Origin of the sequence: Maribacter sp. HS, from assembly GCF_048059195.1 — a bacterium.
GTDB classification, from domain to species: Bacteria; Bacteroidota; Bacteroidia; order Flavobacteriales; family Flavobacteriaceae; genus Maribacter; species Maribacter dokdonensis.
On record NZ_JAYLVV010000006.1, the window covers coordinates 1 to 57,671 of the forward strand.

At 35.9% G+C, this 57,671-nt stretch carries 45 protein-coding genes and 2 tRNA genes (1 of these 47 running past the window's edge); 31 read left to right on the top strand and 16 right to left on the bottom strand.

The annotated features are described in order from the left end of the window. Positions 1–421: 421 nt before the first annotated feature. The 3 genes from VBZ51_RS14930 to VBZ51_RS14940 form a co-directional block, all read right to left on the bottom strand. A complete protein-coding gene (locus VBZ51_RS14930) occupies positions 422–1,888 on the bottom strand; it encodes a glutamate synthase subunit beta (protein ID WP_416577455.1) in 1,467 nt (488 codons plus the stop codon). A gap of 9 nt (positions 1,889–1,897) precedes the next feature. Continuing rightward, positions 1,898–6,406: a glutamate synthase large subunit gene (gene gltB, locus VBZ51_RS14935; protein WP_340158373.1), complete on the bottom strand. Its 4,509-nt coding sequence runs from the start codon at positions 6,404–6,406 to the stop codon at positions 1,898–1,900. Positions 6,407–6,726: 320 nt separating this feature from the next. Next, the gene (locus VBZ51_RS14940) at positions 6,727–7,866 is read right to left on the bottom strand and encodes an acyl-CoA dehydrogenase (RefSeq protein WP_058105258.1); all 1,140 of its coding nucleotides are present in this window, start codon (positions 7,864–7,866) and stop codon (positions 6,727–6,729) included. A gap of 338 nt (positions 7,867–8,204) precedes the next feature. Between VBZ51_RS14940 and nhaD the strand changes: the two genes are divergently transcribed. From nhaD to VBZ51_RS15010, 14 genes are all read left to right on the top strand, one after another. Further along, positions 8,205–9,575, top strand: coding sequence for a sodium:proton antiporter NhaD (gene nhaD / locus VBZ51_RS14945; protein WP_416577456.1), 1,371 nt, complete (start codon positions 8,205–8,207; stop codon positions 9,573–9,575). Between the two features lie 52 nt (positions 9,576–9,627). After that, on the top strand, positions 9,628–10,317 hold the full coding sequence (locus VBZ51_RS14950) for a MotA/TolQ/ExbB proton channel family protein (RefSeq protein ID WP_058105260.1): 690 nt from the start codon (positions 9,628–9,630) through the stop codon (positions 10,315–10,317). Between the two features lie 9 nt (positions 10,318–10,326). Beyond that, a complete protein-coding gene (locus VBZ51_RS14955) occupies positions 10,327–10,713 on the top strand; it encodes an ExbD/TolR family protein (RefSeq protein ID WP_027068115.1) in 387 nt (128 codons plus the stop codon). Beyond that, positions 10,714–11,652, top strand: coding sequence for an energy transducer TonB (locus tag VBZ51_RS14960; protein WP_416577457.1), 939 nt, complete (start codon positions 10,714–10,716; stop codon positions 11,650–11,652). Next, on the top strand, positions 11,649–12,863 hold the full coding sequence (locus VBZ51_RS14965; protein WP_416577458.1) for a bifunctional folylpolyglutamate synthase/dihydrofolate synthase: 1,215 nt from the start codon (positions 11,649–11,651) through the stop codon (positions 12,861–12,863). Before VBZ51_RS14960 ends, VBZ51_RS14965 begins: the two co-directional genes overlap by 4 nt. A gap of 62 nt (positions 12,864–12,925) precedes the next feature. Continuing rightward, positions 12,926–13,000 (top strand) — tRNA-Val (locus tag VBZ51_RS14970). An 870-nt stretch (positions 13,001–13,870) separates the two neighbouring features. Further along, on the top strand, positions 13,871–16,975 hold the full coding sequence (locus VBZ51_RS14975) for a SusC/RagA family TonB-linked outer membrane protein (protein ID WP_416577459.1): 3,105 nt from the start codon (positions 13,871–13,873) through the stop codon (positions 16,973–16,975). Positions 16,976–16,994: 19 nt separating this feature from the next. Further along, complete coding sequence (locus tag VBZ51_RS14980) at positions 16,995–18,443, top strand: RagB/SusD family nutrient uptake outer membrane protein (RefSeq protein ID WP_071340228.1); 1,449 nt, start codon at positions 16,995–16,997, stop codon at positions 18,441–18,443. A 55-nt stretch (positions 18,444–18,498) separates the two neighbouring features. Continuing rightward, a complete protein-coding gene (locus VBZ51_RS14985) occupies positions 18,499–20,367 on the top strand; it encodes a PKD domain-containing protein (RefSeq protein WP_416577460.1) in 1,869 nt (622 codons plus the stop codon). A gap of 50 nt (positions 20,368–20,417) precedes the next feature. Further along, on the top strand, positions 20,418–21,293 hold the full coding sequence (locus tag VBZ51_RS14990) for a polysaccharide lyase family 7 protein (protein WP_416577461.1): 876 nt from the start codon (positions 20,418–20,420) through the stop codon (positions 21,291–21,293). Between the two features lie 9 nt (positions 21,294–21,302). Next, positions 21,303–22,274 (top strand): polysaccharide lyase family 7 protein, encoded by a 972-nt coding sequence (locus VBZ51_RS14995; protein WP_416577462.1) that lies wholly within the window; start codon positions 21,303–21,305, stop codon positions 22,272–22,274. Between the two features lie 185 nt (positions 22,275–22,459). Beyond that, positions 22,460–23,161: a FadR/GntR family transcriptional regulator gene (locus VBZ51_RS15000; RefSeq protein ID WP_416577463.1), complete on the top strand. Its 702-nt coding sequence runs from the start codon at positions 22,460–22,462 to the stop codon at positions 23,159–23,161. Positions 23,162–23,250: 89 nt separating this feature from the next. Then, entirely contained in the window at positions 23,251–24,513 is a 1,263-nt protein-coding gene (locus tag VBZ51_RS15005) for an Nramp family divalent metal transporter (protein WP_416577464.1), read from the top strand. A gap of 91 nt (positions 24,514–24,604) precedes the next feature. Beyond that, positions 24,605–24,679: transfer RNA gene (locus tag VBZ51_RS15010), tRNA-Val, on the top strand. Here the strand turns inward: VBZ51_RS15010 and VBZ51_RS15015 are convergent. Both VBZ51_RS15015 and gldJ read right to left on the bottom strand, forming a co-directional pair. Next, positions 24,680–25,957, bottom strand: a complete 1,278-nt coding sequence (locus VBZ51_RS15015) for a UDP-N-acetylmuramoyl-tripeptide--D-alanyl-D-alanine ligase (protein ID WP_416577465.1) — start codon at positions 25,955–25,957, stop codon at positions 24,680–24,682. Between the two features lie 61 nt (positions 25,958–26,018). Then, positions 26,019–27,689: a gliding motility lipoprotein GldJ gene (gene gldJ, locus VBZ51_RS15020; protein ID WP_058105270.1), complete on the bottom strand. Its 1,671-nt coding sequence runs from the start codon at positions 27,687–27,689 to the stop codon at positions 26,019–26,021. Between the two features lie 442 nt (positions 27,690–28,131). Between gldJ and porV the strand changes: the two genes are divergently transcribed. The 9 genes from porV (at position 28,132) to VBZ51_RS15065 (ending at position 37,645) form a co-directional block, all read left to right on the top strand. Beyond that, entirely contained in the window at positions 28,132–29,280 is a 1,149-nt protein-coding gene (gene porV / locus VBZ51_RS15025) for a type IX secretion system outer membrane channel protein PorV (RefSeq protein WP_416577466.1), read from the top strand. 107 nt (positions 29,281–29,387) lie between these two features. Further along, a complete protein-coding gene (cdd, locus tag VBZ51_RS15030) occupies positions 29,388–29,873 on the top strand; it encodes a cytidine deaminase (protein ID WP_074674664.1) in 486 nt (161 codons plus the stop codon). A 177-nt stretch (positions 29,874–30,050) separates the two neighbouring features. Then, positions 30,051–31,049, top strand: coding sequence for a pyruvate dehydrogenase (acetyl-transferring) E1 component subunit alpha (pdhA, locus tag VBZ51_RS15035; RefSeq protein WP_071340220.1), 999 nt, complete (start codon positions 30,051–30,053; stop codon positions 31,047–31,049). A gap of 4 nt (positions 31,050–31,053) precedes the next feature. Beyond that, positions 31,054–32,691 (top strand): 2-oxo acid dehydrogenase subunit E2, encoded by a 1,638-nt coding sequence (locus VBZ51_RS15040; RefSeq protein ID WP_416577467.1) that lies wholly within the window; start codon positions 31,054–31,056, stop codon positions 32,689–32,691. A gap of 85 nt (positions 32,692–32,776) precedes the next feature. Beyond that, the gene (locus tag VBZ51_RS15045; protein ID WP_416577468.1) at positions 32,777–33,808 is read left to right on the top strand and encodes a M28 family metallopeptidase; all 1,032 of its coding nucleotides are present in this window, start codon (positions 32,777–32,779) and stop codon (positions 33,806–33,808) included. Continuing rightward, complete coding sequence (locus tag VBZ51_RS15050; protein WP_416577469.1) at positions 33,808–34,488, top strand: SDR family NAD(P)-dependent oxidoreductase; 681 nt, start codon at positions 33,808–33,810, stop codon at positions 34,486–34,488. Before VBZ51_RS15045 ends, VBZ51_RS15050 begins: the two co-directional genes overlap by 1 nt. A 1-nt stretch (position 34,489) precedes the next feature. Next, entirely contained in the window at positions 34,490–35,092 is a 603-nt protein-coding gene (locus tag VBZ51_RS15055; protein WP_416577470.1) for a SprT-like domain-containing protein, read from the top strand. A gap of 1 nt (position 35,093) precedes the next feature. Then, positions 35,094–36,173 (top strand): mannose-1-phosphate guanylyltransferase, encoded by a 1,080-nt coding sequence (locus VBZ51_RS15060; RefSeq protein ID WP_210707589.1) that lies wholly within the window; start codon positions 35,094–35,096, stop codon positions 36,171–36,173. A gap of 2 nt (positions 36,174–36,175) precedes the next feature. Then, on the top strand, positions 36,176–37,645 hold the full coding sequence (locus VBZ51_RS15065) for a DUF389 domain-containing protein (RefSeq protein ID WP_416577471.1): 1,470 nt from the start codon (positions 36,176–36,178) through the stop codon (positions 37,643–37,645). On the opposite strand, the gene VBZ51_RS15070 is transcribed toward VBZ51_RS15065, so the two are convergent. Next, positions 37,642–38,409: an ABC transporter ATP-binding protein gene (locus VBZ51_RS15070; protein ID WP_058105279.1), complete on the bottom strand. Its 768-nt coding sequence runs from the start codon at positions 38,407–38,409 to the stop codon at positions 37,642–37,644. The two genes, VBZ51_RS15065 and VBZ51_RS15070, sit on opposite strands and share 4 nt — an antisense overlap. Continuing rightward, entirely contained in the window at positions 38,409–39,146 is a 738-nt protein-coding gene (locus tag VBZ51_RS15075) for an MlaE family ABC transporter permease (protein WP_416577472.1), read from the bottom strand. The genes VBZ51_RS15070 and VBZ51_RS15075 overlap by 1 nt, the downstream gene beginning before the upstream one ends. A 117-nt stretch (positions 39,147–39,263) precedes the next feature. Here VBZ51_RS15075 and pafA point away from each other — a divergent pair, with 117 nt between their 5' ends. Both pafA and murI read left to right on the top strand, forming a co-directional pair. After that, positions 39,264–40,931, top strand: a complete 1,668-nt coding sequence (pafA, locus tag VBZ51_RS15080) for an alkaline phosphatase PafA (RefSeq protein WP_416577473.1) — start codon at positions 39,264–39,266, stop codon at positions 40,929–40,931. A gap of 1 nt (position 40,932) precedes the next feature. Then, positions 40,933–41,721 (top strand): glutamate racemase, encoded by a 789-nt coding sequence (gene murI / locus VBZ51_RS15085; protein WP_416577474.1) that lies wholly within the window; start codon positions 40,933–40,935, stop codon positions 41,719–41,721. On the opposite strand, the gene VBZ51_RS15090 is transcribed toward murI, so the two are convergent. Both VBZ51_RS15090 and VBZ51_RS15095 read right to left on the bottom strand, forming a co-directional pair. Next, positions 41,708–42,208 carry a dihydrofolate reductase gene (locus tag VBZ51_RS15090; protein WP_071340211.1) on the bottom strand — a complete coding sequence of 167 codons (501 nt, stop codon included), beginning with the start codon at positions 42,206–42,208 and terminating at the stop codon, positions 41,708–41,710. The two genes, murI and VBZ51_RS15090, sit on opposite strands and share 14 nt — an antisense overlap. A gap of 11 nt (positions 42,209–42,219) precedes the next feature. Beyond that, complete coding sequence (locus tag VBZ51_RS15095; protein WP_071340210.1) at positions 42,220–42,621, bottom strand: 2TM domain-containing protein; 402 nt, start codon at positions 42,619–42,621, stop codon at positions 42,220–42,222. Positions 42,622–42,675: 54 nt separating this feature from the next. On the opposite strand from VBZ51_RS15095, the gene VBZ51_RS15100 reads away from it, so the two are divergent. Both VBZ51_RS15100 and VBZ51_RS15105 read left to right on the top strand, forming a co-directional pair. Then, the gene (locus VBZ51_RS15100) at positions 42,676–43,761 is read left to right on the top strand and encodes an aminotransferase class V-fold PLP-dependent enzyme (RefSeq protein WP_416577475.1); all 1,086 of its coding nucleotides are present in this window, start codon (positions 42,676–42,678) and stop codon (positions 43,759–43,761) included. 147 nt (positions 43,762–43,908) lie between these two features. After that, complete coding sequence (locus VBZ51_RS15105) at positions 43,909–44,205, top strand: isoamylase early set domain-containing protein (RefSeq protein WP_058105286.1); 297 nt, start codon at positions 43,909–43,911, stop codon at positions 44,203–44,205. Between the two features lie 74 nt (positions 44,206–44,279). Here VBZ51_RS15105 and egtD read toward each other — a convergent pair whose 3' ends face one another. From egtD to VBZ51_RS15140, 7 genes are all read right to left on the bottom strand, one after another. Beyond that, a complete protein-coding gene (gene egtD, locus VBZ51_RS15110) occupies positions 44,280–45,248 on the bottom strand; it encodes an L-histidine N(alpha)-methyltransferase (protein ID WP_416577476.1) in 969 nt (322 codons plus the stop codon). Positions 45,249–45,264: 16 nt separating this feature from the next. Continuing rightward, positions 45,265–46,425 carry an ergothioneine biosynthesis protein EgtB gene (gene egtB / locus VBZ51_RS15115; protein ID WP_416577477.1) on the bottom strand — a complete coding sequence of 387 codons (1,161 nt, stop codon included), beginning with the start codon at positions 46,423–46,425 and terminating at the stop codon, positions 45,265–45,267. A gap of 71 nt (positions 46,426–46,496) precedes the next feature. Next, positions 46,497–47,321, bottom strand: a complete 825-nt coding sequence (locus tag VBZ51_RS15120) for a thymidylate synthase (RefSeq protein ID WP_074669894.1) — start codon at positions 47,319–47,321, stop codon at positions 46,497–46,499. Positions 47,322–47,455: 134 nt separating this feature from the next. After that, the gene (locus VBZ51_RS15125; protein WP_236973451.1) at positions 47,456–48,778 is read right to left on the bottom strand and encodes a NupC/NupG family nucleoside CNT transporter; all 1,323 of its coding nucleotides are present in this window, start codon (positions 48,776–48,778) and stop codon (positions 47,456–47,458) included. 155 nt (positions 48,779–48,933) lie between these two features. Then, entirely contained in the window at positions 48,934–49,563 is a 630-nt protein-coding gene (locus VBZ51_RS15130; RefSeq protein WP_058105291.1) for a bifunctional nuclease family protein, read from the bottom strand. An 84-nt stretch (positions 49,564–49,647) separates the two neighbouring features. Next, entirely contained in the window at positions 49,648–50,616 is a 969-nt protein-coding gene (locus VBZ51_RS15135; RefSeq protein ID WP_305522893.1) for an electron transfer flavoprotein subunit alpha/FixB family protein, read from the bottom strand. 40 nt (positions 50,617–50,656) lie between these two features. Next, positions 50,657–51,397, bottom strand: coding sequence for an electron transfer flavoprotein subunit beta/FixA family protein (locus VBZ51_RS15140; RefSeq protein WP_058105293.1), 741 nt, complete (start codon positions 51,395–51,397; stop codon positions 50,657–50,659). A 172-nt stretch (positions 51,398–51,569) separates the two neighbouring features. Here VBZ51_RS15140 and VBZ51_RS15145 point away from each other — a divergent pair, with 172 nt between their 5' ends. The 4 genes from VBZ51_RS15145 to VBZ51_RS15160 all read left to right on the top strand — a co-directional run. After that, positions 51,570–52,547, top strand: a complete 978-nt coding sequence (locus tag VBZ51_RS15145) for a pyruvate dehydrogenase complex E1 component subunit beta (RefSeq protein WP_058105294.1) — start codon at positions 51,570–51,572, stop codon at positions 52,545–52,547. A gap of 107 nt (positions 52,548–52,654) precedes the next feature. Then, positions 52,655–55,156: a DUF5686 family protein gene (locus VBZ51_RS15150; RefSeq protein WP_416577478.1), complete on the top strand. Its 2,502-nt coding sequence runs from the start codon at positions 52,655–52,657 to the stop codon at positions 55,154–55,156. A 73-nt stretch (positions 55,157–55,229) separates the two neighbouring features. After that, complete coding sequence (locus VBZ51_RS15155; RefSeq protein WP_058105296.1) at positions 55,230–55,757, top strand: inorganic diphosphatase; 528 nt, start codon at positions 55,230–55,232, stop codon at positions 55,755–55,757. Between the two features lie 112 nt (positions 55,758–55,869). After that, positions 55,870–57,671, top strand: the 5' portion of a protein-coding gene (locus VBZ51_RS15160; RefSeq protein WP_416577479.1) for a sodium-translocating pyrophosphatase. It continues 625 nt past the right edge of the window; 1,802 of the gene's 2,427 nt are visible here — the first part of the coding sequence; its start codon is at positions 55,870–55,872; the stop codon falls past the right edge of the window.

Sequence of the window (57,671 nt, forward strand, 5' to 3'; positions counted from 1 at the left end):
ATTCCGAACAGGGAAGTTAAGACCGTTTGCGCCGATGGTACTGCTATACCAAGTGGGAGAGTAGGTAGCCGCCTTTTTCGAAAGCCCCTTACAGTAATGTAAGGGGCTTTTTTTATACCCTAAAGTCAAAGTGACCGGGGTGATATAAGTATTACTCTATCTTCATACGGACTATTATACTTGCAATTATAAGTAAGTAGTTATACGTGTTCTCTTTGAATGCCTAAGGGCTAGTTCTGTTGTTTCATTTAAGTTTAAAAGATGTAATGAGCCTAATAATGAGTACAGAAAAACATCTATTAGTGATATTATGAGTAATATTTCATGAATTTGGATATTGATAAGTGAAGTATAGCCAAATGGATAAAAAAAATCCGCAACCTTAACAGTTGCGGATTTGTAGTTTATAGGTAGTTAATAATTATACCCTAGGTAAATCACCTTCACCTTTTAATGGTAAAGCAGTTTCTCCCATTAAATATTTATCTACATGATGTGCAGCTTGTCTTCCTTCTGAAATGGCCCAGACAATAAGAGATTGTCCTCTTCTTTGGTCACCAGCTGCAAAAACACCAGGAACATTTGTTTTATAATCATTTTCAGAGGCTTTTATATTGGTTCTTGCATCCATTTCTAAACCTAATTGGTTCGCAACGGTATTTTCAGAACCGGTAAAGCCTAAAGCTAATAATGCCAAATCACATTTCCATTCCTTCTCAGTACCTTCAACTTCTTTTAACTGTGGTCGTTGTCCTGGAGTTTTAATCCATTCTACTTCAGAAGTTATTAAGCCTGTAAGGTTGCCATTTTGATCACCAATAAATTTTTTGGTGGATATACTAAAGAAACGCTCAGCTCCTTCTTTGTGAGAAGAACTAGTTCTTAAACGCATAGGCCAAAACGGCCAAGGCTGACCTTCTGGTCTTTCTGTAGTGGCCATTGGCATGATCTCGAAATTTGATACTGAAATTGCTCCATGTCTAAAAGATGTTCCAATACAATCTGATCCAGTATCACCACCACCAATAACAATTACATTTTTATTGGTTGCTTTTATTTCTTCTCCAAGTTCTTTGATACCATCTACTCTTCTGTTGTTCTGTCCAAGAAAATCCATGGCTTGAACAACCCCTTTTAAGTCAGACCCTTCAATTGGTAAATTTCTTCTGATAGTAGCTCCACCGGTTAAAACAATAGCATCAAAATTTTGTTTTAATTCATCAGCTTTTATATCTACTCCAATATGTACACCGCAATTGAAGTTTATACCTTCAGCTTTCAGAATTTCTAAGCGACGATCTATGACGTTCTTTTCCATCTTAAAATCAGGAATTCCGTAACGCAAAAGTCCTCCTGGTTTTTCATCTCGTTCAAAAACAGTTACATTATGGCCTGCTCTATTCAATTGCTGTGCGGTGGCTAGACCTGCAGGTCCCGATCCAACAATAGCTACTTTTTTGCCGGTTCTGGTAAGTGGCGGTTTAGCAGATATCCAACCTTTCTCAAAGGCAGTTTCTACAATATTTTTTTCAATATTTTCAATACTTACCGGATCTTCATTAATACCCAAAACACATGCCTCTTCGCATGGTGCCGGGCACAATCTACCGGTAAATTCTGGAAAATTATTTGTTGAATGTAATATTGAACTTGCTTTTTCCCATTTACCACGGTATACCGCATCATTAAAATCTGGAATTAAATTACCCAATGGGCAACCACTATGGCAAAAAGGTATGCCACAATCCATACAACGTGCACCTTGATTTTTTAATTCATTTTCTGGTAACGGTACTGTAAATTCCTTGTAATTTTTTAAACGTTCCTCAACCGGTTCGTATGCTTCAATTTTTCTGTCGAATTCCAAAAATCCTGTTGTCTTTCCCATGTTCCGATCTTAAATAGTTTGTAAATTTTCTTTTTCTAATCTAATTAGAGCTTGTCTGTATTCTTCAGGTAATACCTTAACGAATTTTGGTAAGTATGATTCCCAATTTTCAAGAATACGCTGAGCTAAAGGACTTGAGGTCGAATTATAATGGCTTTCGATTAAATCTTTAAGCTGCTTAATGTCTGGTGCTTCTGTAACTTCTAACAGGTTTAAACCTTCTAGACTACAACGTTGTTTAAAAGTTTTATTGTTATCTAAGACATATGCAATACCACCACTCATTCCTGCTCCAAAGTTTCTTCCAACTTCACCAAGAATGACAGCAACACCACCTGTCATATATTCACAACCATGATCTCCTATACCTTCAACAACTGCTTTTGCACCTGAATTACGAACACAGAAACGCTCACCTGCTTTTCCATTAATATATGCTCTACCGGCGGTAGCACCATAAAGTGTTACATTACCGGTAATTACGTTATCTTCTGGTACAATTGTAGACTTTTCAGGTACTTTTATGACTAGTTTAGCACCAGAAAGTCCTTTACCTAGGTAATCATTAGTATTACCATTAACGACCATTGTTAGACCTCTTGTGGCAAATGCACCGAAACTTTGACCTGCTGATCCAGTAAAGTTCAATCGTAATGTATTAATAGGAAGCCCTTCTGCGCCATAAGTTTTAGATATTTCGTTACTTATTATGGCACCTACCGCACGATCCGTATTGCAAATAGGATAGTCTAACGTTAATTTTTCCTTTCTAAATAATGATGGATTCGCTTTTGCAATAATATCAAACTCTATAGATTTATCTATATCGTGTTTTTGCTTTTCAGTATTATAGAACTTAGTTCCTTTTGGAACATCAACTTGGTGAAGTATCGGTGTTAAATCGATACCAGCTGCTTTATAATGGTCAATTGCTTTTTTACGATCTAGTTTCTGTACCTGGCCTACCATTTCGTTAATAGTCTTGAAGCCTAATTGCGCCATTATTTCACGCAATTCTTGTGCAACAAAATACATGTAGTTAACCACATGTTCTGGCTTACCTTTAAACTTCTTTCTAAGTTCAGGGTTTTGGGTTGCAATACCAACTGGACAAGTGTTTAAATGACAAACTCTCATCATTATACATCCTGAGGCTACTAAAGGTGCAGTGGCAAAACCGAATTCTTCAGCACCTAAAAGACAAGCTACGGCAACATCTCTACCAGTTTTTAATTGTCCGTCACATTCAAGAACAATTCTATTTCTTAAATCGTTTAATACAAGGGTTTGTTGGGCTTCGGCTATACCAAGTTCCCATGGTAAACCTGCATGCTTTAATGAAGTTAAAGGAGATGCTCCGGTACCTCCGTCAAAACCGGAAACCAAAACTACATCTGCTTTAGCTTTTGAAACACCTGCTGCAACAGTACCTACACCTACTTCTGAAACAAGCTTTACATTTATTCTTGCTTTTCTATTTGCTGATTTTAAATCATATATAAGTTGTGATAAATCTTCAATAGAGTAGATGTCATGATGTGGCGGTGGTGAAATTAGACCAACATAAGGTGTTGAGTTTCTTGTTTTGGCAATTTCAGGATTTACTTTAGGTCCAGGTAATTGACCACCTTCACCTGGCTTGGCCCCTTGCGCCATTTTAATTTGAATTTCTTTGGCATTGGTCAAGTAATTTGAGGTAACTCCAAATCTACCGGAAGCCACTTGCTTAATAGCACTGTTTCTCCAATCACCTGTTGCATTTTTGTAAAATCTATTTTGATCTTCACCACCTTCTCCAGAATTACTTTTTCCACCAATACGGTTCATTGCAATCGCAAGGTTTTCGTGTGCCTCTTTGCTGATAGATCCGTAAGACATTGCCCCGGTTTTGAACCTTTTGACAATTTCTGTCCAAGGCTCAACTTCTTCTATTGGAATAGGGTCATAGTTAGAGAATTCAAAAAGACCTCTAATGGTCATTAAGTTTTTTGATTGCTCATTAACCATTTTAGAATACTCCTTATACGTATCAGGCTCATTATTACGTACTGATTTTTGAAGCTTGGCAATGGATAGTGGATTGAACATATGCTTTTCTCCATCTCTTCTCCATCTATATTCACCACCAATTTCCAAATCTAAATTGGCATCAATTTGTTTTTTGCTAAAGCTCTTGTGATGACGAAGGGCAATTTCTTTTTCAATTTGATAAAGCCCTATACCTTGAATACGTGTAGGTGTATTTGGGAAATACTTTTCAACTACCTTGGTGTTTATTCCTATACATTCAAATAATTGAGAACCACGGTAAGAGTTAAGGGTAGATATACCAATCTTGTTCATCACCTTTAAAATTCCCTTGCCAATAGCTTTATTGTAATTTTTAATTGCTTCATCAAATGAGAATTCCGTGATGTCATGCTCTTCTATCTGCTCGGCAATAATTTCATTAACCAAGTAGGGATTTATGGCACTTGCGCCAAAACCGAATAATAATGCAAAATGATGTACTTCACGAGGCTCTGCAGATTCAATGATAACACTAAGCTTAGAGCGTTTACCTAATTTTTGTAATCCACTATTTACAAAAGAACAAGCCAATAGGGCGGGTATGGGCGCCATTTCATCATTGACATTTCTATCTGATAGGATAATAATATTAGCACCATCATCTACTGCCGCAGAAGCTTGGTCCAATACTGATTGTAAAGCATCTTCTAGTCCGTTGTGCCCTTTTTGTATAGAATATAAAATAGGTATTGAAACCACTTTATAATCTGGACTGACGTCGTAATTTTTAATTTTATCTAAATCTTCTTTAGATATAACTGGATTCTGAATTTTTAGTTTTCTACAGTGATATTCTGAAAATTCAAATATGTTGTGATCGCTACCTAATGTTAAACTAATATCCGTAATCAACTCTTCACGTATACCATCTAACGGAGGGTTGGTAACTTGAGCGAAAAGCTGCTTGAAATAATTGTAAATTAATTGAGGACGTTGAGATAAAACGGCTATAGGAGTATCTGATCCCATTGAACCTATAGGTTCTTTACCAGACTTTGCCATTGGTAAGATAATGGTGTTGATATCTTCTATGGTATAGCCAAATACAGATTTTCTTTTTTCAAGCGTTTCTTCTCCAATAAATAAAGGACAATCATTATATGGTATATCTTTTAAATGTACCAAATTATCATCCAGCCATTTTTTATAAGGGTATTTTTGTGCGATGTTTTCTTTAATTTCTTCATCATTCACAATTCTTCCCTCTTCCATGTTTACCAAGAACATTTTACCCGGTTGTAACCTTCCATGAAAATCTACATTTTCAGGAGTGATATCTACAACACCGGTTTCAGAAGACATTACTACGTAATCATCTTTAGTTACCGTATATCTAGAAGGTCTTAGACCATTTCTATCCAAAACGGCACCAATGTAGTTACCGTCTGTAAATGGTATTGATGCTGGACCGTCCCAAGGTTCCATCATACAAGAATGATATTCGTAAAATGCCCTTTTAGCTTCTGACATCTCAGGGTTTTTCTCCCAAGCCTCAGGTACTAGAATCATCATGACTTCTGGTAAAGATCTACCGGTCATCAATAATAGCTCAACCACCATATCCATAGTAGCGGAGTCAGATTTTCCTGGTAGAATTATTGGAAGTATGTTTTTGATTTCATCTCCGAACATATCACTTTGTAATAGTTCTTCTCTTGAAAACATACGGGTAACGTTACCTCTTAAGGTGTTTATTTCACCATTGTGGCACATATATCTAAACGGTTGTGCCAAATCCCAAGTAGGGAAAGTGTTTGTGGAAAAACGCTGGTGTACCAAGGCTAATCTAGTTACTACTCTTGAATCCATTAGGTCTGAGTAGTATAGGCTTATATCTAAAGGCATTAAAAGTCCTTTGAATATAATTATCTTAGTGGATAGACTGGGAACATAAAAGAATTTATTCTCAGATAATTTTGAATTGATTATCGTATGCTCAGTAATCTTTCTGGCAATGAAAAGCTTTAAGTTGAAATCAAAATAATCTTGCTCGTTACTTTCTTTTGCAACAAAAATCTGTTTTACAAAAGGTTCTGTTTCAGCAGCTATTCTACCAGGTATTGATCTATTAACGGGAACATCTCTCCATCCTAATAATTTTAAGCCTTGTTTTTTTATGTTTTCTTCAAAAACTGAAATACAAAAATTACGTTGGTTTTCTTTTCTAGGGAAGAAAATATTACCAACTGCATATTCACCTGCTTCTGGAAGATCAAAACTACATACAGCCTGAAAAAAATCATGAGGAATATCAACTAATATTCCTGCTCCATCTCCTGTTTTACCGTCGGCACTAACAGCACCTCTATGCTCTAAACGTTCAAGTATTTCCAACGCTTTATGTATAATGTCGTTGGATTTTTTTCCTTTAAGGCTGCATATAAAACCAGCCCCACAGTTATCATGTTCAAATTCCGGTAAATATAATCCTTGCTTCTTCAGTGTCATAATTTGTGGTATTTCTTCAAAAATATCAATTTAATTGAATTATATTCAACGATTGGAATAAATTCAAATATTAAATTCAACGAAACAAATAAAAGCTTAAAAAATCTATAATTACATATTTTTAAAACCTTCAATTTATCATATTGATAAATTTAAGTTAATAATATGAAAATACAGAGGTGAAGAAGGGGTTAAGTGAGGGTTTGTGCAACTTTCTAACAATTACATCTAACTTTATTGAGAGGGTAACAAAGTGAATGTCTTATTTGTGAAACATCACCCCTCTTTAAAAAGGGGGTGATGTTTAAAAATGTTGTTTTTTATTTTAGAATACTTCTGGAAATTACAATTTTTTGTATTTCAGAAGTTCCTTCGTAAATCTGCGTAATCTTAGCATCTCTCATTAAACGCTCTACATGGTAATCTTTAACAAAACCGTTACCACCGTGAATTTGCACAGCTTCAACTGTAGTTTCCATGGCAACTTTAGAAGCGTATAGCTTTGCCATGGCACCAGACAAATCATAATCCTTTCCATTATCTTTATCTAAAGCGGATTGATAAACCAATAATCTTGCTGCCTGAATTTCGGTATGCATATCTGCTAGTTTAAACGCTATGGCTTGGTGATTGCTTATCTCGGTACCAAATGCTTTACGTTCTTTAGAGTATTTTAAGGCTAGTTCATATGCCCCAGCTGCAATACCAAGCGCTTGGGCGGCAATTCCTATGCGGCCACCTGCAAGGGTTTTCATTGCGAATTTGAAGCCAAAACCATCTTCTCCAATTCTATTTTCTTTGGGCACCTTTACATCGTTAAATATTAAGGAATGTGTATCGCTACCTCTAATGCCTAATTTGTTTTCTTTGGGTCCTATTTCAAAACCAGGGGTGCCTTTTTCTATGATCAAGGCATTTATGCCTCTGTGTTTTTTGTCCTTATCGGTTTGTGCAATAACTAAATAAGTACTGGCAGTATTACCATTTGTAATCCAGTTTTTGGTGCCATTAACAATATAATGGTCTCCCATGTCAATTGCGGTTGTTTTTTGTGAGGTGGCATCGCTACCGGCCTCAGGCTCGGAAAGACAAAAAGCGCCTATTTGTTCTCCTGTGGATAATTTGGTAAGATATTTTTCTTTTTGTTCTTCGGTGCCAAATTTTTCAAGTCCCCAACAAACCAACGAGTTGTTTACTGACATTACTACTGAGGTAGAAGCGTCTATTTTGGAAATTTCTTCCATTGCCAATACGTATGATAAGGTGTCCAGTCCGCTACCACCATATTTAGGGTCTACCATCATACCTAGAAACCCAAGTTCACCTAATTTTTTAATTTCCTCTTTCGGAAATCTTTGAGCATCGTCTCTTTCAATTACCTCTGCTAAAAGTTCAGTTTGTGCGAAATCACGTGCCGCTTGCTGTATAAGTTTTTGTTCTTCATTTAATGAAAAATCCATCTAATATGTATAAAAGTTATCTTCTCAAAGATAAAGATATAGAAGTTAAATATTAAACTTTAGAGATGTGTAATGTTTGATTTTTGAAAACCAAATTGCTAGGTTAGGATTGAAAGATGATATTTAACATTTTGTTAAGCGTTAAAATAGTAATGCCGTACATGCGTATTATTTGATAATAGTTTGATTTAAGTATTTGGATGTCAGATATCTTCGGTATTATTGTGAAATCATTAGGAATTCACAGACTATTTTGAATATATTTGGATGATTTATTTTTTTGTATTTAGAACCTATATTTGACACCTTATCAATAGATATTAAAAAAACCAACGAACATGGAAACCATAATTATTATTGTTTTTTTGGCAGGATATCTTGCCATCACATTAGAGCACAATCTTAAAATAGATAAACTTATTCCTGCATTGGCCATGATGGCTATTCTGTGGGCTTTGATAGCACTTGGAATTGATGGCTATGAAAACTGGTTCGATTCTGTTAAGCAAGGTTTGGTTTCTGGTTTCTCTGATTTAGGGCATTTGGATAAAATGCATATCATGGAAGAATCTCTTTTGCATCACCTTGGAAAGACTGCAGAGATTCTGTTCTTCTTGTTAGGGGCAATGACCATTGTTGAAATCATTGATTATTTTGATGGTTTTGCTACTATTAAAGGATTTATAAAAACTAAAAAGAAAAGTAAGCTATTGTGGTTGTTCTCAATATTGGCATTTATTTTATCTGCTATTATAGATAACCTTACCGCAACTATTGTTTTGATCACAATTTTGCAAAAAGTAATAAAGGATCGCGAAACAAAATTATGGTTTGCGGGTATGATCGTGATTACTGCTAATGCCGGTGGTGCCTGGTCTCCTATTGGAGATGTTACAACGACCATGTTGTGGATCGCAAACAAGGTAAGTGCAGGTCAATTGGTAATACATGTATTATTGCCTTCATTGGTGTGTATGCTAGTTCCTGTTCTAATAGCTGGAAGATTTAAGATTTTTAAAGGTTTAATAGATGGTGATCTAGATGGTGAGATTTCAAAATCTAAATATGGAGGTACAATGTTGTACTTAGGTTTAGGTGCCATTTTGTTCGTTCCAATATTTAAGACAGTAACACACCTTCCTCCTTACGTTGGTATGATGTTGTCTTTGGCGGTTGTGGCAACTTTTGCTGAGATTTACAGTAACAAAAAATTCAACATTTCTAGTGTTGAAGGAGAAGATGACGATAATGCAGGGCACCATAGTCCTGTTCACCATTCACTATCCAAAATAGAATTGCCTAGTATATTATTCTTCCTGGGTATACTATTGGCAGTAGCGGCAATGGAATCTTTAGGGATTTTATTTAATGCTGCAGGTGCATTAAACGAGGCAATTCCTAATACTGATATCGTAGTTATGTTATTTGGTGTAGGTTCTGCGGTAATTGACAATGTTCCCTTAGTTGCTGCAAGTATGGGTATGTTCAGTGAACCGTTAGATAGTCCGTTATGGCATTTTATAGCTTATTCGGCCGGTACAGGTGGAAGTATGTTGATTATTGGTTCTGCGGCAGGTGTTGTAGCTATGGGTATGGAAAAGATTGATTTTTTCTGGTATCTGAAAAAAATTGCCTGGTTGGCTTTAATCGGTTTTGTTAGTGGTGCGATCGTATTTATATTATTGAGAGATTTTGTTCTACACGGATAATTTAATTCGCAATTCATCGTTATAAAGGCAAATTCAATATATAAAGAATACTATGTTATTATTTCAGGATTTGGCTCAAGATGCGAGCGAAGAATTATTATCTGAAGAGAAAACTCTATCGGTTATCGATTTAATATTTAACGGAGGAACGGGAAGTGTAATAATAATTACCGTTTTGTTCATAATGTTAGGGGTGGCTCTGTATATCTATTTTGAACGTTTACTTGCAGTAAATGCGGCTTCAAAAATAGATAAGAATTTCATGAATCAAATTCGTGATTACGTTACTTCAGGTAAATTAGATGCAGCTAAAATTTTATGTGCACAGACAGATTCGCCTGTGGCAAGGTTAACTGAAAAAGGTGTTTCCCGTATTGGCAAGCCATTAGATGATATCAATACTGCTATAGAAAATGCCGGTACCTTAGAGGTGTATAAATTAGAAAAGAACGTAAGTATATTGGCTACTGTTGCTGGTGCGGCTCCCATGATCGGATTTTTGGGTACCGTTATTGGTATGATTCTTGCTTTTCATGAGATGGCAAGTAGTGGTGGTCAAGCGGAGATGGGTTCATTGGCGTCTGGTATTTATACAGCGATGACAACAACCGTAGCTGGATTAATTGTCGGTATTATAGCCTATGTTGGTTATAACCATTTGGTGAATAGAACCGATAAAGTGGTGCATAAAATGGAAGCTAATGCTGTAGAATTTTTAGACTTATTAAACGAACCTCTTTAATTTTTTATTATGAAATTAAAAGGAAGAAATAAGGTCAGTCCAGACTTTAGCATGTCTTCAATGACAGATATTGTATTCTTGTTATTGGTGTTTTTTATGCTAACGGCGAATTCTCCTAATGCCTTAGACTTATTATTGCCTAAAGCAAAAGGGAAGTCCACCAATACGCAAAATGTTTCTGTAAGCATAGACAAGAATCTTCAATATTTTGTTAATGACGAAAGAATTAATGGAGAATATATTGAGATAGAATTGAAGAAGGCGCTTGCAGGGCAGGATAGCCCTACAATTATACTTAGAGCCGAGGAAAGCGTAGCAATTAAAGAGGCGGTAAACGTAATGGATATTGCCAATAGAAATAATTACAAGGTAATTTTGGCGGTTCGCCCAAATTAAATGGCATTTTTAGATACTAAACATAAAAAGAAATCACTGACACTTACAACGTTGTTGCTAAGTGCATTATTATTGGTTTTATTTTATATAGGTCTAACATATATGGACCCACCTGAGGAAAACGGAATATCTGTCAACTTTGGTACTACTCAGTTTGGTAGCGGAAGAATTCAGCCTAAGGAAAAAATTCAATCTGAACCTGTGGACACTCCTCCTGTAGAGCCTACAAAGCAAGAGGTTGCAGAGGCAATTGAGAATTCTGTTGAAGAAGTGGAAGAAGTTTCGGCGGAGAAAGAGTCGCCTGCAGAAAAGTTGTTAACACAGGAAAATGAGGAAGCTGTTAAAATAAATCAAGCCAAAGAAGCCAAAAGAAAGGCGGATGAAGCCGCGGCTGACGCTAAACGAAAAGCAGAAGCGGCAGAGAATAAGAAAAAAGCGGAGGCTGCCAGAATTGCTCAGCAGAAGAAAGAAGCTGATGAGCGCGTACGGAAAGAGCAGGAGGCAAAGAAAAAAGCATTGGACGAGATGATGGGTGGTCTTAATAAGTCTGATGGAACGGCTACTGGAAGTGAGGGAGATGATGATAGGGCTGGTGATAAAGGTCAACCGGACGGAGATCCCTACGCAACTAGCTATTATGGAGGTCCGGGCAGTGGAAGCGGAACAGGTGGATATGGACTAAATGGTAGGTCTTTAGTGAATAAAGGAAAAGTTGCACAAGAATGTAACCAATCTGGTAGAGTTGTGGTGAGAATTACTGTAGATCGCAATGGCAAAGTTATCAGTGCTGAGCCAGGAGTAAAGGGTACGACCAATAATGATCCATGTTTGCTGGAACCAGCTAGAAAAACCGCTTTTATGCACAAGTGGAACTTAGATAGTAATGCACCTAGTAAACAAACTGGTTTTGTTGTAGTTAATTTCAAGCTGGGAGAGTGACCTATAAAGAGACTTTGGATTGGATGTTTGCTCAACTTCCAATGTATCAGAATAAGGGTAAAGTAGCCTTTAATTCAAAACTAGATGGTATAACCTTGTTTGCGTCCCATTTAGGAAATCCTCATACTAATTTTAAAAGTATTCATGTAGCAGGTACTAACGGTAAAGGTTCCAGTAGTCACTTATTGGCTTCGGTTTTGCAGGAGGCAGGCTATAAGGTAGGGTTGTATACTTCACCTCATTTAAAAGATTTTAGAGAACGTATTCGAATCAACGGTAAAAAAATCAATAAAGATTGGGTAGTTGATTTCATTGAGAACAATTCTTCTTTTTTTGAACAGCGTAAACTTTCATTCTTTGAAATGACCGTTGGTATGGCATTCTCATATTTTGATAAGGAAAGTGTGGATATTGCCATTATTGAAGTTGGCTTAGGAGGGCGTTTGGATTCTACTAATATAATTCATCCAGAAGTAAGTTTAATTACAAATATAGGTCTGGATCATACCGATATTCTTGGTGATACTATACCTGAAATAGCTAGAGAAAAAGCAGGAATTATAAAACCCAATACTCCTGTTGTAATTAGTGAGTTTAATGAGGAAACCGTTCCAATTTTCAAGGAAGTAGCGAATAAAATGAATTCTAAGATTTTATTTGCAGATAGTGGTAATTACAATAGGGATTACGAAATAGGTCTTCTAGGGTCTTATCAGAAACGAAATATTAAAGGTGTTTTGGGAACATTGAACCTGTTAAAAGGTTTTGAGATTCGTGAAGAGGATAAAGTTCATGGTTTCAAGAATGTGGTCAAAAATACGGGCTTAATGGGACGCTGGCAGAAAATTGGTGATCAACCTACTATTATTTGTGATACTGCTCATAATAAAGATGGACTATCTTATGTATTGAAACAATTAAAAAATCAAGAGTTTGATACCCTTCATATTGTTATTGGTGTAGTAAAGGATAAGAATATTGCTGATATTTTACCTTTATTTCCTAAAAATGCGGTCTATTATTTCTGCAAACCAAAAATTTTTAGGGGGTTGGATGAAAATATTTTGGCGAGGCAATTTTATGACCTGAATTTTAAAGGTGATGCATATAAGTCTGTAAATAAGGCATTTAAAACAGCGCAAAAACAGGCCAAAAAATCTGATTTAATTTATGTGGGCGGTAGTAACTTTGTTGTAGCAGAAGTTCTTTAATTTTTTATTGATTTTTCTTTTGAGAATTGTAAAAGTATTATATATTTGCACACCCTTAACAAGGGCTCTTAGCTCAGTTGGTTCAGAGCACCTGCCTTACAAGCAGGGGGTCACTGGTTCGAATCCAGTAGGGCCCACATAGTAAAAGGCTTTCATGAAAATGAAAGCCTTTTTTCGTTTTTAATATTTAAGTCTTCAATCCATTAGTTATACAGAAAAAATGAAGTACACTAATGAGGTGGGCTTAGCGATTTTCTAAATAGTTTCCACCCTCTATCGTTTTTACATAATCATCATTTTAATTCTTTTAATCAGAACGTACTATTAAGAAGGTATTTTACATTCATACTTGTCAATTTGTTATTTTGGAGCTTTATAAATATGAATATTTGAACAGATAAATGTTAAATTTTTTAAATATTGAAATTCATTCCCTTTTTTATCTTAATAACAATGTTATATAAATTAAAAAATGTTCAACAAGTACTTTAATTGCCCATAAAGACTACTGTTTTAGGGCTAATGTCATTTTGATAAAGATTCTTAATTATTTTATTGATTACGTAATTTATTAATGAAAATTAGTAATTAGTGGCAAAAAAAAGGTCGATAAATTTTCAAAGTAATTTTTTTTAACAAGATAATAACATATATTTGGTAAACCAGTTTGACGAACCAATTTGGTAAACCAATTAAATGAAAACTAATAATCATCTTATTAATTAAAAAAAAAGTGAAATGAGACTATAGAAAAAAGCATAAAAAAAGGACGGGTGCTCGCCCATCCTTTTTATGAAAAAAATTACTCCAAATCGATAGGGAAGTAACAAACATGTAAGTATTGCTATTTACACATTTTATGTAAAAATAAGAATTATCCTTGATTCTTATGTGAAATGTGTGTTATAGTAAATTAATGATTATGATGCGGTGGCTAATATCGCATTTTAAGTAGATCAAAAAGAGGGCTTGGCCCAATTCAATAGAACTAACTTAATATAACACAAATGAATTTTAAATTAAAAGTTTTTATGGTTGCAATGTTGCTGGTCAACATTCAATTGTTTGCACAGGACTCCTATAGTTTATCTGGTACTGTGACAGATGCTAACAATGTACCGATTCCAGGTGCTAATATTGTTGTGGCAAATACAACTAGAGGTACCCAAAGTGATTTTGACGGTAATTTTACCATACAGGTTACAAGTGGTGATTTATTGCAATTCTCTTATATAGGGTATGCTACGCAAACAGTAGCAATTGTCTCTCAAAAAACAGTAAATGTAACCCTTCAGGAAGATGCTAGTCAGTTAGATGAAGTTGTCGTTGTTGGTTACGGTACGCAAAAGAAATCAACATTAACAGGTTCAATTTCTAAAGTAACTAATGAGACCTTAGACCAAATTGCGGTTTCAAGGGTGGATGATGCCTTGATCGGACAAGTTTCCGGTGTTAATATTCAGGCCACTAATGCTGAGGCCGGTGGTGCACCTACCATTACTATTAGGGGTGTGGGGTCTGTAACTGCGGATTCTGGACCGGCATTAGTTGTTGATGGTATTGTAGTAAGTTCGGAGTTTCTTGCTAACATAGATATGAATGATGTTGAGTCTTTTGAGGTGCTTAAAGATGCTGCTTCAGCTGCAATTTATGGTAGTGAAGGTTCTAACGGTGTAATTTTGATTACTACAAAAAGCGGTAAGGCTGGTAAAACAAAGTTTAGCTATCAAACCTATACGGGTTTCAAAGATGCACATGGTAGTGATGACTACAAAAAGAGTGTTGCTGAATGGGCTAAGATAGAACAAGCTGCTACCGGAACACTATCTGGTGAAACTTTATACGCACAATTGTTAGTGGCTACAACTGGTGTAGATAGAGATTGGCAAGATGTGTTTTTCGACGGTGGAACTGTTACTAGTCATTCTTTTTCTGCACGTGGTGGTACTGAAGATACTAAGTTTAGTGCATCATTAAGAGCATTGCATGATGAAGGTGTTGTAATTACTGATGATTATAAATTATATACAGGAAATATAAAGTTAGATACAAAATTAGGTGAAAAGGTAAAGTTTGGGTTAAGAGCTACACCTTCATATACTTCGCAAAGAAGGTTGCCAACTTCAATTCATAATCCAACAAGACAATCTCCATGGTTGCCTATATATCATACTGATGAAACATTGCAATTTATTAACAGGGATGTTTACCCAGATGTAGGAGTCGGCGATTATTTTTATGAAAATCACTTGGTAAATTTAGATTTGGACAATGATGGTAATACAGAACGTCCACGTACTTCTGGTGATTCTAACCCATTTGCACAATATGTGGAAAGAGAGCATTATGAATTTAATACTAAATTATTTGGGTCTACATATGTTAGTTACGAATTATTAGACGGTTTAACCGCTAAAACTTCTTTAGGTGTTACTTTAGAGAATAGAAAACGTACAAGATATGATGGTACATTGCACCATGCTTCTGGTAATAGTAGAGCGGCATATTATTTGGCTAATAGATCTAGAACAAGGTTAATTAATGATAACACTTTAAATTATTCTACAAACTTTGGCGGTGATCATGATTTAAACTTGTTGGCGGGTATGACCATTCAACAAAGAAAATCAGAAGAAAGTATAATGACCGGAGGTGGATTTTCTAATGATTTGTTGAAAAATTTCCAAGGCGCTACTTTAATTGATAACCCTACTGAAATTAATACAGAGCTTAAAAAAGTAGGTTATTTTGCTAGAGTTAATTATGCGTATAAAGATAAGTATTTGGTTAATGCGTCTTTTAGACGAGATGGTAGTTCTGTATTTGGTGTAGATTCTAAATACGGTAATTTCCCAGCCGTGTCTTTGGGATGGAACGTTGCTAAAGAAAACTTCTTATTGAACAGTGATATAGTCAATAACTTAAAGTTTAGAGCTAGTTATGGTTTAACAGGAGCTGAAAATTTCAATGTTGGTGATGATAATGTAAACCTTTATCCTTATTTAGCATTACTTCAAAATTCTAATGCGATTACAGATGGTAGTATAACTCCTGGTGTATCGCCAAGAAACATTGCCAATGCCTTATTGCAATGGGAAGCTTCAGAAGAAATGACTTTTGGTGTTGATTTCGGATTCCTAAATAATAGAATATCTGGTTCTGTAGATTACTACAAGAGAACAAGTGATGAACTATTATTGGAAAACCCTGTTTCTTACATTACTGGTTTTACAAGTGGTATAGTAAACTTAGGAGAGGTTGAAAATAAAGGTGTTGAAGTTGAAATAAGAACCAAGAATATTGTTGGAGAGAAATTTAGATGGAACTCTACATTGATTGCTTCTACTAACCAAAACGAATTGTTGAGTTTTGGAGATTCTAACAATGCTTTAATAGAAGATGATTATGGTAGAAACTCTCAATGGATAAACAGAATTGGCGAGCCAATATCATCTTTTTGGGGGTATGTTGTTGATACGGATTTATACGATGATACACAGTTTAGAACTACCTATGTAGATAATCCTTGGAATAGAATTAACGGTCAGGCAGATGATACGATCGTTAAGGATTTAAATGGTGACGGTATCATTACAGAAGAAGATAAAACCATTTTAGGTGATCCATACCCAGATTTAGTGTACAGTTTTACTAATGAGTTTCAGATGGGGAATTTTGACTTCTCATTCATGGTACAAGGTAGCTTAGGTGCTCAAGTGAATAATATTGGTGATCAATATTTCTATAACTGGTTTGGTAATAGAACACGTAGTGGAGGAGAGGCACAAGCAGTTGCTGACGGTTTAGTACCACATACATCTTTTATTCAAGAAAAGGTATTGACCAGTGAAGTTATAGCAAATGCAGATTATTTTTCTTTAAGAAATATAAATCTTGGATACAATTTCCCTGATGATGTAACATCTAAAATTGGTATTGGAGGTCTAAGAGTTTATGCAACTGCTCAGAATTTAGTGTATATCACTGCAGATGACTATCATGGTTTTAACCCTGAGCATGTAGATGGTTCTAACCCAAGGGCTTATGGTTCTCAAAGAGCTGGTACGCCAATATTTAGAACATTGACATTGGGTCTTAACATTGATTTTTAATTTTTAAAAGATACTTATTATGAAACATATAAAATATATAGTCTTTATGATCACAGGGGTGATATTCCATTCCTGTAGTGATGATTTTTTGAACCCTTTGCCAGAAACGGCAGTTGCGGTTGAGTCATTCTTTCAATCAGATGCAGATGTTTTAGCCGGTGTAATAGGCATTTATGATGCATTACAAGGTGTAAATGAAAATACGACCACAAATATTGGAGATGCCAATAGAGGGGTTCAGTTTGAGCACTTATTAACAGAGCATAGAACTGATAACACTCGTAACGCCACATTAGAAGGGTCTAAATCAGATTTTCACAGATATGTGGTAAATGCCAATAACGTAGAATCTGAAGATTACTATCAATCTATGTATGAAGTGATATTTAGAGCAAATAACATATTAGGCTTTATAGAAGTTGCAGATGTAGAAAATCAAGCCAAGTATGCTGCCGAGGCAAAATTTTTAAGAGCTTATGCATATTTTAACTTGGTTAGGTTGTATAGCGACGTTCCTTTGGTAACAGAAGTTGTTGGTCCAACTGATAATGAAGCTTTGTTTACCCGTATTCCTGAAGCACAGATCTATGCTCAAATAGTTGAGGATTTACAGGAGGCTGTGAACGTTTTGGATAATTCAGCTAAGGCAAGAGCTTCTAAAGCGGCGGCGCAAGGCATTTTGGCTAAAGTATATATGACTCAGCCAAACAAAAATTATTCTGGTGCTAGTCAACTTTGTGAAGCAATAATAAATAGTGGTAATTTTTCTTTGGAAAGTAATTATTCAGATGTTTTTTATGACGAGTTGAACGATGAAATTATTTTTGCGGTACAATATGTAGCTGGTAACAGTGCAGAGAGTCAAAGTTTTTCTTCAGAATTCACTTCAACTTTCCGTCAAGGAAGAGAAGATGGGCAGAATATTGTGAATGATAATTTAGTAGCCGATTTCGTTGCCTATGGAGGTAACAGAACAGAGGTTTCTTATGTAACATTCAATACAACTTCAGAAGTTGCAAAATTTCTACCTGAAGGTACAGATCTTAGTGTAACACCGCCAGATTATGGTTTAAGTGCAAGAGATGCAGGTAACGATTATATAGCATTGAGATATGCTGATGTATTATTAATGCATGTAGAAGCGGCAATAGGTGATGGTACTAGTACAACTGATATTGGCGCTTTGGAATCTTTTCAAAAAATCAGGGATAGGGCTTTTCCTGATACAGCTCCAAACACTGTTTCAAGTGTTTCAAAAACAGAACTTTTAAGAGAAAGACGTGTTGAATTGGCATTTGAAAACCAACGTTGGTTCGATTTACTTAGGTTCGGTGTAGCTGATCAAGTATTGAGTGCACATGCTGAGGAAATGGGATACGTTTTTTCTTCTAGAGCCTTATTGCTGCCAATTCCTGCAAGGGAAATAAATATTAGTGGTGGTTTATTAACACAAAATCCAGGATATTAATATAAAAACTATGAGACAGAAAGTAAATATATTTAGTAAGACAAAACTATTGCTTATGGCTATAGTTTCGGCTGGCATGGTTGCTAGTTGTGTAAATGATGAACTTTTTAGGGATGATTTACCAGATACTAATTCAAAGGTAGACACGGTATTTCCAGCGGCTAATTTTTCTTATGCAGCTTCCTCAGATGATTTTAGGGTCATCAATTTTACCAACCTAGCTACAGAAGCTACTGTTTTTGAATGGGATTTTGGTAATGGAAACACTTCAACGGAGCAGGATCCAACATTTACTTTTGACGGTGAAGGTACATATCCTGTAACGTTAACCGCAATAGACGGTAATGGTGTTACTGGTTCTACCACTATAGAGGTAATGGTTGTAGAAGGACCATTTCAACCTATTATTCTTGAAGCTGGCTTTGAAGATGATACCTTGCCAGAAGGTGGGGGAGACGGTCGAGATTCTTGGAGAAATAGTGATTTGGGTGGTGTAATACAAATTACAGGTAGTCCGGTTACTTTTGGAGATCAAGGAGCAAAATTACCGGTACCGGCAGGTGATCGTGTAGGTTATCAGGAAATTACTGTAGAGTCAGATACTAATTATGATTTAAGTTTTTGGTATACTATGTTAAGTGGATCTTCTGATCCTTCATTAACTGTTGCTGTATTGGGTGTTACGGAGAATGGACCTTTTGCAAATAAAGAAGAGGCAAATGATGCAATTATAGCATCTGTAACCGTAACGGACGATTCTGAACCAGATGTTTATGTACAGCAAAAACTTTCGTTCAACTCAGGTATAAATAATACTGTTGCAATTTACTTTACAAACGGAGAGGTTGAGGCTAGACTTGATGATTTTACAATAGAAGTTGGAATACCAGGAGCTGTACCGCCATCGGCAGGATTTGATATAGCACAGAGCGAAACAAATTTCTTGGAGTATACTTTTACGAACTCTTCTGTTAATGCTTCTACTTACGAGTGGGATTTTGGAGATGGTAATACTTCAACAGATGAGTCTCCAACACATGTATATGAAACTGCTGCAGATTATATTGTGACATTAAATGCTACCAATGATTCTGGTTTATCAACGGAGTTGACTAAAAACATTACCATTTTGGCACCGGTATCAGCAGCCTTTTCTTTCGAAGTAGATGCAGATGATTATAGAACATATTCGTTTACCGATGAATCTGTGGATGCGGTAATGCTTTTATGGGAGTTTGGAGATGGTTACCAATTTACGGGTATGAATCCTACTCACACTTATGAAGAAGATGGTATATATGTAGTTACTTTAACAGCATATAGTCAAACAGGAAATACTTCCGAAGCAACGGAACAGATTACGATAGCAGATGGTTTTATTGTTGAGGTTGTAAACGGTGATTTCTCTGATGGTTCTTCTAGTTGGAAGCCATCTAGTTTTGATGGCAGTAATTCAAATGCCTTTAATACAAGTTCAGACGGAGATTCATTTGACTATACGGGAGCGGATACAGGTTCTAAAACACCTGGTGCAAAGTATACAAGTAGTACTACAATGGTAGGTCCACTTGAAAGTTTGTCAAGAACATCTTCTTCTAGAGCTGCATATCAAGAAATTACCGTAGAACCTAATAAAGAATATACGATAGAGTTTAGCGCAGCTATTACAAATAGTGGTGACGCAGTTTATGTAGAGATATTAGATGGTTGGTTCGATGGCGATGGCGCTGCTGCCTTTGCTAGTTCAACAGGAGCGGGTCCTTTAGGAAGAGCTGTAGTTGATGTTGCTAACGGTAAGGGTAACTTTACAATGGGTACCGATACATTTACTTCTAATGCAAGTGGACAGGTGACTATTTGGATGTATTCTTTGACCACTGCAGATGCATGGGTTGATAATATTAAGGTTTATGAAACACCATAATTTATTTGATTCTAATGTATAGGATATCACATCTTTTGATATTATCATTAATGTTTCTCTCTGTAGAGGCTACCTCCCAAACTATGGGGGGTGACCTCACAGAGTCAGAAACAAAAACGGAGAAACGTAGTAAAAAAAAGAAAAGGAAAAAAACCAAACTTCCAGACATAGATTTATCACATTGGAAGGTTACAATTCCAGAGGGTTCTGGCAAGGGAGGTGCTATTAGTGTTGAACCTCCAGAAATTCTGGACTATGCAAATAATGATATATTAAAACCATATATGTTTAATGATTCCACTAAAGGGGCGTTAACATTTTATGCATATCCTACTTCGGCTACTACGGCAAACACCAAGTATTCTAGGTCAGAACTTAGAGAACAAATGGTGCCCGGTGATGACAATGTAAACTGGACGTTTAAACAAGGTGGAAGCTTAAAGGCAAAACTTTCGGTCGATGAAGTGTCAAGAGATAAAAATGGAAAGTACCACAAGGTTATTATTTTACAGATTCATGGCAGGTTAACCAATGAGCAAAAAGAACTAATAGGGCAAAGAGATAATAATGCCCCACCAGTTTTGAAAATTTACTGGCAGAACGGCAAAATAAGGGTAAAGACGAAAAAGCTAAAATTTGCTGATGTTAATTCAGTTGGAATATTACATGAAGAAGCTTGGACAGATGATGAAGGATTTAATTTTGAACAAGAGGTAGGCTTTGGGAAGTTTCAAATTGAAGTAAAAGTAACAGATGGTAAAATGGTAGTTTCATTGAATAATACTGAGTTTGCTGTTTATGATGATTTTAATATGAAGCGTTGGGGAGTATTTGAGAACTATTTTAAAGCAGGTAATTACTTTCAAAGTAGAGATGAAGGTTCTTTTGCTAAAGTTAGCTTCTATGATTTAGAAGTAAACCATTAATATGTATAGATGAAATTAAGGAATAGTCTAGTGATTACGAAGCATTTTGCAATTAGCTGTCTTTTCATGTCTTGGTTGTCACTTTGTTTTTTGAGTTGTGATAGTTCTTCAGATGAAATGGAAAATGAAGTAGAGCAAGAGGCGCTTAAAGAGGAAGAGGTCATTGAGGAGGAACAAGTAGTTGAAGAAGAAATAGAGGAAGAGAAAATAGAAGGAGTGGACTATTTTTTGCCTAATATCGATTTGGGAAATTGGAAGGTGACATTGCCTATTGGTAGTCCAGATGAGGTAAATCCACCAGAAATAATAGATTATGCTACTGATGAAAGGTTATTGCCGTTCATGTATAATGATTCAATAGATGGCGCTTTGGTTTTTTATACATCACCTGGATCATCAACAGCAAACTCTTCTTATTCAAGAACGGAGTTGAGAGAGCAAATAGTTCCGGGTAGTAATAGTACAAATTGGACTTTTGCCCAGGGCGGACGTATGAAAGGTACATTGTCTGTGCCTGAAATATCTGTAGATGATGGCGGAGATTTTCATAGAACATTGGTTATGCAAATTCATGGTAGATTAACTAATGAACAAAGAGATTTAATAGGTGAGAATGATAATAATGCACCGCCGATGTTGAAGATATATTGGCAGAAAGAAAGGGTTAGGGTGCTTACTAAAAAGCTGAAGAATATTAATGCCACTGACGAGGAAATACTACATACTGATGCTTGGGAGGATAATGAAAGTCATACATTTTCAGAAGTTGTAGGTAATGATAAGTTTACTTTAGAAATTGTAGTTTCAGAAGGAAGAATGGAAATTATATTGAATGATTCTGAATCTGTTGTCTATAACGACATTCATATTGAAAAATGGGGTGTTTTTGAAAACTATTTTAAAGCTGGTAATTATTTACAGACCATAGAAAACAATGCATTTGCGTACGTAAAATATTATGAATTAGAGGTTACACATTAATTTTAAAAGAATAATATACCTAGTATAACAAAGAAAGTTGTTTGAGTTAGATTTGTTGAAATGAATTTACTGGCCTGTTTTAGGCCAGTAAATTTTAAATTAAACCAGTAGTTGTTCTATGTATATTAATTTTGCAAATTAATGATTAAGAATTACTAACGATTTTCTCTTAAAGCAAGTTATAAATGAAATTAGAAATCCTCACAAGAAATGAGAATAATGAAATACAGAATGAGATAATAATACAGCTCAGAGATTTAATGAATAATAAAAATCTGGAGCCAGGTGATAAATTACCTTCAGAAAGAACATTGTCAGAGAAATTTGGTGTAAGTAGAAGTAGTGTTCGTGAAGCGATTCAGAAACTGGAATTTTACGGAATCTTAGTTTCTAAGCCTCAGAGCGGTACATTCGTTGCTGAAATAGGTCAAGTGGCCATGAATGGAATGGTTAACGACATTCTAAGGTTAGATGAGCCGGATTTTAAATCATTGGTAGAAACTAGAATTTTGTTGGAGCTTAAAACTGTACGTTTGGCAGCTAGAAGAAGAACCGGTGATGATCTGGAGCTAATGAAAAATGCCTTGGATGCTTATAGGGAAAAAGTTGAAAATGGAGAAGATGCAGTTCAAGAAGATTTGTTGTTTCATTTAGCCATAGCCAAAGCTAGTGGTAATAGTACAATGAATACTTTTATGTTAATTATAACACCTGAAATTCTTACCAATTTTGAAAAGTACCATGTTTGCGATAAGAATATGGCTTTCAGAGGTATTCAGGAGCATCAAGATATTTTTGATGCCATCAAGGAGCAAAATCCTCAATTGGCTAAAGAGAAGATGAAAGTGCATTTTAAAAATCTTTATCAGTTTTGCTATAATATATAGGGTTGAGGTTGATACTCTTATTGAAAAATTTTTATAAATAATCCAATTTTGATTTTGAATTAGGTCAAAATAACTACTAAAAGAAGAACATGCCTAAATCATCTATTTGGAAAAAGATTTTAGCTCTAGTTTTAGCCTTTGGACCAGGAATTTTTGCGATTGGTTATACCATAGGTACTGGAAGTGTTACCTCTATGATTGTAGCAGGGAGTACTTATGGAATGCAACTTTTATGGGTATTGTTATTAAGTTGTGTTTTTTCAGGTTTGCTAATGTATGCCTATGGAAATTTTGCATTGGTAACAGGTGAAACAGCATTGTTTGCTTTTAAAAAGCATTTAAAGTGGGGCAAACTTATTGCAATTCTTATAATCTTAGGTATTTCATTTGGTCAATGGAATTCTTTAATGGGTATTCTGGGGATATCTGCGAATATAATTTATGAAATCTTTCTTATTTATTATCCAGGATTGGTCAATGCCAAATATGAGACAGTTCTAGCAATAGCCATTGCCGTGATAATTGTGTTTTATGGTTTATTGCTGGTAGGTAAATACGCTTTTTTTGAGAAAATTCTTGTGATTTTCGTTACAATAATGGGGCTTTCTTTCATCATTTCTTTATTTATGGTATATCCATTACCATTGGAAGTGGTAAAAGGTTTGGTGCCAACAATTCCAAAAGTTGAAGGTGGTCAAATGATGGTGGCTGCATTTGTGGGTACCACAATGGCTGCGGCCACATTCTTGTCAAGGCCATTATTTGTAAAAGGAAAAGGATGGACCATTAAAAATAGAAATCAACAAAAAAAAGATGCAATTATAGCGGCTTCATTGGTTTTTTTTATTAGTGCCTCCGTTATGGCAGTGGCTTGTGGAGCTCTTTTTCATCAAGGGCAGCCGGTAACCAAAGTATTGGACATGGTAAATACGCTTGAGCCCGTTGCTGGTAAATTTGCATTAACATTATTCTTCTTTGGAACTTTAAGTGCAGGGCTATCTTCAATATTTCCATGTTTATTGATAGCGCCAATATTATTGGCAGATTATCAATCTGGGGAGTTGGATACAAATTCAAAACAATTTAGAGTCGTTACCGCAATAGCGTGTGTGTTCGCTTTAATAGTGCCGGTATACGGAGCAAACCCTATAGAAATGCAAATACTTTCTCAAGTATTTAATGTTTTTGTATTACCATTGGTTATACTGGGAATTATTTTGCTGATTAATAGTAAAAAACTTATGGCTCAATATAAAGCAGGTTTGTTGCTAAACATTGGTCTTTTTGCTGCCTTATTCTTCTCTTGTGTAATTTCCTATAATGGTATAGTGGCATTGCTTGGTTATTTTTAAAATAATAGCGGTCAATTAATTTAAATGCTTTCCAACATTTTATTATAAAATGGTATAGATGTATCTTTATCCCCTATTATTCAAATTATATGGGATATTAGCTCAGTTGGTTTAGAGCGCTGCCTTGACAGGGCAGAGGTCACCGGTTCGAATCCAGTATATCCCACTATATGTTGTCTAAAACTCTTTCCAGTGCCATGCCTCTAGAGCCTTTTATAAGTAGTGTAGATTTAGGTGAAATTGAATTTGTTTTTAGATAAGCGTTTAAATCAGCAAATGATTTCATTTTCAATGAATTTGTAGTAGTTCGATAAAAATTCTCGCCTACAAAAATTACTTTTTTAAAGTTTAATCTTTTTGTTAAATCAACAATTGATTGATGTTCTTCATGGGATGAATTTCCTAACTCGAACATATCTCCCAAAATTAAAATTTTATTCGGCTTTTCTAATGTATGAAAGTTTTCAAGTGCCACTTTCATACTTGAAGGATTGGCATTATAAGCATCTAAAATAATATAGTGTCCCTTGGTGTTTATAATTTGCGACCTGTTGTTATCTGGTATATATTTTTCAATAGCATATTTTATTTTGGGTAGTTCTATATTAAAATATTTGCCAATAATGATCGCAGCGCAACAGTTAGTGAAATTATATGTGCCAATAAGGTTACTATTTATTTCAACATCTTCTACCTTTAGGTTTACAAATGGTTGTGCGTTTATAAGTTCAATATTGAAATACTTTGCTTGCGTAGTGCTGAAGCCATATTTCTTGGTGAAACCTTCTAGTTTTTCTAATTGGATGGGGTCGTCTGCATTTAGAAATACGGACTTATTACTGCTAATTAAATAATCATATAGTTCACTTTTCCCTTTTATAACTCCTTCTACGCCACCAAAACCTTCTAAATGTGCTTTTCCAAAGTTGGTTATATAACCAAAATCAGGTTCGGCAATTTCACAAAGAAATTCAATTTCATTAAGGTGGTTGGCACCCATTTCAACTATGGCAATTTCTGTATCTGGTTTAATGGTCAGTAGTGTTAATGGTACTCCAATATGGTTGTTGAGATTACCTTTTGTGGCTATTGTTCTGTATGAAGTGCTTAAAACAGCGTTTATTAATTCTTTTGTAGTTGTTTTTCCATTACTGCCGGTTAAACTAATTACCTGCGCTTTACACTTTTTTCTATGGTAGTTAGCTAGGTCCTGCAATGTTTTAAGAACATTATCAACTAGAATTGTTTTGTTATTTGCAACATATTTTTCTTCATCAATCACCACATAACTGGCTCCGCTATCAAGAGCCTTTTGTGTATAAGTATTGCCGTTGAAATTCTCTCCTTTCAGAGCAAAGAAAATATCATTTTCCTTAATCTTTCGAGTGTCTGTACTAATAGAAGGGTTTGCTAAAAAGATAGCGTGTAAGTCGTGAATTTTCATAAAATCGAAGATAAAAAAAAGCCCTTTAAGAAAAGGGCTTTTTTAATTCGTTAGATAAAAATTATTTTGCTTTTTTACCTCTAACTGTTTTGTTTTTTGTTTTTGATTTAGAACCAACTCTAGACATTGCACATCTAAAACCTATATAGTCCGTAGCCATATATTGTGGTAAATATCTTCTTTGTGCTGGGTCTAACCAGTATGCTCTATCTCTCCAAGATCCACCTTTGTAAACTCTTACTTCATCATTGATCAAAGTAGTTCTGTTGTTAGATGAGTCATAGCCTTTTATAAGGTTACCTAAAGAATCTCTTTCAACTGAATGCTTAGGAGAGTTGTACATTTTTTTCTTGGAATCCTCTTCGTCTCCATCGTTGAATCTATCATAGAATCTTGAAGAACCAGGATCTCCATCTCTATATCCTCTGTTGTCACTTGATGAGAAATTAGTTCTTAAGTATGTTTCTTCTTCATCTACGGGAACCATTTTAATTTCTCCCGGTAAATTTACGGCTACTACTTTTCCGTTAGGTAATGTATCGTAGACGATTGAATCTCTTAAAATATTTACTTTACCATCTTCGCCAATGGCTGTTTTCATGTAAATATTACCTCTGTAGTAGTTAAAATCACTTACCTCATCATCAACTATTGGTCTATAAACATCCGCTACCCACTCGGCAACGTTACCGGCCATATCGTATAAACCTAAATCGTTAGGCTTGTAAGACATTACTTCGGCAGTAATATCTGCTCCGTCATCGGACCAACCTGCAATTCCGCCGTAATCACCCTTTGCTTGCTTAAAGTTGGCTAATTGATCACCACGACCTACACGTTGTCCGTTTCTAGTGTAATCGCCTTCCCAAGGATATTTTTTTCTACCTCTGTAATTGTTATATTCTCTTTGTCCAACCTGTGCTTGCGCTGCATATTCCCATTCTGTTTCAGTTGGTAATCTATATTCGGGCATAATGATACCGCTGCTTCTCTTGGCAAAAGTTGAAACGCTATCCTTTTTCTTTTTACCTTGTAATGAATCAATTTGTCCATTATATACAGATTCAGGTCTATTTAGATATGCCTCTGTACTGAAAGTGCCTTGTACTTCACCTGTAGCTGCTTGATATTTGGCATCTTCAGATAAGTAACCTTCTCTTTCTAGCATAACTTCGTTTACACGATCTGTTCTCCATTCGGCAAATTGTGTTGCTTGGATCCAGTTTACGCCAACTACAGGGTATTCTGCATATGCAGGGTGTCTCAAGTAATTATTGGTCATGGTTTCATTAAAACCTAATCTATTTCTCCATACCAATGTATCTGGTAATGCACCTACGTAAATGTTAGTGTATTTAGGGTTTTCTGGTGGATATACGCTTTTTAAATAGTCAAGGTATTCCAAATACATTACGTTGGTTACCTCTGTTTCATCCATATAAAAAGACTGTACATGTTGTGAAGTCGGAGTATTGTTCCAATCATGCATAACGTCATCTTGAACCTTACCTTTGGTAAACGTTCCACCTTCAACGAATACTAATCCAGGAGCGGTTTCTTGCTCTTTAAAATCGGTATTGTATTGAAAACCACCTTCCTTGGCATTTATTTTCCAACCTGTAGCTCTAGAGGTGTTTTTAGAAGAAGATGAAGATTTTGAACAGCTACTAGCTGTTAAGCCTCCTACTATAACCGTGCACGAGAGTACAACTTTTACTAAATGTTTTTTCATAATTAGGACTTGAGTTCAATTGTCATATTAAATAGTAGTTTGGTTCCTATTTCAATATGATACTGTAATTTCTTTTAATTTGTTTGTCACTTTCGCTCAATAGAACGGTGTTTTTATAAGATTATTTTATAATTAAAAATAATTTTGAAAATCTAAAAAATAACCGTTGGTAAAATTGGGCCTTCTTTAAAGGTTAAACGGTTAAATCAGCCAAATAGTATGGTCCAGGATAAAACTTTTAGAATGTGATAATAAGGCTTGTAATCTAAATTCGGATAAAAGCAATGACTCTTATATAGAGGTCAAAAAATAAAATCTTATAAAAAACTTAATATTCATGCAAGATAACGGGAAAATGTGCGTTTACATGTAAAATATTAGAGTTGAAATTACAGTAAGCGCTATATTTCAACTTTGAAAATTATAAAAGAACAATTCTAAGATGAGAAAAATTTCATTTGTTTTCTTTGTATTGATTATCGGTAAAATATTTGCCCAAGACGACCAACGTGTAATTACAACGGCGGTACCATTTTTAACAATAGCGGCAGATGCTAGATCTGCTGGTATGGGTGATATGGGTGTGGCAACATCTACAGATGCTTTTTCTCAACAATGGAACCCTGCTAAATTTGCATTTGCTGAGCGTAAGATGGGCATTGGTGTGAGTTATACACCATATTTGGAAAGTATTATCACTGATATCTCTTTGCTAAATGCGAGTTTTTATAATAAAATTAACGAGCAAAGTGCATTTGCGGTCAGTTTGCGATATTTTACTTTAGGTGAAATTGAGTTAAGACAGTTTGCCAATGATCCAGGTACTATTGCAAAACCGAATGAGTTGGCATTGGATGGGTCATACTCATTAAAGCTAAGTCCTACTTTTTCAATGGCAGTTGGTGGACGATATATAAGATCTAATTTGAAATTACCACAGAACGGTAGTGAAGATTCACAAGCGGCAGGTTCATTTGCGGTAGATGTAGCCGGTTACTATAGGTCTAGAGAAATAGCCTATAATAATTTTGATGGTAGATGGAGAGGTGGCTTCAACCTTTCTAATATCGGTGGTAAAATTCAATATGATGAAGGTGGACAGGAAAACTTCTTGCCAAGTAAATTAAGTGTTGGTGGTGGTTTTGATTTCATTTTAGATCAAGATAACGTAATAGGTATTACAACGGAGTTTACTAAATTGTTGGTGCCAACACCTCAAGATTTCGATGGTGATGGTGATGTTGATGCGGCAGATAACGATATCTATCAAAATGAAAGTGGATTCAGTGGAATATTTAATTCTTTTACAGATGCGCCAGATGGTTTTGGTGAAGAGCTAAAGGAGTTTACTTGGGCATTAGGTGCTGAATATGTTTATCAGGATGCCTTTATGATTAGAACAGGTTACTTCAACGAGAGTGAGGAAAAAGGATCTAGAAAGTTCTTTACCTTAGGTGCAGGGTTCAAGTTTAAGGCTGCTCAGGTAGATCTCTCTTATTTGTTTTCAACGTCTCAGGTGCGTAATCCACTAGAAAACACACTACGTTTTTCTCTTACGTTTAATTTAGGGGAAGAGTATTATAATGATTAAAGTTCAAAAAGTTTAATAATAGAAAAAACCTGCTAATTTGCAGGTTTTTTTATGCGACATTCTCTCAGGTACAATTAATATATGTAGATTGATAAATAAAAAATATGATCAACCAGAAGAAGATAAGCTTTGATATCACCATATATGATTCATTTGATGAATTAAAGGCTGAAGACCAAAGTTTAATGACCGCAGCTATACAGGCAAGACAACGGGCGTATGCACCATACTCTAGTTTTAATGTAGGTGCTTCTATTTTATTGGATAATGGGAAAATTGTTGAAGGGAACAATCAAGAAAATGCTTCTTATCCATCAGGTTTATGTGCGGAAAGGGTGGCTATATTTTATGCAGGGGCCAATTATCCTGGTGTAAAAATTAAAGCGATCGCCATTACTGCGGCATCTTTAAATCATGAAGTTAATGAACCGGCAGCCCCATGTGGTAATTGTAGGCAAGCAATATCTGAATACGAATTTAAACAGGGCGAACCTATTAAAATACTAATGATGGGTGAGACGGGTAGTGTCATTGAATGTAGTTCTTTGGCAGATTTGTTGCCGTTAGGGTTCAATAGTACATTTCTCAATTAAAATGACATTATAAATATACACGTTATAAGCTTTATTTGTTAAGCTTGTAATTTCTTAATGGATTTGCTTCTTTAATTTTTATCGATTCATTTATATGTGTATTTTTGCTGTTCTTGGATACCTAGGTTGTACTGCCTCTGTTATCAATAAAGAAATTTAAACCTTTAGTTAAAATTGATGGAAAAAATCACCAAGGAAACGTATTTGAAATGGTATGAAGACATGCTGTTTTGGAGGAAATTTGAGGATAAATTGGCTGCTGTATACATTCAGCAGAAGGTAAGAGGGTTTTTGCATTTGTATAATGGGCAAGAGGCAGTTTTGGCTGGTGCACTACATGCAATGGATTTAACCAAAGACCGAATGATAACTGCGTATAGAAACCATGTTCAGCCAATTGGTATGGGTGTTGACCCTAAAAAAGTTATGGCAGAGCTATATGGTAAAGTGACCGGTACTTCAAAAGGTATGGGTGGTTCTATGCATATTTTTTCAAAAGAACATCGTTTTCATGGTGGGCATGGTATCGTTGGGGGTCAAATTCCATTAGGTGCAGGTATGGCTTTTGGTGACAAGTATGCTGGAAGAGATAACGTAACCCTTTGTTATATGGGTGATGGTGCGGTAAGACAAGGTTCGTTACATGAAACTTTTAATTTAGCAATGTTATGGCAATTACCCGTTGTTTTTATTTGTGAAAATAATGGCTACGCTATGGGTACTTCAGTGGCAAGAACATCGTTCTCTACCGAAATTTGGAAATTAGGTTTAGGTTATGAAATGCCTTGTGGACCTGTTGATGGTATGAACCCGGTAACGGTTGCGCAAGAAATGAGTAAGGCGATCGAAAGAGCACGTAGTGGTGGTGGACCAACTTTTCTTGAAATGAAAACATATAGATATAGAGGTCATTCTATGTCTGATGCACAACATTACAGAACCAAAGATGAGGTTGAAGAGTATAAAAAAATAGATCCAATTACTCAGGTGTTGGATATTATCAAAGAAAATAAATATGCGACCGACGCTGAAATTAAGGATATTGACAAAAAAGTGAAATCCTTGGTGAAAGAATGTGAGAAGTTTGCAGAAGAATCAGATTATCCACCAGTAAACCAATTATATGATATGGTTTACGAACAAGAGGATTTTCCATTTGTTCAACATAAAATATAATTAAATGGCAGTAGTAGTAAATATGCCCCGTTTGAGCGATACCATGGAAGAAGGTACCGTTGCAAAGTGGTTAAAAAGCGTTGGAGATAAAATAGAGGAAGGAGATATATTAGCCGAAATTGAAACTGATAAGGCAACAATGGAATTCGAGTCCTTCAATGAAGGTACTCTTTTGCATATCGGTATTCAAGAAGGAGATACAGCTCCGGTAGATAGCCTTTTGGCCATTATTGGGGATGAAGGTGAAGATATTTCTTCCTTGGTAAGTGGGGGAGGTGAGTCCTCTGAAGAATCATCAAGTGAGGAGTCGTCATCTGATGAGGCTTCTTCAAGTGATGAAGAAACTTCAGGAGGTGCTGAAATTCCAGAAGGGGTTGAGATTGTTAAAATGCCTCGATTGAGTGATACTATGGAAGAGGGTACCGTTGCTAGCTGGTTGAAGAAAGTTGGTGATGATGTTGAAGAAGGTGATATTCTTGCTGAAATTGAAACGGATAAGGCTACAATGGAATTTGAGTCTTTCTATAATGGTAAGTTATTGTATATAGGAATACAAGAAGGTGAATCTTCACCGGTAGATGCTGTTTTGGCAATAATTGGACCTGAAGGCACAGATGTTGACGCAGTATTAAATAGTAAATCTGGAGGAAGCAAAAAAAGTGCTCCTGCTCAAGATAAAAAAGAGGAGAAATCTTCAGGTGCATCAGAGAAGAAAGATGAGGTTAAACCTGCATCTGACGGAGCTCGGATTTTTGCATCTCCATTAGCTAAAAAGATAGCCGCTGATAAAGGAATTGATTTGTCAACTGTTTCCGGATCAGGAGATAATGGTAGAATAATAAAGAAAGATGTGGAGAATTATACTCCAAGTACATCTGCTGCTACAGCGGCTACTGCCGGAGCTAAAGCTGAAAATGCAATTTCATCACAACCTGTATCAATGGCATTGCCTTCAGGAGAAGAAGGAACTGAAGAGGTTAAGAATTCTAACATGCGTAAGGCTATAGCTAAGGCATTAGGTAATTCAAAATTCAACGCTCCTCACTTCTATCTTACGATTGAGGTTGATATGGATAACGCTAAGGCATCAAGGGCGCAGATCAATAGTCTACCTGATACTAAAGTGTCATTTAATGATATGGTTTTGAAAGCCTGTGCAATGGCGCTGAAAAAGCATCCTCAAGTAAACACGTCATGGAACGGAGATACTACAAAGTATCATAAGCATATACATATGGGTGTTGCTGTAGCTGTTGATGAAGGTTTGGTTGTACCAGTAGTAAAGCATGCTGATTTGTTGGGCTTAACTCAAATAGGTAGTGCTGTGAAGGATTTAGCTGGTAAGGCTAGAAATAAGAAAATTGCACCTTCTGAAATGGAAGGAAGTACATTTACGGTTTCTAATCTAGGTATGTTCGGTATTCTTGAATTTACAAGTATTATTAATCAGCCAAATTCAGCTATTTTATCCGTAGGTGCTATAGTTGAAAAGCCAGTAGTGAAAAATGGAGCAATAGTGGTGGGTAATACAATGAAGTTGACGCTAGCTTGCGATCATAGAACGGTTGATGGTGCAGTTGGTGCTCAGTTCTTACAGACTTTGAAGTACTTTGTGGAAAACCCAGTTACTATGTTGGCATAGATAATTAATTTTATAAATAGAATAAGAAAAGCATCCTTTCATCGGGATGCTTTTTTTTATCTTTAGATTTTAAATATAAGATGTTATGAGATATATAGTAATTGTATTTCTTGGTGGTCTGTTAGTAGCCTGTGGAGGTACAAAGGTGGATCAATCAACAGTTTTAAATCCCAATAATCCAAAAGGAGTCAAAGGTTCGGTTGTAAAGAACAAGGTGACAATGGCTGAGGGTTCCGTTATGAACGCTGTAGATACAACCCCAACAGATATTGAAGCGTTGATGACTTTTTTGACTTCAGATGATTTGCAAGGAAGAGATACTGGGAGTGATGGTATAACTAAGGCAGCTGATTTTATAGAGAATATATTCTCTAGGAATAATATTCAACCTTATTTTAATTCATATAAAGACACTTTAGAAAATTACAGTGATGGTACAGCGTATAATGTAGTGGGGTTTCTGCCAGGCGCAGATTCGGATTTAAAAAATGAGTATGTAATAATAGGTGCTCACTATGATCACATTGGGATAATTAGTGGAGATGATAGCGATACTATAGCTAATGGAGCAAATGATAACGCCTCTGGTACAACTGCGGTAATAGAATTCGCAAAATATTTTGCTCAAACTAAAAATAATAAACGCAGTATTATTTTTGCATTGTTTTCTGCGGAAGAAAAGGGATTGTTGGGGTCTAAACATTTGGCAGACAAATTATTGACCCAGAATTTAGATTTATACGTTATGTTGAATTTTGAAATGATAGGTGTACCTATGGTGAACAAAGACCATAGTCTCTATTTAACTGGTTATGAATTGTCAAATCTTGCGGAAGTAAGTAATAAATATGCGCAAAAGAATTTGGTAGGTTTTTTGCCAAAGGCAAAAGAGTTTAATTTATTTAGACGTTCAGATAATGCACCGTTTCATGATAAATTTAACGTTCCTTCTCAAACCTTTAGTTCGTTCGACTTTACTAATTTTGGTGAATATCATAAAGTAGGAGACGAAGCCTCTTTAATGGATTACAACTTTATGTCCAATATGGTAAATGAAGTAAAGCCAATGTTGGAGGGTATTATTAATGCTCCTTTAAAAGAAGTAAAATATAACTAATGCATTATATAGTTGTAACGGGTACTAGTAGAGGAATTGGCTTTGAATTAAGTAAATTATTGGCAGATGCGGGTTATGCGGTCTTGGCACTTTCAAGAAATGACAGTCCCATAAAGAATATTGGTCATAAAAACATTACCGCATTTCCATTTGATGTTTCATCGGCAAAAGACAGAGAAAAGGTTAATGAATATTTAAAGACCAATAACGCAAAAGTTCTAGCTCTAATAAATAATGCTGGTAAATTGGTGAATAAACCTTTTATGGAAATTACCGAAGAAGAATTTAAATCGGTTTATGATGTCAATGTTTTTGGGGTAGCTTCAATGACAAAATTAATTGTGCCATTTATGGACAAAGATGGTCATGTGCTTACTATTAGTTCTATGGGAGGTATTCAAGGTAGTGCAAAATTTCCCGGTCTATCTGCATATAGCTCTAGTAAAGGGGCTGTACTGACATTAACGGAATTGTTGGCCGAGGAATTTAAAGAAACCGGTCCCTCGTTCAATGCGTTGGCCTTAGGTGCCGTGCAAACGGAAATGTTAGAAGAGGCATTTCCGGGTTATCTAGCACCTGTGAGTGCAAAAGAAATGGCGGAATATATAATGGATTTTGCCTTAAAAGGACAAAAAATGTACAACGGTAAAATTTTGCAAGTAAGCAGTAGTACACCATAAAATGCAGCAAACCTTAGCTAAATATCTTCCAGAACTAGCCGTTAGTCCATGTTTTGAACTAATAAAGAATAGTCAGGTGCATTTAAAAATAGTAAATGAGCGTGTTACTAGGCATGGAGATTATAGACGGGGAAAAGACGGCAAACATCAAATTACCGTTAATGCGTCTTTAAATAAATATAGGTTTTTAATAACCTTAATTCATGAAATTGCACATTTAATGGCTTTTGAGAAGTATGGTAGAAATATTAAACCTCATGGTATTGAATGGAAGAAAACATTTCAGTTTTTAATGCTTCCATTTATTCGTCCAGAGGTATTTCCATCGCAACTGTTGCCCTTATTGGCAAATCATTTTAAAAATCCAAAAGCAAGCAGTAGTACAGATGCTCGTTTGTCAATAGCTTTAAAACAGTTTGATGAACAACAATCGGAAAAATCTTACGTTTACGAATTACCAATAGGGTGCATTTTTCGCATATATAACGGAAAATTATTTAAGAAAGGAAATAAACGAACAAAGCGTTATGAATGTGTAGAGATATCTTCTGGAAGAATATTTTTATTTCAACCAAATGCTGAAGTGGAATTAATAAAAAGCTGACATGAATAAAAATTATTATGCCGTTTTAATGGCAGGCGGAGTAGGATCAAGATTTTGGCCAATTAGCACAAGTGATAATCCAAAGCAGTTCCACGATATGTTGGGTACAGGTGATACACTTATACAGAAGACATTTCAAAGACTTAATAAATTTGTGCCAACAGAAAATATACTCATTTTAACCAATGAGAGGTATAATGATTTAGTGCTAGAACAATTACCAATGGTAAAACAAGAACAAGTAGTTCTTGAACCGGCTATGAGAAATACTGCGCCATGTATACTATATGCTGCCTTAAAAATTCAGAAAATGAATGAAGATGCAGTTATGATCGTTGCCCCAAGTGATCATTGGATCGAGGATGAAGATGCATTTGCAAAAGATGTTACAGCTTGTTTTAAAAAATGTGAAACTGAAGACGTATTATGTACGTTAGGTATTAAACCATCCTTTCCAAATACCGGGTTTGGTTATATAGAATACAATAAAGAAGATACGGCTCCGATAAAAAAGGTAAATCAGTTTAGGGAAAAACCGGACTATGAAACGGCAAAAGATTTTTTAGCTCAAGGTAATTTTTTGTGGAATGCAGGTATATTTATGTGGAGTGCAAAAACAATAGTAAATGCATTTCAGAATTTTCAGCCAAAGCAATACGCTTTATTCAGAGATGGATTAGTGTGTTATAATACGGAAGATGAAAAGAAGTTCATATCTGAAAACTACCCAAAAGCGGAGAATATTTCTATTGATTATGCAATTTTAGAAAATTCAAAAGCTATTTACGTTAAAGAGGCTACTTTTGACTGGAATGACTTAGGAACTTGGGGTTCTTTGTATGATAAATTAGATAAGGAAGAAAATAATAACGCCGTTGTGAATGCAAAAGTTTTGGTGCAAGATGCAAGTGGTAATATGATCCGATCTAAGGCTGGTAAAGTTGTTGTTGTAGATGGCTTAAATGATTATATCATTGTTGATAAGGATGAAGTACTTTTAATCTATCCGAAAACAAAAGAACAGGACATAAAACAGGTTTTAAACAAGGTAAAAGATACCTTTGGTGATGAATTCGCTTAAATATGGAGAACAATCTTAATCAAGACAATATTACCCCCACTAGTAATGAAGGTGGAGGCAGTGAAGAAGTAAAAAAAGATTTTCAAGGTCTTTTAGGTAGTGTAAAAAAGTTTCTTTCTGAGTTATTGGATATTAGAACCAATACAGACCAGCAGGCCACTAAAGAAGCTATAATTGCTGATATACCTTTTAAGGGCCATACTTCTTGGATTTTGATTTGTTCAATATTTATAGCGTCTATAGGTCTAAATGCAAATTCTACAGCTGTTGTAATCGGTGCCATGTTAATATCTCCATTAATGGGGCCTATTCTAGGAATAGGTATGTCGGTTGCAATCAATGATATTGATACTTTAAAAAGATCGCTTAAGAATTTTGCCGTAATGGTGGTTTTGAGCGTTATTACCGCTTATTTATTTTATCGCTTTTTTCCGCTTAGAGATGAGTCTTCTGAGCTGTTGGCAAGGACCGAACCAGATATTAGAGATGTATTGATAGCCTTTTTTGGTGGTTTGGCATTGGTAATAGCCCGTGCTAAAAAGGGGACTATAGCCAGTGTTATTTTTGGTGTTGCGATTGCTACTGCATTAATGCCGCCTTTATGTACCGTAGGTTTTGGACTGGCCATTGGTAATTGGGGTTATGCATCTGGTGCAATGTATCTTTTTATCATAAACACTATTTTTATTGCGCTAGCGACTTTCTTGGTTATTAAATTGTTGCGTTTTCCAATGGTGCGCTATGTGAATTCACAACGAAGAAAATTAATTGGAAGATTAGCCTCTTTGTTGGCGGTATTGGTAATGATACCAGCTGGATTTACGTTTTACAATGTATTTAAAAAGTCTCTTTTCAACAGGGATGCTGAAGCTTTTATAACTGAAAAAATTGAGCCTTATCAGTTTGCAGGTGAGGGTAAATTTTTAAAAGATTTTAGTGAGGTGGTTTATAATGACGAGGGGAAATCTAAAATAGAATTGTTCTTTATGGGCAATGATGGTATCCCTGATAATGTTATTGCAACATGGCGTACCCAAATGGCGGAATATAAACAATTAAGTGAGACTGAGCTGGCTGTGGTGCAAGGTTCAAGGAGTGAAGAAGCTACTCAGTTAAAATATGTAAACGAGTTATATGAATCTCAGAAAAGTATTTTAACCAGCAAGGATGAGAAAATACAGCTTTTAGAAAATGAGCTCATGCGTTTAAATCAAATTTCATCTAATCAAATTCCTTTTAGTGAAATAAGTCTTGAGGCAAAAACCAATTATGAGAATTTAGATCGTATAGGATATGCTTATTTGATTTCAACAGATTTTACTAAGACTGATAGTATACCATTGTTTGAGGTAACTTGGAAAAAAGAAGCCAAAAGGGCAGAAACGGTTAAAGATATGAACAAGCTTCAAGAGTGGTTAAGACTACGTTTAAACAATAAGAAGATTCAAATAAAGGAAATGCCTAAAGATTAATTTTGCTCTTGAATATACATTTGGCGTACTTTCTTGAAGAGATCTGATGAATACACAAAATTGGTAACAGCTTCGTTATCGGTTTTAAAGATTTCGTTTTTGGTGCCTTCCCATTCCAACAGCCCGTCTTTTAAGAAAATAATTTTCTCCCCAATTTGCATCACTGAGTTCATGTCATGAGTGTTAATGACCGTGGTGATATTATATTCTTCAGTAATTTCTTTGATTAAGTTGTCTATAAGAATTGCCGTTTTGGGGTCTAACCCAGAGTTGGGTTCATCGCAAAAAAGATATTTTGGATTCATTACAATAGCACGAGCAATGGCAACACGTTTTTGCATACCTCCAGATATCTCAGAGGGAAATTTATGGTGGGCATCAACCAGGTTTACCCTTTTTAAAACAGTGTCTACACGTTCTTGCATTTCAGCTTTTGATTGTTTGGTAAACATTTCTAGTGGAAACATTACGTTGCCTTCAACCGTCATGCTGTCAAATAAGGCGCTTCCTTGAAATACCATACCCATTTCTTGTCGTAAATCTCGCTTTTCGTCGTCAGAATGCTCAGAATACAACTTGCCATCATATGCTATACCACCCTTTTCAGGTTCAAATAGTCCCAATAGGCATTTTAGAAAAACAGTTTTACCAGATCCACTTTGACCAATGATCAAATTAGTTTTTCCTTTTTCAAAGGTGGTAGAAATCCCTTTTAGGATATGAGCTTCGCCAAAAGATTTATGTATGTCTCGTACGTCTATCATTATCCTAGTAAAAGTTGGGTTAAAATATAATTAAGTATAATTATAACAACACTGGTCCACACGAAAGAGGTTGTACTTGCTTTACCTACCTCCAATGCACCACCCTTCATGTAAAACCCATGAAATGAAGGTACTGTTGCAATTACAAAAGCAAAAATTAAGGTTTTTACAAATGCATAAGTAATATGAAAAGGAACAAAATCAGATTGTAAACCTGTAATGAAATCCTCACTAGTAAGAAATCCGCCAAAAACACCGGCCATCCATCCTCCAAAAATTCCTACATACATAGAAATAGCAATCGCAAAGGGGTAGAACAACATGGCTATAATTTTAGGAAATACCAAGTAATTCAGTGAGTTAACACCCATAACCTCCAAAGCATCTATTTGTTCTGTAACCCGCATAGTACCTATGCTAGAGGTAATGTAAGATCCTACCTTACCGGCCATAATTATAGATACAAAAGTTGGGGCAAATTCTAATATTACCGATTGTCTGGTGGCAAAACCAATTAAATTTCTGGGTATTAACGGGTTTGTTAAGTTAAGTGCTGTTTGTATGGCAACAACGGCACCTATAAAAAAAGAGATAAATATGATAATACCCAATGAACTAAAGATAAGTTCATCTATTTCTTTGAATATAAGGGATTTCATTATTCTCCATTTTGTAGGTTTTTTAAAAACCTCACGGATCATAATGGCATAGCTTCCTACAGATGCTAAATAGTTCATTTATTAAAAATAAAAATCTTACCGTAAAAATAACAATAATGCACCTGATTTAACCTGCGATTAATCTTTAAAGGTGTAAATTATTTACTTTTGCGCTTCAATCTTATACGTATGAAAATGAAAAGATATTTTATTGCTTCGTTGTTTATTGGAACATTGTTGGCAGCCAGTGGTTTAACTGCCCAAAAGAAAAATAAGAACAATGTAAGTGATGAATTGCTGAGGTCAAAACCTAAATTGGTCGTAGGTATCGTAGTTGACCAAATGAGATATGATTATTTAACCCGTTTTTATGATCAATATGGACAAGACGGATTTAAAAGATTGGTTGAACAGGGTTTTAACTGTAAAAACAATCATTTTAATTATGCGCCAACCAGTACTGGACCGGGGCATACTTCAGTGTATACCGGTACAACTCCTTCTGTACACGGTATAATAGGCAATAACTGGTATGATAAGCAATTAGATGCAAGTGTATATTGTGCAAGTGATGATACCTATGCTTCTGTAGGTACTACTTCAGATGCGGGTAAAATGTCTCCACATAGAATGTCCGTTACAACTATTACGGATGAGCTTAGATTGCATACACAAATGCAAGGTAAGACCATAGCAATTGCCTTGAAGGATAGAGGTGCCGTATTACCAGGTGGACATACTGCCAATGCGGCATATTGGTTTCATGGCGGTGATGAAGGTAAGTGGGTTACGAGCTCGTACTATATGAGTCAATTACCTAAATGGGTGAACGATTTTAATACCTCTGGTACCGCTCAATCGTATAAAAGAGAATGGAATACTCTTAGAGATATTAAAGAATACAGAGAAAGCGGAATTGATAATAATCTTTTTGAAGGAAAATTTGAAGGTGAAACCTCTACTTCTTTCCCTCACAAACCTGTTGAACTTTTAGATAAAACCCAAAATTTTGATATAATAAAAGCAACCCCGTTTGGTAATTCTTTGACCGCAGATTTTGCAATAGAAGCACTGCAACAGGAAAACTTGGGTAAAGACAATATTACCGATTTTTTGGCAGTAAGCTTTTCAAGTACAGACTATGTGGGGCATATGTTCGGGGTTAATTCTAAGGAAATTGAAGATACTTATTTAAGATTAGATGAAGATTTAGCTAGGCTGTTCAAGGCATTGGATAAAAATGTTGGCGAAGGAGAATATACTTTGTTTCTTACGGCAGATCATGGAGCTGTTGAAGTGCCTACCTATTTAAAAAGCGAAAAAATACCATCTGGTTATGTTGATACGGCTGCAAATAAAAAGAGATTGAAAGAGTTTTTGCAATATAAATATGGTACGGAAGATATTATTAAAAATTACTCTAATGATCAAATATTCTTAGATCATAAAATTGTAAAAAACTTAGATTTGAGTTTGGCAGAAGTGCAAATCGAAATAGCGCAAGAGGTTTTGGACTATGATGCAATTGATAGGGTGTATACCGCAAATCAAATGTGGAGTAATGATTATACATCTGGTATACCTTATATTTTACAAAATGGATATAATCAAAAAAGATCTGGTGATGTATTGATCGTTTTAAAACCAGGGTATATTTCCTATAGTACTACAGGGTCTACTCATGGGTCTCCTCAAATATATGACACACATGCCCCATTATTATTTTATGGAAAAGGTATACAGCCGGGTTCAACCGTAAATAGAACTGAAATACCGGATATTGCACCGACCATATCGGCGCTATTGGGTATTTCTTTTCCGAACGGTGCTACAGGTAAACCTATAACCGAGGTATTAAAATAATATGGATGACAGGCCTATAGGTATTTTTGATTCGGGTATTGGTGGTACGTCTATATGGGGTGAAATCCAAGAATTAATGCCATATGAAAATTGTATTTACTTGGCCGATAGTAAATATGCTCCTTATGGAGAAAAATCTCAGGAACGTATTCTAGAGCTGAGTATTAAGAATACCGAATATTTACTGAATCAAAATTGTAAATTAATAGTCGTTGCCTGTAATACGGCAACGACTAATGCAATTAGCTATTTAAGGGCCAATTATAACGTACCTTTTATTGGTATAGAGCCTGCTATAAAACCAGCGGCTATCAATACCAAATCCAAAATTATCGGAATCTTGGCAACAAAGGGTACATTGTCCAGTAGTTTGTTTCATAGCACCACCAAAAATCACGCTGCAGGAATTACCGTTATAGAACAACGTGGTACCGGTCTAGTGGAAATGATAGAGAATGGTCAGCTAAGAAGTAAAGAACTTTATCAACTCTTAGAAAGTTACATAAAGCCTATGCTTGATCAAGGTATGGATTATCTTGTTTTAGGTTGCACCCATTACCCATATCTTATTCCACTTTTGAAAAAAATGTTGCCAGAGCATGTCACAATTATAGATTCTGGAGAAGCTGTGGCCAGACAGACCAAAATCGTATTGGAAAAGAACGGTTTGTTGTCGAATGCCACTAAATTGGGTTCCCATCAATTTTATACTAATGGAGATGAAACAGTGCTGTCATCAATAATAGAAAGTACAACAGTTAAATACACTGTTCAATCTAAAGAGTTTTAAGTACGTTGTTTTTTTTTACATATGTCAAATAGGTAAAAGAAAGTTTGTGTTTTTCGTCTGCCGGATGAAACTCTTGCGTGGTTAGCATCCAATAGTTTTCATCAATTTCAGGGAAATACGTATCTGCATCTTCAAAAACACCGTGTACACGTGTAAGCTCTATCTTGTCTGATTTCTTTTCGCCTTGCTTATAAATTTCACCACCGCCAATAATGAAGGCAATTTCATTTTTTACGAGATCAATAGCTTCATCCAAGGAATGGACTACTATACATTCATCATAATCAGTAGTGTAATTTTTATCTCTTGTGATGATTATATGGGTTCTGTTTGGTAGTGGTTTAGGAAAACTTTCAAACGTTTTTCTTCCCATGATAATTTTATGTCCGGTGGTTAGTTTTTTAAAACGTTTAAAGTCATCTGGTAGATGCCAAAGCAGATCGTTGTCTTTGCCCAAGGCATTATTTTCCGCTGCTGCGGCAATCATTATAAGTGTTTTCAAAGCAGTTTTTTTTTAGGTTCAATTTCTAAGGCTTCAGGTAATGGCAATTCTTCTTCAACTTCTTTTTGTAATTTAGAAATTCGCTGTTTTTGTTTTTCCACTAATTTTTCGCGCTGGGATCGTTCCCAGTCTTGACCCATGAACTTATTGGTGATAAAGACATTGAAAACATGCAAAACAAATAGAAAGCCCCAAAAGGTAATTGCCCAAACAAACCAATTGTACTCTTGCCCGTATTTTAAGATTTTATTGATCAATACCAAAAAGACACTGCCTACAAGAAAGATTACAAAATGAGTATAGAGTCGTTTTTTTTGTCGTACTCTTTTTTGAGCATTCTCTAACAATTCATGTTGCTCTATGTCTAATTTGGAGGTGTTTTTATTCTTGGAAAACATACTCTTGCTATCTTTGATATAAAGATACACGAATTGTATTATACGCTATAACCTATGGATAAATTTAGAAAAGAATTCCCTGTGCTAAGAAAAGGAATTTACGCAAATACCGCTGTGTACGGCCCATTGTATGATTCGTTATTGGATTGGCGTCAAGAGCATGATTTAGATTTTTTACTTTCCGGTAGTGATATGCGAGGAGAGGCGCTAAAGGTAATATCGGACACGCGTTCTGCGGTAAGTACGTTTTTTAATTGCAAAAGAAAAAACGTAGCATTGGTCAATAATTTTTCTTCTGGACTAAATGTTCTGTTAGAAGGTTTAGATGTTAAAAAGAAAATATTACTTGTAGAAGATGATTACCCTTCATTGAACTGGAGTTTTGAAAAAAGAGGGTATGATATTGAGTATGTAAAACTCTCCGAACATGTAGAAGAGGAGATTCAGGAAAAAATAGAAAACAACAAGATAGATGTCTTGGCCTTGAGCCTTGTACAATGGTTAGATGGGGTTTCAATTGACCTCGAGTTTCTGAAAAAAATAAAAATACTGTATCCTCATGTACTTATTATAGCAGATGGAACCCAGTTCTGTGGTTGTACCAATTTTGATTTTAACAACTCTGGTATAGATGTGTTGGGGGCTAGCGCATACAAATGGTTATTGGCAGGCTATGGTAATGGATTTATGCTTTTTTCTGATCAAGTTAAAAATGAATTTGATTTGAATACTATTGGATTTAATGCTGTTGATGGAAATTTTGATAAGAAGAATTCAATTCGGTTTGCAAAACAGTTTGAACCTGGCCACCTTTCATCCATGAATTTTGGAAGTTTAAAATTCTCCATTGAATTTTTTGAAAGAATTGGTATGGAAAGGATAGCGGAGCATAACGGTAATTTGTCGTTAATGGCGAAAACCGAATTTAAAAAATTAGGGCTTTTGACCGATAGGGTTGTAAACAGAAAAAGCCATAGCACTATATTTAATATTAAAGCCAATGATGCGATGTATCAAAAATTATTGGAGAACGATGTCTTTTGCGCTCAGCGAGGTGATGGTGTTAGGTTAAGTTTTCATTTTTATAATACTGAATCAGAAATAGATGCCATTGTAAAAATCTTGAAAACAGGCAGATAGCTTTCGTGATTAAGTAATTTTGTAGGATAAAATTTCATTGTCCATCTATAAAGGATTTAAATTTTGAGAATTTGATAAAAATGTCTTATCCATTGTAAATGAGTGTTTTAATATGCTAATTTTGCCTAAAATATTAAATTCTGTATCATGGCAATTGCAAAGAAGTATTTAAAAACTAAGCCAGTATGTAAGGTTACTTTTACAGTGTCTCCAGAAGATGCAAAAAAGGTGGCTGTAGTAGGTGATTTCAATAATTGGAATGCAAAAAAGAGTGAATTAAAGAAACAAAAGAATGGTTCTTTTAAAGGTACTTTTGATTTGCCTAAAGAGAACTCTTTTGAATTTAAGTACCTGGTTGATGGCGAGTACATAAACGATGCGCAGGCAGATCGTTACCAATGGAATGATTATGCTGGTTCTGAAAATGCAGTTTTAGAGTTGTAGAATAATAGCGAGTGTACAATATAAGAGCCCTTCAATTTTTGAAGGGCTCTATTGTTTTTATATTTAGATAAATGCTAAGCTATTTTAAATACACAATTTTTGTAGCTATGTGTTTTGGATTGGAAAGCTGTGGTTAACTGTAATCCAGATTCTTTGGCTAGCCAGTCAATAATTTGGTCATCATATTTTTGGGAAATTTCTGTATGAATGGTTTCCCATTGTTTAAAATGAACTGTAAGATCCAAAGATTTAATTCTCACGGTTTGCTCAATTTTAGACACCAAAAAGCTTTTTGCGGTTCCGGTTTCGGGGTCGTAAACTTCCCAATGTAAAAACTGTTCTAAATCAAAATTGCCTTCGAGCTCACTATTGATTCTTGCAAGTATATTTTTATTGAATGCAGCTGTAATTCCTTCTTGGTCATTGTAGGCATCTAAAATCGTTTTTGGATTCTTTTTTTGATCAAAACCCATTAAAAGTAGATCGTTAGGCTGCATGAGTTGCTGAATTTTTTCCATAAACTCAACGGCTTGGTCATGCATAAGATTGCCAATATTTGAGCCGAGAAATAGAATGACCTTTCTGTTTTTTCTAGTATTTATCTCTTTCAGTGCTTCAAAATAAGTTCCTTGAAAAGGCTGTACGTTAACTTCTGGCAATTCTATTTTGCAGGAGTCATGTAGTTGATTTAAGGCGTTGTTGCTTATATCTATAGGCACGTAGGTAAAATCTATTTTTTTATCACTGAATTCTTTTAAAAGAATTTTTGTTTTTTTACCATCACCAGCCCCTAACTCTATTAGGTCAAAGGTGCCGGAACCGGAAAATAGTGCTGTAATTTCGTGTTTGTTTTGTTCAAGAATCTCATATTCGCAATTGGTCAAGTAATAGGTTGGCATTGCCATGATATCTTGAAAAAGCTTATCTCCTTTTTTGTCGTAAATATATTTTGACGAAAGGTGTTTAGGGTAATCGGTTAAACCGGAATACACCTCTTTTTCGAATTCAGTTGTAACGGTTGGTGCTATGTTAGTGTCTTGCATAATTAGTATGTCGTAATTATTTGGCTAACCTTATACCGGTGAATTGCCATTTTAAATCTGTTTGAAAAAAATTGCGATATGTATGTCTTGCGTGTTTATTGGGTGTAGCTACAGAACTACCTCTAAGCACTTTTTGGTTTACCATGAATTTGCCGTTGTATTCGCCTAAAGCACCGTCTACTTTTTTGTAATTAGGGTAGGGTAGGTATGCACTTTCTGTCCATTCCCAGCGTTGTCCCCATGTGAACAAATGTTGTGCGGCTTCCCATTCAAATTCAGTGGGTAGTCTGCAGTCTTTAAATTGGGCATAAGCAAATGCCTCAAAGTAGGAAATATGTGTTACGGGAGCGTTTAAGTCAATTTCGGTTAGCCCGTTAAGACTATAATAGTGCCATTTTCCATCAATTTCATGCCAATATAAGGGTGAGTTTACATTGTTTTGCTGCACCCAGTCCCAACCGGCTGCATGCCACAGGTCAAAACGTTTATAGCCATCTTCTTTTATAAAATCAATATATTCTGCATTGGTAACTAGTCTGTTAGAGATTTGATAGTCATGTAGGTATACTTTGTGTCTTCCTAATTCATTATCAAAACAAAAATCTGTGGAATTATGACCTATTTCATAAATACCTTCTTTCATATGAAGCCAACGTTGTTCATCTTTATCAGCAGTGTATTCTATGAATGTGTCTGAATATTTAGGTAATAACGGATTGTTTCCTAAAATGTATTTTATATCTGTAAGTAATAATTCTTGATGCTGTTTTTCATGATGAATTCCAATTTCAAGAACTTCTAACAATGTTCCGTTTGTGTCAGATTCTAGCAATTTTATCATTGCCTTGGTAACATAATCTCTATATTCATACACCTTTTTAACAGAAGGTCTAGATAAATTACCACGATCGGCACGTACAACGCGTTTGCCTACGGTTTCGTAATAACTATTGAATACGAACGAAAAATCTTCATCGAATATTTGATACGAAGGATCGTAAGATTTTAGTATAAATTCTTCAAAAAACCAAGTGGTGTGACCTAGGTGCCATTTTGGGGGAGAAACGTCAATTATGGGTTGTACCACATAATCTTCAATTTCTAGGGGCTTACAAATAGCCTCGGTGTGCTCTCTAGTTTCTATAAAGAAATCTAAGAACGTATCAGTGCTGACCATGAAAACAATTTTATTGTAAGTTAAATAAAATTGCTCAATGGGTTTTGACCTTATAAATTAAGAAATTGATACTAAACAGCTACTATCCCTTTTATATGGGGATGCGGGTTATAGTCTTCTAGTGAAAAATCTTCGAATTTAAAATCGAAAATATCTTTAACATCAGGATTTATTTTCATTTTCGGTAATGGTCTAGGGTCTCTGCTGAGTTGTAGTTCAACCTGCTCCATATGATTATTGTAGATATGGGCATCACCGAAAGTGTGTATAAAATCGCCCGCTTCGTATCCACAAACCTGTGCCATCATCATGGTGAACAATGCGTAGGAGGCAATGTTAAAAGGTACACCTAAGAATATATCTGCACTACGTTGGTATAATTGACATGAAAGTTTGCCATCTGCAACGTAAAACTGAAAGAAGGCATGGCATGGTGGTAATGCTGCTTTACCGTTAGCTACATTTTCAGAAAAAGATTTAGAAGTATCTGGCAGTACGCTTGGGTTCCATGCAGAAACTAACATTCTTCTGCTGTTGGGGTTTGTTTTTAAGGAATGTACAACCTCTTTGATCTGATCAATTTCATCATTGTTCCAATTGCGCCATTGATGACCGTATACAGGTCCAAGATCACCGTTTTCATCTGCCCATTCGTTCCAAATACGAACGCCGTTTTCTTGTAAATATTTAATATTGGTATCACCTTTTAAAAACCACAATAGTTCATGTACAATTGATTTTAAATGCAGTTTTTTGGTAGTCACCATTGGGAAACCTTCGCTGAGGTCAAAACGCATTTGATATCCAAAAACACTTTTAGTTCCGGTTCCTGTACGGTCACCTTTTTGGTTTCCTTCTTTAAGAACATGTTTTAAAAGGTCGTGATACTGTTTCATAGCAATAGAATTAAATATAATGCCGAATATATGTATAGGCGGAATACAAAAATACTATTTAGATGAATTTTTGAAGTGAGAATAAAGTACGGGTTATAAAATCTTATTAACTAAAATTATTATGGCAAGATCGCTTATCCTAAAATCATGCCCGCAATTGTGGCAGAAAGTAAAGAAGCCAATGATCCGCCCAAAACAGCTTTCATTCCAAATTCAGATAGAGTCTTTCTTTGCCCTGGTGCTAAGGATCCAATACCACCGATTTGAATACCTATGGATGCAAAATTTGCAAAACCACATAACATATACGTAGCCATTATTACAGACTTGTTATACGTTAAATTGGCACCTGTGGTAATATCTTTTAATTCTGCTAATTGAATGTAGCCTACAAATTCGCTCGCTACTAGCTTTATGCCCAGTAACTGCCCCATTAGCATAATATCCTCATTGGCAACACCTATAAGCCACATTAAAGGAGCGAAAATAGTACCAAGTATAGCTTCTAGTGAAAACTTTGAATATGAGGTATTGTCAGCAATCCAACCATTAAGATTGGTCAAGTCCCCAGTCCATTCCAATATACCGTTGACCATGGCGATAATAGCAACAAATACCAAAAGCATGGCGCCTACATTGACAGCAAGTTTTAAGCCTTCTGTTGTGCCATTTGCAATAGCATCAAGAACATTGGCACCAATTTTTTCTGAAGAAACGTGTACATCACTGTTAACTTCCTCGGTTTGCGGATATAACATTTTAGAGATAACTATAGCGCCAGGGGCTGCCATAACGGATGCTGCCAACAAATGTTTGGCAAAAACTAATTGTAATATTTCGTCTTCGCCACCTAAAAAACCTATGTATGCTGCCAATACTGCACCGGCAACTGTTGCCATGCCACCGATCATAACCAGCAGGATTTCTGAACGTGTCATCTTTTCTAAATAGGCCTTTATTAGAAGTGGGGCTTCGGTTTGACCAAGAAAAATATTTCCTGCGACCGAAAGACTTTCCGGTCCGGATATGCCCAATGTTTTTGAAAGTGCCCAAGCAAGCCACTTTACCACTTTTTGTATAAGTCCTAAGTAGAACAATAGCGATGTTAATGCAGAGAAAAATATAATTGTTGGTAATACTTGAAAAGCAAAAATATATCCAAAAGTACCAGTGTCTACTACAAGCCCCTCAAAAAGAAACTTGCTGCCGGCACGTGTGAATTCTAAAATACTTACGAAAATTTTACCTATTTGTTCAAAAACTAATTGTACAAAAGGCACTTTTAAAACTCCAATAGCAATGACCAATTGTAATACCAGACCAATACCTACCGTTTTCCAATTAATGGCCTTTCTGTTTGAACTGAATAAAAAAGCTAACAGTAAAAGAACCAGCATACCTAAAATGCCTCTTCCCAGACTGTTGAGGCTAAATCCTTCATTGATTTCCATGTCCATTACATTGTTAGCGGAAACGTCTTCAACCAAAGTAGTATCGGTTGCGTTTTCTACTGGTATGGTTACGTCTACGTCTTGAGCAAATGTAATTGTGGTAAGAATTAGTGCAAAAAATAGCAGCCATTTGCCCTTTTTCATAAACTATAATTTAATGTTTAATTGCGTTTAGAGATTTCATCTCTCAGTTTTGCCGCTTTTTCGTAGTCTTCGTTGGTGACCGCCTTTTTTAATTCAGCCTCAAGTTCTTCAATGGTTAGTTCAGTGTAGCCATCGGTAGCACCAGAATCTATCTCAACCGTTTCACCTTCCTGTAGTATTTCATCTACCATAATGCTGTCGTCACTTTCTTTCTGGTCTTTCTCTTTAGAGGAAAACTTCAAGAATATACCTGCCTTGTCCAAAATGGTTTTATAGGTGAAAATCGGGGCGTTAAAGCGTAGTGCCAAGGCAATGGCATCACTGGTTCTTGCATCAATAATTTCTTCTATACCATCTCTTTCGCAAATTATGCTAGAATAGAATACCCCATCTACCAATTTATGGATAATGACTTGTTTGATTACAATATCAAACCTATCTGAAAAGTTTTTAAACAAGTCGTGTGTAAGCGGTCTTGGGGGTTTTATTTCTTTCTCTAGGGCTATGGCTATAGACTGTGCTTCAAAAGCACCAATAACAATTGGTAACTTTCTGTCACCCTCAACCTCGTTCAAAATAAGTGCGTATGCACCATTTTGGGTTTGACTGTAAGAGATTCCTTTTATTTTTAATCGTACTAGACTCATAGATTTTAAACTAAAAAAGGCTGTTCGAATACTTGGGCTCCAATTATCCGAACAGCCCTTTAAGGGGCACAAAATAACAAAAATTTAGCCGTTTTGTGCTTTAAAATCCTTTAATTTTTCAATCAATTGAGGAACTACTTCAAAGGCATCTCCAACAATTCCATAATCTGCTGCTTTAAAGAAAGGAGCTTCAGGGTCGTTGTTGATGACAACTTTGGTTTTAGAGGCACTTACACCGGCTAAATGTTGAATGGCTCCAGATATACCAATGGCAATGTACAAGTTACTGGCAACCGGCTTTCCTGTTTGTCCAACGTGTTCACCATGAGGTCTCCAGCCAAGATCTGAAACAGGTTTGGAGCAAGCTGTAGCGGCACCTAGTACATCTGCCAATTCTTCTATCATTCCCCAGTTTTCCGGTCCTTTAAGACCTCTACCTGCAGAAACTACGATATCGGCATCGGCAATGGTTGCTTTACCAACAACCTTATCTACTTCAATAGATTTTGTGTCATTGGTAATGCCATCGGTAGCGGCGCTAAATTCTTCGACCGAAACATCTGTACTGTTTTCGTGAGCGCCAAACGCATTATTTGATACACCAACAATTTTAATATCGGTATCTATCTGTGTGTGCGCAAAGCCTTTATTACTGAAAGCTGTTCTTTTGACCATAAATGGTGAAGTGCTTTCTGGAGCTTGAACTACATTAGGTGCGTAGCCTGCAGATAATTTAGCGGACAATAGTGGCGCTAAATACTTGGTATCTGTGCTAGAACTTAAGATGACCACTTTGGCATCTGTACTTTTTACGGCTTCGGCTATGGTTGTTGCGTAAGCGCCTGCGTTAAATGTTGCAAGTGCCTCGTCTTTCACGTTCAACACCTTGGAAACCCCGTAGTTTCCTAAACTATCGTTTTCTTCGCTGTTGAATGATATTGCCGTGACGGTAGTGCCCAACATTTTGGCAACTTCAGCGGCGTAAGAAGCTACTTCGAACGCATTCTTCTTAAATTTTCCTTTTTCTGATTCTGTATATACTAAAACTGACATCTTTTCTTTTGTTTTTAATGTTTACCTAATAAAAAGGTGATTAAATGACTTTTGCTTCATTGTGCAATAAATCAACCAATTGATCTACACTATCGGCTAGTTTAACTTGACCTTTAGGAGCTGGTTTGTCGAATTTTTTATCCTCGGTTGCTTTAAGAGCATCAACAGGCTCAACCACGGTAAGGCTCTTTTTTCTTGCCATCATGATACCTCTCATATTAGGTATACGAAGATCACTTTCCTCTACAAGTCCTTTTTGGCCACCAACTACTAATGGTAAACTACTTGTCAATTTTTCTTTTCCACCATCAATTTCCCTAACTGCGGTAACATTGTCACCATCAATTTCAAGGCTAATACAAGAGTTGATGAAATTCATGTTCGTTAACGATGCCAAAATTCCAGGCACCATTCCGCCATTGTAATCAATAGATTCTCTACCGCCGATTACTAGATCGTAACCACCATTCTTAACCACTTCGGCTAATTGTTGGGCTACCGAGAAACCATCTGTAGGTTCGGTATTTATTCTAAAAGCTTCATCTGCTCCAATAGCCAGTGCTTTACGCATTGTAGGTTCAACACTTGGTCCTCCAACAGTTGCAATATGTACTGATGCACCTTGTTTTTCTTTAAACCACATAGCTCTGGTCAGTCCAAATTCATCATTTGGGTTAATTACGAACTGTACACCATTGGTGTCAAATTTAGTATCGCCATCCGTAAAATTAATTTTGGACGTCGTATCTGGAACATTACTTATACAAACTAATATCTTCATGAGTAAAAACTTTATATCTAATGGTGACGAAGATAGCTAATAAAATCCAAATTTACTATGCATGCATAGTAAATTTTATAACTTTTTTTAAATCTGGCATTCTATTTTTTGATATTATATTTCCTATTTTTGCTTGCTTTCTAGCATTTAACAAAGAATAATTTTACCATACATGAAAACACTACAATTTAGGCAAGCAATAGCCGAGGCCATGTCCGAAGAAATGAGGAGGGATGAATCTATCTATTTGATGGGTGAAGAAGTAGCGGAATATAATGGCGCATACAAGGCTTCTAAAGGAATGTTGGATGAATTTGGTCCAAAAAGGGTAATTGATACTCCGATCTCCGAGCTTGGTTTTGCTGGTATAGGGGTTGGTTCCACAATGACGGGGAACAGACCAATTATAGAATTCATGACCTTCAATTTTGCTTTGGTAGGTATTGATCAAATAATCAACAATGCTGCCAAGATCAGACAAATGTCCGGTGGTCAGTTTCCTTGCCCTATTGTATTTAGGGGGCCAACTGCATCTGCAGGTCAATTAGCGGCAACGCATTCACAAGCGTTTGAAAGTTGGTATGCCAATTGTCCAGGGCTTAAAGTGGTTGTACCATCTAACCCTGCCGATGCAAAAGGATTATTAAAAGCTGCCATTAGAGATGATGATCCGGTTATTTTTATGGAGTCTGAGCAAATGTATGGTGATAAAGGTGAAGTTCCAGAAGGTGATTATACCATTCCATTAGGTGTTGCGGATATTCGTAGAGAAGGTAAAGATGTTACCATAGTTTCTTTTGGTAAGATCATTAAAGAGGCGGATAAGGCTGCCGATGAATTGGAGAAGGATGGCATTAGCTGTGAAATAATAGATTTACGTACTGTAAAGCCATTGGATTACGAAGCTATTTTAAAATCAGTAAAGAAGACCAATAGATTGGTCATCTTAGAGGAGGCTTGGCCGTTTGGTAACGTAGCAACAGAGGTAACTTATCACGTTCAGGCGCATGCATTTGATTATTTAGATGCTCCTATTGTAAAAATAAATACGGCAGATACACCTGCACCTTATTCTCCGGTATTATTGGAGGAGTGGTTGCCTAATCACAAAGATGTGGTAAACGCTGTTAAAAAAGTTTTATACAAATAAGATAAAGATATTGTAAAGTACCTTAGCTTCTCCGACCAAGTCTGGAGAAGCTTTTTTTATTGGTATGCTATTTGCCACAAAACAATATTATTGAACTACGTATTTTAATGAGAGGGATATTTTTTATAATCTTAAGTCTAAGCTTTTTTATGCTGCAGGGGCAAACCAAAATTGGTGGCATGGTTGTAGACGAGCAAGGTGAGCCTGTATCCTTTGCCAATGTGTTCTTTAAAAATTCCACAGAAGGTACCATAACCAATGATGATGGTAGGTTCTATTTGGAATCTGAAAATGATTATAATACGGTAATTATATCTTTTATCGGTTATACCGAATATGAGCTTGAATTGAAAAACAAAGTCTCTTATGACCTGAAAATCATTATGGTCGAAGCTGCTGAGCAGTTAAATGAGGTGGTGCTAATATCGGGTAAGCAATCTAAAAAGAATAATCCGGCAGTCGATATCCTTAGAAAAATCTGGGCAAAAAAACGTCAGAATGGGGTTCGCCAATTTGATCAATATGCTTTTGATAAGTATGAAAAGGTAGAATTTGATTTAAATACCATTGACAGCGCCCTAATTAAAAGTAAAGTGTTTAAGGGTCTTGAATTTGTTTTTCAAGATTTGGATACCTCACGTATTACGGGTAAAACCTATTTACCAATTTTCTTGAACGAGACTTTTTCTAAAGTCTATGGCGATAATAAGATCAAGGAAGAGAAAGAAGATGTTCTAGGGAATAAAAACTCAGGTTTTGAGAATAATCAAGCAATAATAGCTTTTGTAAAGGATTTGTATCAAGAATACGATGTCTATAACAACTACCTGAAATTTTTCGATAAAAGTTTTACGAGTCCTTTGTCCAAAACTGGGGTAGATGTCTATAACTATGCGCTAAGGGACAGTGCGTTTATTGATAACAAGTGGTGTTATAATATTGTATACTATCCTCGCCGTAAAAATGAATTGACCTTTAAGGGAGATTTCTGGGTAAATGATTCTACTTGGGCAATTAAGAACATCAATTTACAGGTAACCAAAAGTGCCAACATTAACTGGGTAAAAGAAATTTACATTGAACAAGATTTCGATGTGGTCAACGACTCTGTATTTCTTTTAAAAAGAGATTATATGTTGAGCGACTTTAGTTTCAATAAAAAGGAGGAGTCTAAAGGACTTTATGGCAAAAGAACTACGGTGTATGATAATTACGAATTCAATAAGCCAAAGCCAAAGGAAGCTTATAGAAAAGATCGTAACCCCTTAGATGTTACCCAAATTATCAAGGATGATGAGTTTTGGCAAAAAAATAGATTGGAAAGCTTAAATAAGGACGAACAGGGTATTTATAAATTGCTTGATACCTTGAAGACGGTGCCAAAATTCAAGACTTATTATAATCTGGTCAGCATATTGGGGTCTGGTTATGTTGAGGTCGATAAATGGAATTTGGACCTGGGTTCGGTATATGATTTTTTTGGGTACAATAATGCCGAAGGTGCTAGGGTTAGACTTGGTGCTAGAACGTATTTTGGCCAAAATGACCTATGGCGTATAGAAGGGTATACGGCATATGGGTTTAAGGATCACAAGTTCAAACATGGCTTGGCGGGTAAAATGCTCATCGATAAAAACAGTAGACTGATCATTTCTGGGGGGAATAGAAGAGATATAGAGCAACTTGGGGTTAGTTTGACCGCTACTAATGATGTTTTAGGGCGTAGCATAGCATCATCATCTTTATTGACAGTAGGTGCTAATAACAGGTTGACGAATATCAACCTAAGTGCATTGAATTTTGAAATAGAGCCGTTAACCAATTTAAAACTCTCTGTAGGTGGTACATTTAGAACCTTGAGTTCTGCTTTGCCCGGTGATTTTAGTTTAGATTATGTAGATCCTGAATCTCCAACAGGTGTTTCGTCAGAAATACGACAGTTTGATTTTAATGCTCTTTTATTATATACCCCGGGTAAGAAAACCATTGGCTTTGGAGTTGAGCGAAGGGATGTCAATGATACCTATAGCACTATTTTACTGAATTATACCAAGGGAACCAAAGGCGTTCTTGATAGTGATTTTGATTACAGTAAGTTACAATTTTCATATAGTCAACCTTGGCAATTGGGCGGATTTGGTAGATTGCTAAGTACGGTAGAGTTGGGTAAAACCTTTGGTGAGGTACCTTTGGGCTTGCTGAGTGTGGTGCCAGGTAACCAGACCTTTTTCTCTAATTATGGAACATTTCCAAATTTAGATTTCTATGAATTTGTGACAGATACCTATGCTGCAGTACATTTGCAACATAATTTTAATGGAAGGTTCTTTTCAAGGATTCCATTTTTAAGAAAGTTCAATTTAAGGGAATTAGTGGCTATACGCGGAGTGTGGGGAGATTTGTCTGATGAGAACATAGCGTTGAGTGCGCCTGCTACCGTAAATACACCTTTAATGGCACCATCGGAAAAAGTATATTATGAGTATTCTTTTGGAATTGGAAATATTTTCAAGGTATTTAGATTGGACTTCAATTTTAGGGGAAACTATTTAGAGAATCCAGATGCTAGAAAGTTTGGTGTAACAGGAACTTTTGGATTTGTCTTTTAATTCAGCTAATTTTTACAATTATAACAACTAAGCAGCGTTTCAATACAAACTATAAATTAAACAACTTTTAAATATGGCTACAGAAAAAGGACTAACCTTTGATGTTTTAATAGAAATTCCGAAAGGAAGTAGAAACAAGTATGAATACGATTTTGATCTACATAAAATTCGTTTTGATCGTATGTTGTTTTCTTCAATGATGTACCCTGGGGATTACGGATTTATTCCAGAAACTTTGGCTTTGGACAAAGATCCATTAGATGTTTTGGTAATGGGTACGGAACCTGTTTATCCAATGACGGTAATGGAAGTAAAACCTATAGGTGTTTTCCATATGACAGATGAAAAAGGACCAGATGAAAAAATAATCTGTGTACCGGTTTCTGATCCAATATGGAGTAACAATAATGATATCAGTGACCTAAACCCACATAGATTAAAGGAAATTGAGCATTTCTTTCAAGTCTACAAAGATTTAGAGGAGAAAAAAGTAGATACCGGTGGGTGGAGCAATGCGGAGAAAGCCGTTGAAATTTACCACGAATGTGTAGAAAGATATGATAAGAGCGAGCACAAGGCAAAGCGAACTTTTATGATATAAATAATATTTCACTTCATTTAAGCCACTTTTCATAAAGAAAAGTGGCTTTTTTTATTCTATTCTAATTTACTACATTAGTCAGATAAATTTCTAACAACTAACAACAGATTAAATGGAGTCAACAATGATTTACATGCCAATTCTTATGGCAGTACTAGGCCTAATTTACATGGGTATTAAAAGATCTTGGGTATTGAAACAACATGCCGGAGATGGAAAAATGAAAGAAATATCAGATTATATCTATGAAGGGGCTTTGGCTTTCTTAAGTGCAGAATATAAACTTTTATCAATTTTTGTGGTTATAGTGAGTGTTTTACTTGCAATTGTTTCTTTTGTTGTCCCAACAACACATTGGCTAATTGTAATCTCCTTTGTATTTGGAGCTGTATTTTCTGCATATGCAGGTAATATTGGAATGAAAATAGCAACAAAGACCAATGTGCGTACTACACAGGCGGCACGTACGAGTTTACCTAATGCATTAAAAATTTCTTTTGGCGGTGGTACGGTTATGGGACTTGGTGTAGCCGGCTTGGCCGTATTGGGACTTACCATATTCTTTATTGCCTTTTTTCAGTTTTTTATGGGGGGCGTTTGGACATCTACTATGGATATGACCATAGTGCTGGAAACTCTTGCAGGTTTCTCCTTAGGAGCAGAATCAATTGCATTGTTTGCTCGTGTAGGCGGTGGTATTTATACGAAAGCTGCTGATGTTGGTGCAGATTTGGTAGGTAAGGTAGAAGCAGGTATTCCTGAGGATGACCCTAGGAACCCGGCTACTATTGCTGATAACGTGGGTGATAACGTTGGTGATGTTGCCGGTATGGGAGCTGATCTGTTCGGGTCTTACGTGGCAACGGTACTGGCTGCAATGGTTTTGGGTAATTATGTGATTAAAGATATGGGCGGTAGTATTTCTGATGCTTTTGGCGGAATTGGTCCAATTCTGTTGCCAATGGCAATTGCGGGTGCTGGAATTATCATATCCATAATTGGTACTATGCTCGTTAAAATAAAAGATAATGAGGCTAAAGAAGCTCAGGTAATGGGCGCTTTGAACATTGGTAACTGGACATCTATTGTTTTAGTTGCCATTTCTTGTTTTGCCTTGGTAACATGGATGTTGCCCGAAACCATGAAAATGGAATTTTTTGGCGAGGGATTAATTGAGATTTCATCTATGCGCGTATTCTATGCCACCTTGGTAGGTTTGGTGGTAGGTGCCGTAATATCTTCGGTGACCGAATATTATACGGGGTTGGGTAAATCCCCAATTTTAAAAATAGTTCAACAGTCAAGTACAGGTGCCGGTACAAACATTATTGCAGGTTTGGCAACGGGTATGATCTCTACTTTTCCATCTGTTCTTTTGTTTGCTGGTGCAATATGGGCATCATATGCCTTTGCGGGGTTTTACGGTGTTGCCTTGGCGGCATCTGCAATGATGGCGACAACTGCCATGCAGTTGGCTATTGACGCTTTTGGACCAATATCTGATAATGCAGGGGGTATTGCCGAGATGAGTGAGCAAGAACCAATTGTGAGGGAAAGAACCGATATTTTAGATTCTGTAGGAAATACGACTGCCGCAACCGGTAAAGGTTTTGCCATTGCATCCGCAGCGTTAACTTCTTTGGCCTTATTTGCTGCTTACGTTACGTTTACCGGAATTGATGGCATCAACATTTTCAAAGCTCCGGTTTTGGCAATGTTGTTCGTTGGTGGTATGGTACCGGTAGTATTCTCTGCTTTGGCGATGAATGCCGTGGGTAAGGCTGCTATGGAAATGGTACATGAGGTTAGAAGGCAGTTTAAGGATATACCTGGTATTATGGAAGGTACGGGTAAGCCGGAATATGATAAATGTGTGGCAATTTCTACTCAGGCTTCTTTAAAAGAAATGATGTT

Excerpts from the sequence above, each read along its gene's own strand:
- VBZ51_RS14930 (WP_416577455.1), bottom strand. The coding sequence starts at position 1,888 with ATGGGAAAGACAACAGGATTTTTGGAATTCGACAGAAAAATTGAAGCA.
- gltB (WP_340158373.1), bottom strand. The coding sequence starts at position 6,406 with ATGACACTGAAGAAGCAAGGATTATATTTACCGGAATTTGAACATGAT.
- VBZ51_RS14940 (WP_058105258.1), bottom strand. The coding sequence starts at position 7,866 with ATGGATTTTTCATTAAATGAAGAACAAAAACTTATACAGCAAGCGGCA.
- nhaD (WP_416577456.1), top strand. The coding sequence starts at position 8,205 with ATGGAAACCATAATTATTATTGTTTTTTTGGCAGGATATCTTGCCATC.
- VBZ51_RS14950 (WP_058105260.1), top strand. The coding sequence starts at position 9,628 with ATGTTATTATTTCAGGATTTGGCTCAAGATGCGAGCGAAGAATTATTA.
- VBZ51_RS14955 (WP_027068115.1), top strand. The coding sequence starts at position 10,327 with ATGAAATTAAAAGGAAGAAATAAGGTCAGTCCAGACTTTAGCATGTCT.
- VBZ51_RS14960 (WP_416577457.1), top strand. The coding sequence starts at position 10,714 with ATGGCATTTTTAGATACTAAACATAAAAAGAAATCACTGACACTTACA.
- VBZ51_RS14975 (WP_416577459.1), top strand. The coding sequence starts at position 13,871 with ATGAATTTTAAATTAAAAGTTTTTATGGTTGCAATGTTGCTGGTCAAC.
- VBZ51_RS14980 (WP_071340228.1), top strand. The coding sequence starts at position 16,995 with ATGAAACATATAAAATATATAGTCTTTATGATCACAGGGGTGATATTC.
- VBZ51_RS14985 (WP_416577460.1), top strand. The coding sequence starts at position 18,499 with ATGGCTATAGTTTCGGCTGGCATGGTTGCTAGTTGTGTAAATGATGAA.
- VBZ51_RS14990 (WP_416577461.1), top strand. The coding sequence starts at position 20,418 with ATGTTTCTCTCTGTAGAGGCTACCTCCCAAACTATGGGGGGTGACCTC.
- VBZ51_RS14995 (WP_416577462.1), top strand. The coding sequence starts at position 21,303 with ATGAAATTAAGGAATAGTCTAGTGATTACGAAGCATTTTGCAATTAGC.
- VBZ51_RS15000 (WP_416577463.1), top strand. The coding sequence starts at position 22,460 with ATGAAATTAGAAATCCTCACAAGAAATGAGAATAATGAAATACAGAAT.
- VBZ51_RS15005 (WP_416577464.1), top strand. The coding sequence starts at position 23,251 with ATGCCTAAATCATCTATTTGGAAAAAGATTTTAGCTCTAGTTTTAGCC.
- VBZ51_RS15015 (WP_416577465.1), bottom strand. The coding sequence starts at position 25,957 with ATGAAAATTCACGACTTACACGCTATCTTTTTAGCAAACCCTTCTATT.
- gldJ (WP_058105270.1), bottom strand. The coding sequence starts at position 27,689 with ATGAAAAAACATTTAGTAAAAGTTGTACTCTCGTGCACGGTTATAGTA.
- porV (WP_416577466.1), top strand. The coding sequence starts at position 28,132 with ATGAGAAAAATTTCATTTGTTTTCTTTGTATTGATTATCGGTAAAATA.
- pdhA (WP_071340220.1), top strand. The coding sequence starts at position 30,051 with ATGGAAAAAATCACCAAGGAAACGTATTTGAAATGGTATGAAGACATG.
- VBZ51_RS15040 (WP_416577467.1), top strand. The coding sequence starts at position 31,054 with ATGGCAGTAGTAGTAAATATGCCCCGTTTGAGCGATACCATGGAAGAA.
- VBZ51_RS15045 (WP_416577468.1), top strand. The coding sequence starts at position 32,777 with ATGAGATATATAGTAATTGTATTTCTTGGTGGTCTGTTAGTAGCCTGT.
- VBZ51_RS15050 (WP_416577469.1), top strand. The coding sequence starts at position 33,808 with ATGCATTATATAGTTGTAACGGGTACTAGTAGAGGAATTGGCTTTGAA.
- VBZ51_RS15055 (WP_416577470.1), top strand. The coding sequence starts at position 34,490 with ATGCAGCAAACCTTAGCTAAATATCTTCCAGAACTAGCCGTTAGTCCA.
- VBZ51_RS15060 (WP_210707589.1), top strand. The coding sequence starts at position 35,094 with ATGAATAAAAATTATTATGCCGTTTTAATGGCAGGCGGAGTAGGATCA.
- VBZ51_RS15065 (WP_416577471.1), top strand. The coding sequence starts at position 36,176 with ATGGAGAACAATCTTAATCAAGACAATATTACCCCCACTAGTAATGAA.
- VBZ51_RS15070 (WP_058105279.1), bottom strand. The coding sequence starts at position 38,409 with ATGATAGACGTACGAGACATACATAAATCTTTTGGCGAAGCTCATATC.
- VBZ51_RS15075 (WP_416577472.1), bottom strand. The coding sequence starts at position 39,146 with ATGAACTATTTAGCATCTGTAGGAAGCTATGCCATTATGATCCGTGAG.
- pafA (WP_416577473.1), top strand. The coding sequence starts at position 39,264 with ATGAAAAGATATTTTATTGCTTCGTTGTTTATTGGAACATTGTTGGCA.
- murI (WP_416577474.1), top strand. The coding sequence starts at position 40,933 with ATGGATGACAGGCCTATAGGTATTTTTGATTCGGGTATTGGTGGTACG.
- VBZ51_RS15090 (WP_071340211.1), bottom strand. The coding sequence starts at position 42,208 with ATGATTGCCGCAGCAGCGGAAAATAATGCCTTGGGCAAAGACAACGAT.
- VBZ51_RS15095 (WP_071340210.1), bottom strand. The coding sequence starts at position 42,621 with ATGTTTTCCAAGAATAAAAACACCTCCAAATTAGACATAGAGCAACAT.
- VBZ51_RS15100 (WP_416577475.1), top strand. The coding sequence starts at position 42,676 with ATGGATAAATTTAGAAAAGAATTCCCTGTGCTAAGAAAAGGAATTTAC.
- VBZ51_RS15105 (WP_058105286.1), top strand. The coding sequence starts at position 43,909 with ATGGCAATTGCAAAGAAGTATTTAAAAACTAAGCCAGTATGTAAGGTT.
- egtD (WP_416577476.1), bottom strand. The coding sequence starts at position 45,248 with ATGCAAGACACTAACATAGCACCAACCGTTACAACTGAATTCGAAAAA.
- egtB (WP_416577477.1), bottom strand. The coding sequence starts at position 46,425 with ATGGTCAGCACTGATACGTTCTTAGATTTCTTTATAGAAACTAGAGAG.
- VBZ51_RS15120 (WP_074669894.1), bottom strand. The coding sequence starts at position 47,321 with ATGAAACAGTATCACGACCTTTTAAAACATGTTCTTAAAGAAGGAAAC.
- VBZ51_RS15125 (WP_236973451.1), bottom strand. The coding sequence starts at position 48,778 with ATGGACATGGAAATCAATGAAGGATTTAGCCTCAACAGTCTGGGAAGA.
- VBZ51_RS15130 (WP_058105291.1), bottom strand. The coding sequence starts at position 49,563 with ATGAGTCTAGTACGATTAAAAATAAAAGGAATCTCTTACAGTCAAACC.
- VBZ51_RS15135 (WP_305522893.1), bottom strand. The coding sequence starts at position 50,616 with ATGTCAGTTTTAGTATATACAGAATCAGAAAAAGGAAAATTTAAGAAG.
- VBZ51_RS15140 (WP_058105293.1), bottom strand. The coding sequence starts at position 51,397 with ATGAAGATATTAGTTTGTATAAGTAATGTTCCAGATACGACGTCCAAA.
- VBZ51_RS15145 (WP_058105294.1), top strand. The coding sequence starts at position 51,570 with ATGAAAACACTACAATTTAGGCAAGCAATAGCCGAGGCCATGTCCGAA.
- VBZ51_RS15150 (WP_416577478.1), top strand. The coding sequence starts at position 52,655 with ATGAGAGGGATATTTTTTATAATCTTAAGTCTAAGCTTTTTTATGCTG.
- VBZ51_RS15155 (WP_058105296.1), top strand. The coding sequence starts at position 55,230 with ATGGCTACAGAAAAAGGACTAACCTTTGATGTTTTAATAGAAATTCCG.